At 35.7% G+C, this 57,671-nt stretch carries 39 protein-coding genes and 1 tRNA gene (2 of these 40 running past the window's edge); 6 read left to right on the top strand and 34 right to left on the bottom strand.

Annotated elements, in window-relative coordinates; all coding sequences use genetic code 11:
• From JS605_RS08005 to JS605_RS08020, 4 genes are all read right to left on the bottom strand, one after another.
• Positions 1-504: the start of a family 78 glycoside hydrolase catalytic domain gene (locus JS605_RS08005; protein WP_203257174.1), read on the bottom strand. The gene continues 2,736 nt to the left of window position 1, outside the view; the window shows 504 of its 3,240 coding nt (coding positions 1-504); the start codon lies at positions 502-504; the stop codon falls past the left edge of the window.
• A gap of 12 nt (positions 505-516) precedes the next feature.
• Positions 517-2,847 carry a glycoside hydrolase family 78 protein gene (locus JS605_RS08010; protein WP_203257175.1) on the bottom strand — a complete coding sequence of 777 codons (2,331 nt, stop codon included), beginning with the start codon at positions 2,845-2,847 and terminating at the stop codon, positions 517-519.
• A 75-nt stretch (positions 2,848-2,922) separates the two neighbouring features.
• Positions 2,923-5,322: an alpha-L-rhamnosidase gene (locus tag JS605_RS08015; protein WP_203257176.1), complete on the bottom strand. Its 2,400-nt coding sequence runs from the start codon at positions 5,320-5,322 to the stop codon at positions 2,923-2,925.
• A gap of 146 nt (positions 5,323-5,468) precedes the next feature.
• Entirely contained in the window at positions 5,469-8,735 is a 3,267-nt protein-coding gene (locus tag JS605_RS08020) for a family 78 glycoside hydrolase catalytic domain (protein WP_203257177.1), read from the bottom strand.
• A gap of 180 nt (positions 8,736-8,915) precedes the next feature.
• Between JS605_RS08020 and JS605_RS08025 the strand changes: the two genes are divergently transcribed.
• A complete protein-coding gene (locus JS605_RS08025) occupies positions 8,916-9,803 on the top strand; it encodes an AraC family transcriptional regulator (protein ID WP_203257178.1) in 888 nt (295 codons plus the stop codon).
• A gap of 64 nt (positions 9,804-9,867) precedes the next feature.
• On the opposite strand, the gene JS605_RS08030 is transcribed toward JS605_RS08025, so the two are convergent.
• From JS605_RS08030 to trxB, 6 genes are all read right to left on the bottom strand, one after another.
• Complete coding sequence (locus JS605_RS08030) at positions 9,868-11,787, bottom strand: hypothetical protein (protein ID WP_203257179.1); 1,920 nt, start codon at positions 11,785-11,787, stop codon at positions 9,868-9,870.
• Between the two features lie 130 nt (positions 11,788-11,917).
• Complete coding sequence (locus JS605_RS08035) at positions 11,918-13,927, bottom strand: T9SS type A sorting domain-containing protein (RefSeq protein WP_203257180.1); 2,010 nt, start codon at positions 13,925-13,927, stop codon at positions 11,918-11,920.
• A gap of 160 nt (positions 13,928-14,087) precedes the next feature.
• Entirely contained in the window at positions 14,088-15,656 is a 1,569-nt protein-coding gene (locus JS605_RS08040; RefSeq protein WP_203257181.1) for a T9SS type A sorting domain-containing protein, read from the bottom strand.
• Between the two features lie 161 nt (positions 15,657-15,817).
• Positions 15,818-19,285 carry a glycosyl hydrolase gene (locus tag JS605_RS08045; protein ID WP_203257182.1) on the bottom strand — a complete coding sequence of 1,156 codons (3,468 nt, stop codon included), beginning with the start codon at positions 19,283-19,285 and terminating at the stop codon, positions 15,818-15,820.
• Positions 19,286-19,557: 272 nt separating this feature from the next.
• A tRNA-Pro gene (locus tag JS605_RS08050) sits at positions 19,558-19,632 on the bottom strand.
• A gap of 371 nt (positions 19,633-20,003) precedes the next feature.
• The gene (gene trxB / locus JS605_RS08055) at positions 20,004-20,984 is read right to left on the bottom strand and encodes a thioredoxin-disulfide reductase (protein ID WP_203257183.1); all 981 of its coding nucleotides are present in this window, start codon (positions 20,982-20,984) and stop codon (positions 20,004-20,006) included.
• A gap of 203 nt (positions 20,985-21,187) precedes the next feature.
• Between trxB and JS605_RS08060 the strand changes: the two genes are divergently transcribed.
• The 3 genes from JS605_RS08060 (at position 21,188) to JS605_RS08070 (ending at position 24,234) form a co-directional block, all read left to right on the top strand.
• Entirely contained in the window at positions 21,188-22,450 is a 1,263-nt protein-coding gene (locus JS605_RS08060; RefSeq protein WP_203257184.1) for a putative DNA modification/repair radical SAM protein, read from the top strand.
• Positions 22,450-23,205, top strand: a complete 756-nt coding sequence (locus JS605_RS08065; protein WP_203257185.1) for a TIGR03915 family putative DNA repair protein — start codon at positions 22,450-22,452, stop codon at positions 23,203-23,205. The genes JS605_RS08060 and JS605_RS08065 overlap by 1 nt, the downstream gene beginning before the upstream one ends.
• A gap of 66 nt (positions 23,206-23,271) precedes the next feature.
• Complete coding sequence (locus tag JS605_RS08070; protein ID WP_203257186.1) at positions 23,272-24,234, top strand: D-2-hydroxyacid dehydrogenase; 963 nt, start codon at positions 23,272-23,274, stop codon at positions 24,232-24,234.
• Between the two features lie 147 nt (positions 24,235-24,381).
• On the opposite strand, the gene JS605_RS08075 is transcribed toward JS605_RS08070, so the two are convergent.
• From JS605_RS08075 to JS605_RS08100, 6 genes are all read right to left on the bottom strand, one after another.
• On the bottom strand, positions 24,382-25,647 hold the full coding sequence (locus JS605_RS08075) for an alginate export family protein (protein WP_203257187.1): 1,266 nt from the start codon (positions 25,645-25,647) through the stop codon (positions 24,382-24,384).
• 145 nt (positions 25,648-25,792) lie between these two features.
• Positions 25,793-26,617, bottom strand: coding sequence for an ABC transporter ATP-binding protein (locus JS605_RS08080; protein ID WP_203257188.1), 825 nt, complete (start codon positions 26,615-26,617; stop codon positions 25,793-25,795).
• A gap of 9 nt (positions 26,618-26,626) precedes the next feature.
• Complete coding sequence (locus JS605_RS08085; protein WP_203257189.1) at positions 26,627-27,475, bottom strand: ABC transporter ATP-binding protein; 849 nt, start codon at positions 27,473-27,475, stop codon at positions 26,627-26,629.
• A 74-nt stretch (positions 27,476-27,549) separates the two neighbouring features.
• On the bottom strand, positions 27,550-28,656 hold the full coding sequence (locus JS605_RS08090; protein WP_203257190.1) for an ABC transporter permease: 1,107 nt from the start codon (positions 28,654-28,656) through the stop codon (positions 27,550-27,552).
• A 118-nt stretch (positions 28,657-28,774) separates the two neighbouring features.
• Positions 28,775-30,166: a CmpA/NrtA family ABC transporter substrate-binding protein gene (locus tag JS605_RS08095; RefSeq protein WP_203257191.1), complete on the bottom strand. Its 1,392-nt coding sequence runs from the start codon at positions 30,164-30,166 to the stop codon at positions 28,775-28,777.
• A 512-nt stretch (positions 30,167-30,678) separates the two neighbouring features.
• The gene (locus JS605_RS08100) at positions 30,679-31,425 is read right to left on the bottom strand and encodes a hypothetical protein (protein WP_203257192.1); all 747 of its coding nucleotides are present in this window, start codon (positions 31,423-31,425) and stop codon (positions 30,679-30,681) included.
• A 470-nt stretch (positions 31,426-31,895) separates the two neighbouring features.
• On the opposite strand from JS605_RS08100, the gene JS605_RS08105 reads away from it, so the two are divergent.
• Both JS605_RS08105 and JS605_RS08110 read left to right on the top strand, forming a co-directional pair.
• On the top strand, positions 31,896-32,900 hold the full coding sequence (locus tag JS605_RS08105; RefSeq protein WP_203257193.1) for a PorP/SprF family type IX secretion system membrane protein: 1,005 nt from the start codon (positions 31,896-31,898) through the stop codon (positions 32,898-32,900).
• A complete protein-coding gene (locus JS605_RS08110; protein WP_203257194.1) occupies positions 32,900-35,971 on the top strand; it encodes a gliding motility-associated C-terminal domain-containing protein in 3,072 nt (1,023 codons plus the stop codon). The genes JS605_RS08105 and JS605_RS08110 overlap by 1 nt, the downstream gene beginning before the upstream one ends.
• Before the next feature lie 123 nt (positions 35,972-36,094).
• Here JS605_RS08110 and JS605_RS08115 read toward each other — a convergent pair whose 3' ends face one another.
• From JS605_RS08115 to JS605_RS08200, 18 genes are all read right to left on the bottom strand, one after another.
• Positions 36,095-36,802, bottom strand: coding sequence for a cytochrome c3 family protein (locus JS605_RS08115; protein WP_203257195.1), 708 nt, complete (start codon positions 36,800-36,802; stop codon positions 36,095-36,097).
• Between the two features lie 8 nt (positions 36,803-36,810).
• Entirely contained in the window at positions 36,811-37,842 is a 1,032-nt protein-coding gene (locus JS605_RS08120; protein ID WP_203257196.1) for a ferredoxin--NADP reductase, read from the bottom strand.
• An 8-nt stretch (positions 37,843-37,850) separates the two neighbouring features.
• Positions 37,851-38,333 (bottom strand): hypothetical protein, encoded by a 483-nt coding sequence (locus tag JS605_RS08125; RefSeq protein WP_203257197.1) that lies wholly within the window; start codon positions 38,331-38,333, stop codon positions 37,851-37,853.
• 87 nt (positions 38,334-38,420) lie between these two features.
• The gene (locus tag JS605_RS08130) at positions 38,421-39,230 is read right to left on the bottom strand and encodes a c-type heme family protein (RefSeq protein WP_203257198.1); all 810 of its coding nucleotides are present in this window, start codon (positions 39,228-39,230) and stop codon (positions 38,421-38,423) included.
• Positions 39,231-39,337: 107 nt separating this feature from the next.
• Positions 39,338-39,751: a globin family protein gene (locus tag JS605_RS08135; RefSeq protein WP_203257199.1), complete on the bottom strand. Its 414-nt coding sequence runs from the start codon at positions 39,749-39,751 to the stop codon at positions 39,338-39,340.
• A gap of 190 nt (positions 39,752-39,941) precedes the next feature.
• The gene (locus tag JS605_RS08140) at positions 39,942-40,673 is read right to left on the bottom strand and encodes a Crp/Fnr family transcriptional regulator (RefSeq protein ID WP_317194137.1); all 732 of its coding nucleotides are present in this window, start codon (positions 40,671-40,673) and stop codon (positions 39,942-39,944) included.
• Between the two features lie 245 nt (positions 40,674-40,918).
• Positions 40,919-42,358, bottom strand: a complete 1,440-nt coding sequence (locus tag JS605_RS08145; RefSeq protein WP_203257200.1) for a rubredoxin — start codon at positions 42,356-42,358, stop codon at positions 40,919-40,921.
• Complete coding sequence (locus tag JS605_RS08150; protein ID WP_203257201.1) at positions 42,358-45,879, bottom strand: nitrate reductase; 3,522 nt, start codon at positions 45,877-45,879, stop codon at positions 42,358-42,360. Before JS605_RS08150 ends, JS605_RS08145 begins: the two co-directional genes overlap by 1 nt.
• A 549-nt stretch (positions 45,880-46,428) precedes the next feature.
• Positions 46,429-47,094 (bottom strand): response regulator transcription factor, encoded by a 666-nt coding sequence (locus JS605_RS08155; RefSeq protein WP_203257202.1) that lies wholly within the window; start codon positions 47,092-47,094, stop codon positions 46,429-46,431.
• A 49-nt stretch (positions 47,095-47,143) separates the two neighbouring features.
• Positions 47,144-47,524 carry a RidA family protein gene (locus tag JS605_RS08160; RefSeq protein WP_203257203.1) on the bottom strand — a complete coding sequence of 127 codons (381 nt, stop codon included), beginning with the start codon at positions 47,522-47,524 and terminating at the stop codon, positions 47,144-47,146.
• Between the two features lie 15 nt (positions 47,525-47,539).
• Entirely contained in the window at positions 47,540-49,375 is a 1,836-nt protein-coding gene (locus JS605_RS08165; RefSeq protein WP_203257204.1) for an ATP-binding protein, read from the bottom strand.
• 15 nt (positions 49,376-49,390) lie between these two features.
• Entirely contained in the window at positions 49,391-49,975 is a 585-nt protein-coding gene (locus JS605_RS08170) for a DUF4202 domain-containing protein (protein ID WP_203257205.1), read from the bottom strand.
• A gap of 223 nt (positions 49,976-50,198) precedes the next feature.
• Complete coding sequence (nirD, locus tag JS605_RS08175; protein WP_203257206.1) at positions 50,199-50,576, bottom strand: nitrite reductase small subunit NirD; 378 nt, start codon at positions 50,574-50,576, stop codon at positions 50,199-50,201.
• A 27-nt stretch (positions 50,577-50,603) separates the two neighbouring features.
• Complete coding sequence (gene nirB / locus JS605_RS08180) at positions 50,604-53,120, bottom strand: nitrite reductase large subunit NirB (protein WP_203257207.1); 2,517 nt, start codon at positions 53,118-53,120, stop codon at positions 50,604-50,606.
• Positions 53,121-53,471: 351 nt separating this feature from the next.
• A complete protein-coding gene (locus JS605_RS08185) occupies positions 53,472-54,311 on the bottom strand; it encodes a T9SS type A sorting domain-containing protein (protein WP_203257208.1) in 840 nt (279 codons plus the stop codon).
• 270 nt (positions 54,312-54,581) lie between these two features.
• Positions 54,582-55,442, bottom strand: a complete 861-nt coding sequence (locus tag JS605_RS08190) for a glycoside hydrolase family 16 protein (RefSeq protein WP_203257209.1) — start codon at positions 55,440-55,442, stop codon at positions 54,582-54,584.
• A gap of 23 nt (positions 55,443-55,465) precedes the next feature.
• A complete protein-coding gene (locus JS605_RS08195) occupies positions 55,466-56,170 on the bottom strand; it encodes a fibronectin type III domain-containing protein (RefSeq protein WP_203257210.1) in 705 nt (234 codons plus the stop codon).
• 10 nt (positions 56,171-56,180) lie between these two features.
• Positions 56,181-57,671, bottom strand: partial view of a T9SS type A sorting domain-containing protein gene (locus JS605_RS08200; protein ID WP_203257211.1) — the 3' end only. It continues 1,605 nt past the right edge of the window; 1,491 of the gene's 3,096 nt are visible here — the last part of the coding sequence; its start codon lies beyond the right edge, outside the window; the stop codon is at positions 56,181-56,183.

The following is a 57,671-nucleotide window of genomic DNA, read 5'->3' on the forward strand; positions in this document are numbered from 1 at the left end:
AAGCTCAAAATTCTTTCTATACCAGTTGTGGTCTGTTTTTTTTTGGTCTGCTTTCATAATCCAATCGCCTTTCCAATCGGCTTGCTTTAACAAACCCATTGAAAAATATGCAGGCTCGCTCCAATTGGAAACCGCACCATCTTTATCCCATACTTTTACCTTCCAGAAATATTTTTTTGCAGATGCTAAAGAGGTGCCTTGGTAGGTGTTATTTACCGACTGATTTGAGCTTACTTTACCAGAATCCCAGATGTCTCCAGTATTTTTATTTAAATTCTCTAAACTACTGGCTACAAGTATTTGATAAGCAGTTTGCTTTTGTCCTCTGGTTGTTGCTTCATCAAGCAGTTTCCAACTTAATCTAGGTGCCACATTATCTATACCTAGCGGATTTATTTTGTACTCACAACGTAAATCGTTTGCTTTTAAAGATGAAGGTTGACAACTAATTAAAGTACTTAGTACTACTGCTAAACTTAGGAAAATTGTTATACTCCTTTTCATTTTCATTTTATTCTATTCTATTATTTTTAAATTATCAAAAAGATTTTCATCATAAGAACTTGCAAGCATTACATACCCCTTATGTTTTATATTCGATAACTTAACAATTGATTTTCCATTTACAAAAGCTTCGATGGATTTATCTTGAAATGTAAGCTTAAGGTTATTCCATTTTTTGCCTTTAAATTTTTTAATCCTTCCACTTTCTAGCACTTCTTTATGAAACATAAGCTTCCATTCGCCATTTTTAGCCAGTTGAAAACGATAGCCTTTTAAATAGCTAGTTGTTGCACGACCACCTAATTCCACATTGCCATCTTTAATAAACACATCTACACTACAGGTATAATTTTTCCAGTTAACATCGCCAATTAAAGTATTGGGTTTAATATTTGAGCGCCTATAAACACGCATCCAATCATAGCCTTGTTCTGGAACAATTTGTTTTAAACATTGCGACCCATCTTCTTTTAAAGCTATTTCAAAACTTCCTGTTTGGTCTGAATGATATTTGGGTAAATCTCCTGCTTCCCTATTCTCGTAATTTTCTGAATAAGGAAAAGGAAATGCGGTTTCTGTTGGTACTTTATAAGTCCCCTTTTGCTGTCCTGAAGTTGTGGTTAATGAATAAATACTCTTTGGCTCTAATGTTAGTTTTAATATCCCGTTTTGAGGCATCACAGATTCTTGTTGTATGAACTGTTCGGCTTCATCAGATTTCCAAACGTTAACCTTTCCATTGGATAAACCTTTACCAATATTAATTTCTAAGTGCTCTTTGTTCTCTGTACATATAATCATACTCCAGTTGTTACTACCTTTTTCTTTTAATGTTACACAACTCCCTTTGTAGGTTGATGCTTCAAAAAGGCCACAAGCATTATTTAAATATTGCCAAGTATGGGGCTCAACAAATTGCGTGGTATGTGCTGTAGCCCAAATTGTTGGCCATACTTCATAATAACCACTCCACGGGCTATTCGCTTTCATAGCTCCTGCCTTATCCCATGTTACTGATTTGTAAATAGACCCTATGGGTGCCCAAATTAAGGTTTTAGTAATTCTGTCGCGTATATAAAATTTATTGTAGATACGTGCTAGATTTAGCGCTCCTGCACCTCCCCAGTCTTTTCCTGTCCAACTCCAATCTTCACTTGCCCATAAAGATTTTCCACTACTTTTGGCTTTTTCGGTTGTTGGGCGCCCTCTGCCGTCCACCATATTTTCATTAAACTCACGCCCAGTAACATAATGGTACCCTACCGCTTCAACAATGTTATTTAAGGCTTTATTCTTTTCAAATTCGTTAAAAATCTTCCAATCTCCACTATTGTCGTCAGGCCCTTGAATTTTCACATTTGTATATCCTCGCTTATCTAAAAGCGGACGAACTTTATGTACCAGCCAATCTTCATTGGTATAATTTTCATTTTCCGCAGCCGCTACCCAGTCAATATCCAAACCCCAATGTTTTTTGGCCACATCTAAAAAAGATACGAAATATTCAGCAGATTCATCAGTGTAAATGTTTGGTTTTAAATAATATGGAAAACTCCAAGGTAAATACTCTAAAATAATATTAGGGTTTCGGTTATGTGCTTCTTTCATCAACCAAAACTCATAACCTCTTGATACAGGATTTTTTAGCTCATCTCTAGTTATGGCATGTGATGGCTCAGAACCACATGTGGAGTTTTCCCCTCCGCCCATTTCTACTTTTAGATGTTGAAAACCAGCTCCAAACTTAGGTTTAAATAAGAGGTCTAGTATCTCACTTCTTACAGGATTTTCATAATCGTACAACAAGTCTGTAGAAGCCCCAGCACTTACCCCGCCAATACCTTCAAAGGTTCTTCCTATATCATTACCACTTAAAGTGATTTGCACAACACCTCCTTTTTTTGAAAATACATAGGGTTGAAATGGGGTTTCGGGATTTTTGATATGTCCCATTTCAAACCAAGCAGGTTCGCTATGTGTTACACCCCGATTATTACCCCAAGCGGTTACCTTCCAATATATGCGCTGACCAGACTTCAAGGGTTCTCCACAATATTCAAAAGGTCCTGTCTCGGATGTACTTGTTGGCCCTGTATCCCAAATATCTGGATACTTTAATTTTTCAATCGATGTCGCCATCATAATACGATAACCACCCTGTTTTGGGCTATTAGTATCGCCAATAAACGTCCAACTAAATTCTGGTCTTACGTCAATAATACCTGTCGGATTGACCTGCCCATTACATTTTAAATTTAGAACCTCTGTTGCCCAAGCAGAAGTTGCTAATAGCATCAAATTAAAAAGAAATAAAACAATGTTTCTAAATTTTAAATATTCCATAGGAGTTTATTCATATAATTGAAAAAAATTCGTAATTCAGTTTGAAGTTTGTTTAACTTCTTAAAATAAAATCTACTATAATTTAATGGTAATTATATGCTTACCTGGATTTAACTTAAAAGTATTAGCTACAACCTTATCTTTATTTAACAATATTTGTTCCTTTTCGTAACGAGGTAATTGCACTACTGCCATAGAGGCTTGGGGAACAAACACAATCCATTCTATTTTATTATTATCTTTTTTCCAATGGCTTTTAATTTTACCATGAGGTGATTTAAAATCGACCTCACACCATTGCAAGCCCGATAAAAAAGTTGGCCTTAAAATAAATCGCTCAAATCCTGGAAAATTTTCGTCAGGTCTTATACCGCCTAAACTTTCATGAAAAGCCGCTGCAAAACCACTTTGCATGGGATGGTTAAATGAATGTCTATAATACCGCTCCTTTTTATCCCAATTGCTAACACCTTCTGGCCATACGGTTAAATCGTGCTCCTCGGTCATAAATCCTAAACTCGGATAATCGGTAATGCTCCATAAGTGCTTTGTCACAGCATCATGCCCGTAGTCATTCAATACGGTATATAACGGACGATGCCCAAAAATACCCGTACTGTAATGCCCATTTTTATCTTTCATAATAAGGTTTGCCAAATTATCGGCAACCAACTGCTTTAAACCTTCAGGAACCAAACCAGAATACAATGCAAATGCATTACCCGTTTGGGAACCATATGATTTAGTTTCTACATTAAAAAAAGTTTGATTAAAAGCCTTTTTGACCAATTTCGCTTTTTCAGCATAACTATAAGCAACTTCTTTCTTATCCAACACCAATGCCATTTTTTCCATAGATACCAAAGACTGATAATACAACGCAGTTGACGTCAAAGCCGGTGGTGTATCCATTTCTGGATTACCTCCTGGGGGGCACCAATCGCCAAATCCGCCATTAATAATCCCATCTTCTTGCACCTTTTCATCTAGGTAAGCCATCCAACCTTCCATCATATCCCAAGCACCTTCAATAATGGTCTTATCTCCATAATACACATATGAAAACCATGGTACCATAATTGTGGCAGCTCCCCAATCTGGTCGCGCCTGTAAACAGAGCCGTTTTCCAACGGAAATATTAGACGGCGCTCGCGAATCATAAGGAAAAGGATCTTTAAAATGTGCCTTAGACACCCCTAAAACTGTTTCCATATCTGAGGATGTTTTTTGCCACAAGTGCTTTAAATCAAAATTAAAACTAGCTGCTTCAGCCACCACATAAGCATCACCCATCCACGCACAACGTTCACGGTGCGGACAATCACTCAACAACCCTTGAATATTATCTTCTATAGTCCACATAGACACCTCGTAAAACTTATTTATTAGTGGGTCTGAACATTTAAAAGTTCCTATTCGTTCTGCATCGGTGCGCACCAGCCAACCCGTAAATTGACTCAAATCTGGTTCTTTACTTAATCCTTCAATTTGAACATAACGAAAGGCATGATAGGTAAAACGTGGCTCCCAAGTTTCAGTCCCATCACCCTTACAGATATACACATCGGTTTGCGTATTTCCAGTTACGTGAATTCCAGTAGATGCGGGGTCTATGTTTTGTTTATCGGGCATGAGATGTTCAGCAAAACGCATTTTTACAACAGTACCTGCTTTTTCTTTTACAGAAATGGCCAACCAACCTGTCATGTTTTGTCCCATATCCAATAACCAACCTTTTTCTGCTTTCCATACAGCTATAGGTTTAACTGTTCTAATCTTTCGCATGGGTTCTAAATCCTGCTCTATCAATTTCTCGGTTGGATTATCCATAATTTCAGCCGCTTCCCAAGCTGTATCTTCAAACTTAAAGGTACTCCAATCGCTCAACTCCGCTCGCGCATCATGAGTTTCACCTAAGTAAATATTATCAAAAAGTATTGGACCACTATGTGCTTTCCAGCTTTCATCGGTAACAATTTGTTCTTTAGTTCCGTTTTTGTAGAGGATACTTAATACCATAATTGCACGTGGTTTTCCATAAGCTAGCCCTGGCCAAAACGCCATATTTTGACCATAAAACCCATTGCCCAATATTAACCCTAAACTGTTGTTTTTACTAATCGCTTCTGTAATATCATGACGCACATAAAAAGCCCGCTTGTTATATGAGGTTTGGGCGGGGTCGAGCACACGGTCCCCCACTTTTTTCCCGTTTAAATACAGCTCATAAAGCCCTAATCCACAAATAGCTACTTCTGCTAATGCCACCTCTTTAGTTATTGAAAACGATTTTCTTAAAAGAACTGAAGGATGGGTTTTGCGTCTGGTTACTTTCAAATCTTCCTCAGTAAGCTCCCAAGTATTAATATTCATGGGTGGCTGGTTACGTACCAAATCTCTAGCTGCCCATGCTTCAGGGCGATGGTCTTTGGTGTAGCCAATCCATTTTGCTTGTTCCCAAGCTATTGAAGTCATTGGGCTATCATTTAACGCAATCTCTGCACCTTTTTTGTCTGATTGCAAACAACCACTTAAAAGACACGTTAATACCCCAAAAAGTATAGGTCCAATTATGTTTTTCTGTAAATACATTTTATTGCGCACTTCAATTTTGAAAATTTTTAGTTTGAATAATATATTTCTAATTCTGAAATTTCAGGAATAGCATTAGAAGCTTCTATTAAAATTCTAAATTTTGAAGCGGTTACCTGTTGAAATTGATGCTTTTTACTAGAACCACATGATGTATCTTCGGCTAAATTCATCCATTGTTCATTTTCAAAATATTGAATTTTATAGTTTGAAATATGGCTACCCCTTTCATGAATCACGATTTCATTGAACGTTTGCGGTTTAAACCATTCCACTTCCAACCATTCGTTCGATTTTGAACTCGCTTTCCAGTGTGTTTCTAACTTTTCATCATTTACCCTAAATGCTTCAAAAAGTGGTAGTTTTTCAGAATCTATAGTCATTGAAGACGCATTCATACGCCCAATTAATGCCAAATTACTGGGTGTATTTAAAGGTTCTGGATAGCTTACTTTTGGTAGCTCAGTTACTTCAAAATTATATTTACCTGATGCCACTTCAAAAATGATATAATTACCTACCGCATCGCTTTTCTCTGAACCTATATATTTAATGCCTTCAGACTTTTCAGCATGCATTCCACCTTCAAAAACTGATTCTATTGCATTAGCGGGGATGTAAACTTTAGCCGAAGTATTTATAGGGATTTCTATATGAAACGTTGCTGTTTCATTAGCGATTTTCCAATTTGAAACGACATCTCCATAAGGCGATTGATAACTTGCATTTACATAGGTTAAATCTCCTACTGGTGCTGGCTTCACCATGAATCGTTGCATTCCTGGTTGCTCTGGATCTGGTCTAATTCCAGCAAAACCTTTAATAAAATAACCACCAATACCCGTGTAACAGGTATGAATTTGGCTGTTCCCAATGGCAGACCAACGTTCTGGCCATACCGTTTTACCTTGCTCTAAAAAGTAGCCATAACTTGGGTGTCGTTTGTCTTTTAGCAATTCGTAAATTAAATCCATACGCTCCCCATGTTCTATAAAATAGCGTGTATACAATGCTTGCCCAGAACTACCAGTATCGTAATACGGAAATTTATACAATACTTGGTCCACTAAATTATTGTAAACCTTTTGTTTTTCTAAGTCTGGCGTGACTCCGGAAAGTAGCGCAAAAGCCTGATTTACTTGATGCCCTTCTCCATATTTACCTGTGTTTGCATTATATATTTTTTTGTGTGTGGCTTTACATTGTACCTCTAAACGGTTTGTATACATTTTAGCATCTTCTTCTTTCCCTAAAGCATTTGCTATTTGAACCGCAGACTCTAGCATAAATGCGTACACACAGTTATTAAAATGTTCGGATTCTGGAGAGTTACTAGAAGTCCAAAAATTTCCTCTTGGTGTACACCAGTCGCCTAAACCTGGAAATTCTAATGTACCTCTTGTACCAATCTTTAGAGCTCCTCCTGTTTCATAATCTGAATGCTCATACAACCATTGCATCCATTTTTTTAACGTTGGATAATGGTTTTCTAACAATGCCTTATCGCCTAACATGCGATAAGTTTCCCAAATGGTAATAGGGCTATTTGCCATCCACATTAAAAACTCAAAATCATCTCCATTTATAACGGCTCTCATCTTACCATCATCGGCCTGGGCATCTTGCATAAATTGGGCATATTGACCCATATATGCACCACTTTCAAAATTTGGTAAAGCGTCTCCATACATGGCAGCCACGGTTACTTCTCCCCAACCTCTACGTTCACGATGCGGACAATCTACCAAAATACCATCTATTGTATTGGCGATGTAGGTATTAAGATTAACTTGATACATCTTATTTAACAACTCACTGGAGCTTTCAAATTGACTTATTTGTTTACGATTATTAGTAATTACATAACCTTTAATGTCTTTTAATTCAGGCTTATAATTAATACCGTATACTGTTACGTAACGCCCTCCTGCTAAATTAAAACGGTTAGTAAAATGTCCCGTACCTGATTCATCAAAAATGTATTTACTGCGTTGTTCCCAAGATGTGGAGACCTCTTTATGGTCGGCAACTTCAAAAGTAACCGTATCTCCTTCTTTTCCATTAAACAGGTTCATTTCGAAAAAGCCTGTATAATTTTCGCCCATATCAATCACATAATGGCCTTCCTTATTTTTAGTGACACCAATTGGGTTAACTTGTTTATATTTTACTTGAGGTTCTACAATTTGCGCACTTAAAGTTGCTGTAATTTTACTTGTTGGTGGGTTAGCATCCGTACTTGGTGCTCTTACTGCGCCTTTGGGACCTAAATTGATATTGGCTATATCTACCTCTTTCATTTCAGCTTCATCAAAAACAACAGCATTGTCCCAATTATTATCGTTGTATGTAACAGTATTCAAATTATCTTCGCGCAAACGTTCATCAATAATTTCACCGCCAAAATCTAAAATATCCCAAGAGCTATAGTATGAGCTATAGCTTTTTTTACATTTCCATGACGTGTCTGAAACCAATGTTATTGTATTGTCTCCAACCTCAATATTTGCTTGTGCTTTGAATACGAAAGGTGGATCGTAATAGGCTTTTACCCTTCCCCATCTTGTCCAACCAGCAGCATGCCAAATACCTATAACATTATCACCTTCTTCTAAAAACGCCTTTAAATCGTAAGTAAGGTAGGGCAAACGCTTCTTTAGAAAAGAGTTTACTGGGTTCATAACTGCTTCACTTACTTTTTTGCCATTTACGTAAACCTCGTGATACCCAAAAGAAGCTACATGGATAAATGCTGAATTGGGAGTAGCATCTAAAGAAAAGTTTTTTCTATACCAATTATGGTCTTTTTTATTTTGATTTTTTTTATAAATCCATTTGCCTTTCCAATCTTTAGGATTTAACAATCCCATTGAAAATTTTGCTGTTGTACTCCATTTAGATTCTAAACCTGAAACGTCCCAAATTTTTACCTTCCAAAAGTATTGTTTCCCTGACTCTAGGGTGTTTCCAGAAAATGCGTTATTTACTGATTTATTAGTTAATACCTTACCAGAATCCCATACGTCTCCTTTATTATTCTCTAGTGATTCTAAATTACTTGATACTAAAACTTGATACGCTGTTTGCTTTTGTCCCCTAACCTGATTCTTATCAATAATTTTCCAGCTAAACCTAGGGGCTTTATTGTCAATTCCCATGGGGTTAGCCTTATACTCACACTTTGGTTCAACGATAGAAACAGTAGATTGTTTACACGACATGCAGCACAATCCAAGTATCATATATACAAACAAAAGTGAGCATGAAAACGTAGTGGTGTTACGTAATAGTTTCATTTTAATTGACTTATTTAGTTTTTATGGATTTAGAAATAATAAATAAAGTAAAACCTTTTTTAAAAAGTGTCATGCAATTACCTGTAATGCTATTCTACCTATTTACTACTCTTCGTAAATTTCTTTTAAAATATCCTGATTCACAATTAACAAATTGATATATTAGTTGCACAAAATGATATGAAAAATAACTATAAAAAATATCAAATCACTACTTCTAATGATGTTTCATGGGGATTTTACATAAATGATTTAGGACGAAATGTTATTAAAAAATACTCTGAATATCCCTCTAAAGACCATCCAGACCAATACAGTTTTACATGGAATACAGGGCGTGTTTTAAATGAATTTCATTTGGTACTCATCACAAAAGGGCAAGGTGTTTTTCAAAGTAAAGCTACAGGAAAAGTAAATATTACTGATGGTGATGTGTTTTTGCTGTTTCCCGGAGTTTGGCATCGCTATAAACCAAAAAAAAGTACAGGTTGGACAGAACGATGGGTAGGTTTTTCTGGGGAGATTGCTTCCCAATTCCTTTCAAATGGATTCTTTAGTGCCGAGGCCCCAATTATTTCTAAATGTAACAAACCGTCTGTTTTAAATCATTTTAATACACTTTTCAAATTGTTTGATGAAGAACATTATGGGTACCAGCGTTTAGCTTCTGGTATTTGCCTGCAGCTTATGGCAGAACTTTATAACATTAAAACAGGTGGTAATAATATTGATCACCTAAACTCCATGACATCTCGCGCAAAAGGTATTATGTATAAAAACATCAACCAGACTATTGATTTAACTACTATTGCATCAGAACTAGGGATTAGTTATTCTAAATTTAGATTAGACTTTAAAAAACAAACGGGTGTCTCTCCTTTGCAATATTTTTTATTATTAAAAATTGAAAAGGCAAAAGAGTTACTTTTGAATACGAAAAAACCCCAAAAGGAAATAGCTTTCGAATTAGGGTTTGAATCGGATTATTATTTCAATCGTTTATTTAAAGGAAAAACTGGTTTAGCTCCCGGTAAATTTAGAGCTTTGAGTAAAACAGCTTCTTTATAAAATAAATAATTTCTGTAGCGATACACTGATAAGCATTTCTTCCAAATTTAATATCTCATTTTGTTTAACTCACACGTATCGTTATCACAATCCCCTCTTTATGGTCTTTATCAAAATAAGCTTCAATGGGAACAGCTTCTACTCCCGGCACCATATTAAACGTTCTGTTTTTAGCCATTTCCTTTATATTTAAAGGTACATTGGCTTTTATAGACACCAATCCTTCTGGTTTTTGAATTGTGATTTCATGGTCTCCAACCACTGATACTTTCTCATGGTTAGGTGAGGCCACTGGCAATATAAAGGCTGTTCTCTCAACTATAGGTTGATTTGTTTTAACATAAATTTGCATGTCATCAACAGTACATTTGTAGGCAATTTCAAAATCTGAAGCGGTGTCAGCTACAATATCACGCGTCTCGTTTTTAAGCTGAATCTCAGATTTCAACTTTATTTCCCCATCAACGTCAGACGATTCAATAATTGCAGTTAAATCGAATAAATTGGTATACCAAACATCGTCTTTAAAAGTTTCCACTCGTGGAGTTAAAGCAAAATCCTCCCCGGGTTGTACTTGCTGATTATTCTTTTCTACCATATAATACACAGCCATACTTGCTGCGCACAATAAGCCTACTTTATTATGATACAATACTCCTAATGCACCTCCAGTAGCTTGACGATAATCATTTTTGTAATGGTACTCCGCATCATATGCACTAACTGTTCCCCTCCAATCTCCTCTTGCAAAAAGAGACACATCTAAATCTTTAAAATGCGTTATACCATCTGCAGTTACTCTTGGTAAGGCTGTATTTTTATTAATTTCTGGTAAATGCTCCCAATGGTCTAGTAAAAAAGTTAATGGCTTTGCATGTGTAAAAGTGTGGTGTATACATGGCAGTATTCCTGCTGAAACATAATGCGGACCTCCATGAATTAACCCACCTGAAGTGCATTGTTTTAACAGCTCTGAATTTTTTACTGCTGCTGTACCAAAAGTAGGATTAATATGAGCCATTAAACCAAATGCGAGCTGGCTGCCATCACAGGTTCTACTGCCCCAGTAACTCCACTTATACATTCTGTTACCCCAGCTATTGTCCCAAGCTCCATCTGGTAACATAAACTCCAAATGGCTATTTAAAGATTTGGTTAGAATTTGCAGTAGCTCTTCGTCATTTTTTTTGAGTGCATACATTACCAAACTATTTAAAGTCTCCTCGACATTATACCCCAAATCTACACCGTGTAGGCCTTTTGCGCTTAATTTACTTGAACTCTTTTTACATTCTCCAAACAACAAACCTTCATTGGCTGTAAAATAGGCTTTTACCTCTGATGCCAATGTTTTACTCTTGGCTTTAAAGTCACCTCTACCTACTACACCTCCAATTAAGTCCAGCCCATAAACCGCTGTTCCTGGATAATTAATATTAGTAAAGTCTATTGTAAACGTATCGTAAATATATTGCCCAGCCTTTTCAAGGCGTTCTGTCCATGCCACTCGCGTGCTTTCACCTAAAACATGTCCGTGATAATGCAGGGCTTCGGCCAAAGCAATAGCACCAAAAACAGTTATACCTTTCCACGATTTAGGGTTTTTGATAACTGTCCATGAGCCATCTTCTTGAGACACGTTATTTTCTGCCCAAAGCATTACTAATTTAGCACCCTCTACATATTTTTGATCTCCTGTTTTATCTGCCATGTATAAAAATGGATAAACTGCATCCATACAGCGACCATGTATGTGCTCACAAGAGGGGCAATCTAACGCGCCGTGTAATTCTAAGTTTGAGGGGTTTATAATTTGTTGTTTTAACATGGCATCACTCCAGTCTTTTAACAAATCGGTAATTAAACTTTTAAATTCTAAAGAATGTTCTGGGTGGTTTTCGCAGGCATTAAATAATCCTGCAATTGGCAATGATAAACCTACACCTGCTAATGTTGATAGCTGAAGGAAGTTACGTCTTTTCATTTAGTAAATATTTAAACAGGTTGAATTTAAAAAGATAACTTTTATAAGCTATCCTGTTTTGTCCTGTTAAAAACTAAAAAAGCCAGAAACAAATTTGCTCTGGCTTTTACTTTCAATACTTTGAATATTTTTATTTAATAACAAGCTTTGTATGATATACTTTATTATCATCTGCAATAGCTTTCACTAAATAAACACCTGTTTTAAAAGTAGTACTTTCAACTTCCAAATCACTTCCGTTTGACTCATTTTGATAAATACGTTTTCCTAAAATACTATAAATTTCTACAGTCTTAACATTGTTGATGTTTTTTAATACAATTGTAAACCTTTCTTTTGCTGGATTAGGATATATATTCATTGAAGGAGTTTTTAGTTCTGCTCCAGAAACACTTAAAGTTTGACTAGTTGAAATAGCTTGCCATACACTTCTAGTATCTGATTCTGGAACTATACTATGTGTAACAGTTCCATCTACCTCTTGATACAAATATCTGCCAGCAGTCCTAGATTCGAATCTGTAGGTATCGTCGACATCATTATATTCAATCGTCCAAGTTTTATCTGTATCACTTGATGGTGCAGCTGCTCCTGTACTAACAACACGATAGGCTCCTCCAGAAAAACCAGCACCCGTTGCACGTAATATTCCAACAGTTTCACTATCAATATTATAATACGCACCACTTTCAACGAAAGTCCAATGTGTGTTTTGAGCCTCACCTGAATTGGTCATGATAACTGGTTCAGCACTTGAACCTACAGCTGTGAGAAATTCCCCTGTGGCAACATTTCTTAATCTAAAAACGTCATCAGAAGGCGGTGTACCAGAATTGTCTACAACTTCCTCTCTTTGATAGGTTGTATTTGCCCATCTTATTTGAGCGCGACCTCCTCTTACTCTATATACTCCATATCTTATACCAGATTCTGTACCTCTCTCTGGATCTGGAATATTAAAATTAAAAGCGTCTCCACCTATTATTGCATCGCAATAATGAATTTTCTTTGTAGCATCACTTGGATCCACCCTAAAACCAACTTCTAGTTCAAAATCAATTTCCGCATTTTTGTCTACTCTCTTTAGAAAAACAACTTCCCGACCACTACCTGATCCGCCACGTTCCAAGATACGCTCGGCATAAATATCAAATGCTACTTGCTTGTCTGCATTTATTCCAGTGCCATAAACAGGATGTGCTCTATATAAACAAATGGCAGGATCTGGTGGACCACCACCTCCTGTATGTTTACCTTTGGCTTGCGCAATGTATGTTCCATCTTGACTAAAACTGCCAGCATCGCCTACCTCTAAAATCCTAAATGTTCCCGTGAATCTTGCATAACTCCCTACACCCGTTTCTCCAGATCTAGGTAAAGAACGTTCTATTCTAGGCTGTAAGGTGTTTGGTGCATCCCAATGGTTGGAGCCAGCAGTAATATTATAAACACCCCAATCTTTCCCATTAACATTACTTTCTGAGTAATCGGAGTAACAACTTCTATCATCCGCAGTCCCCACGTTAACAGACCCTGGTATATCTACATTTCTGGTACTATTGTTTTCGAACTCACCAGAAGCTGGGCAATTTAAATCTGTGCTCGTATCTTCATCTGGAGCTATAACTACAGGGATTTCCACAAAAGGAATGAGCTCCCAATTACTTCTATCATCTGTTGCTGCAACTGAAACATGAGTTACCGTTCCATTAGCATCATGATACATAAACCTACCACTATTACCTGATTGAAATCTATAGGTGTCATCCGTTGTATTATGTTGTATCGTCCACACTTTATCAGCATCAGTTGCTGGAGAAGCTTTAGTTGTACTAACAACTACAAAAGGGCCTCCTGGACCTCCAGAACCTGGTGCACGTAATATTCCTAAGATTTCGCTGTCAATGTTATAAAATGCTCCGGTTTCCACAAACGTAAAATGAGTGCTTTGATCTTCTTCTCCTAAATTTGTCATAGTAACTGCAGTGGCACTTGAACCTGTATCTGTTAAAAATAGCCCAGTTTCTACATTTCTTAATCTAAAGATGTCATCAGAAGGTGGCGCATCTTGAGCTGTTATGGAAAGTGAACATAACGTAGAAAAGAAAAACAATATTGGTTTAAAGGTAATTTTTTTCATAACTGTTGAGCATTTATTATGTTGATATTAAAACAAATAGCACGTAAAACTATTGACTGCAGATTAAAAAGGTATCCTGACCTATCCTGCTCATTGACAACTGAACTTATAACTCAAAAGAAAAAATCAATTTAACAGACAACCATATTAGATGGTAGAATTATTGTAAAATCAATTTAGAATAGAACACTTTATTATCTACTGAAAAAGCTTCAACCAAATAAATGCCTGTTTCAAATCCGGAGTTCTCAACTTCTAAAACATTACTATTTGGTAAGTTTTGATACACTCGTTTTCCTAAAATATTATAAATATGAACACGCTTCATAGTATTAATATTTTGAAAGATTATAGTAAATCTATCTTGTGCTGGGTTAGGATATATTTTTATTGAAGCGGATAGTTTTTCTTGATTAGAAACACCCAATGGCTCATTTTTTAAATTAGCTTTCCATTTACTTCTACTATCAGTTTCTGAAGCAAAAGAATGGGTAACATCCCCATTTGTATCATGGTATAAGAATCTACCGCTACCAGATTCAAACCTAAATGTATCATCTGAGTTGTTGTAATGAATTATCCAAATTTTATCACTTGTACTTTCTGGAGAAGGTCTTTCAGTACTTAAAATAACATAAGGGCCTCCTGGACCTCCAGAACCTGGAGCACGCAATATCCCCAAAGTTTCACTATCAATATTAAAAAATGCACCACTGTTAACAAAAGTCCAATGTGTGTTTTGCGCTTCATCAGAATCACTCATTGTAACTGGTGTAGCGGGTAGTCCTGCATCGGTTAAAAATTGACCACTAGCAACATTTTCCAAACTATAAATCCCTTCTGTTAAATCTGGATCATCATTTTCTATAGGTTCTGCTTCTACTTCCTCCATCTCGTAAGTTGTATTGGCCCACCTGATTTGAGCTCTACCGCCTTTAACCCTGTAGGCTCCATATCTAATACCTGACTGCAAACCCCTTTCTGGCTCTGGAATGTTCCAATTAAAAACTTGCCCGCCAATAACGGCATCAGCATAATGTATTTTTTTTGAAGGATTGTTTGGGTCTGCCCTAAAACCTACCTCCAGTTCAACATTAGTGGGTACATCTCTGGGAATATTGGTTAAATAAGTATATTCTCTAAACCCTTCTCGGTTAACAATTTGCTCTCTATAAATATCGAAAGACACCTGTACATTACTGTTAACTCCTGTACCATATATTGGTAACGCCAAATATAAACAAATAGCAGGATCGGGTGATCCTCCGCCTCCTGTATGCTTCCCTTTGGCTTGCATGAAATAACTACCATCTTGACTTAGAACACCTCCTCCAAAAACATTACCGACTTCAAGGATTCTAACTGTTCCTGTAAATCTTGCATAACTACCTACGCCTGTAGTTTGAGATCTGGGTAAAGAACGTTCTATTCTAGGTTGTAAAGATTCAGGAAAATGGTTTGAATCTACTGTTATGTTGTATACTCCCCAAGTATTGTTATAAACATTACTTTCTGAATAATCAGCATAACAACTTCTATCATCAATAGTCCCTACATTAACAGGGTTTGGTAAATCTGATGAGGTTCTAGTTTCATTTCTAAATTCATTAGATGCTGGACAGCTGAGATCTGAACTCGTATCTTCATCAGGGGCTGTTTGTGCTGTAAGACAAAGTGAAGAGATTTTAAAACCACAAAACAATAAAAATCTAAAAGTATTTTTTTTCATAGCTGCCTAAGTATGCTGTTCAAAAACAGTGAGTATTGTAAAATTCATACAAACCTATTAAAATAGTAGACTTAGCTTTAATATTTTAGTTTAATGAGCCAATATTTCGCTAAAAAACAAAACTTTAACAAATCTTACTTAAAACAACCATAAACGAATGATTAATACGTTATTTGCCTCAAAACCACAGGCCCAATTAATCCAGAAGCCTCTAGTTCAGTTTCATTTCTCTTAGGTGGATTGGTCGTCCAAGTTTTCTTTTGATCCTTTGATCTGGAGTTATCAAAAATGAGTTGATTACGCCACGTATTGGTTACCTTAATTTCAAAAGTATTTTCTCCTTTTCGGACAAACTCTGAGATGTTGAATTCAAACGGTGGTGACCATTTTACACCAACCTTTTTATCATTACACCAAATTTCTGCTATGTTTGCCACATCTCCTAAATCTAGAATTGTATGTTTACCAATCTCATCTAAATTGATTGCTTTTGAATAAGTCACTGTACCTGAATAATGTTTTACAGCCTCATTTTCAAGTGCAGTTAAAGATTTTAATTCAGAGACTTCTAAGATATTTGGAGTGTCCCAACCTCCTTCAAAAGATAGTTTCCAATTATTTTGAAGCAATATTTCTTCAACAGAAATTTCTTTTCTTGCTTCTTTTTCATTTTGATGAAATACATACTTACCAGACATAGACGCCACAAAATCGTCATCCTTCCAAGTTAATTGAGGAACAACTTCCTGCTCTTGAATTTTAGACCACCCCGTTTCAGTATTTAATATAACTTTACTATTGTGAGCTACTTTTGAAGCCAAAGGCTTTTTATCATTTTTTGAAAACACTACGATAGCACTTCCATTTGATGCCAATGGTAATGCTATATTAGTTCTGTCTTCTGAAGTTTTCCAAATTTTAGCATCTTGTTGTTCTCCTGTAAATGCATCCCAAATTTGAGGAGAGAGGTCATTAACTCTAAAACTCAACGCTAAATTTACAGGTTTATCTTCTTTTGAAGCTACAAAATAAATATTAGCATCATCTATTTCTCGATGTATCCAATTAACATCTATACCTTGAGGCACAATCACATCTGGAGCAATACTTTCTTCCTTTAAAACAGCCTCCAGAGTTTTACCCCAATACACTTTTCCTTTGCCTACTTGTTTCACACCACTTTTAGAGGTTCCCCATAGTTTATCCGAAATAGACTTAAGTTCTTTTAAATCATCCTCATCATCCATCAAACTAGGAGAATCCACAGGTTTGTTACCTAAAATTACTGCACCGCCTTCAACTAATTCCCCTAACTTCTTTATTGTGGACAATAACATTTCTTCAGAGTCCCTCAACATAATAATACGATAATCCCCAGCATCTTCAACATGTATCTTATTATCGCTTACACTTAACTTCTCCTGTAAAATTTCAGCATTTAAATAATCAAATCGATAACCTTCAGGAAAATCATCTAAATCAAAAGGTGGACGCTCATAATGATCGCCATAATACCATAACACGTCTGCCACATATTCGCCTTGTTGCAATACGTATTGGTTTCTGCTTAAATAATCTATCCAATATGGCATATATTTCCACCACGTTTGCTGCCTTACCAAAGGAAACCCAATATGTCCACCAAAACTAGAGCCAGGATATACATCTGTTTGCGGTGTATGCGAAAAGGTATGAAATACGAGATGGTTCACACCTTTAGCAAAATTATAATCTATTAAATATTTTACAGAAAAAGGATGCTCATTCCACTTTACACCAACTTGTGTACACGCCTCTGCTGCCAAGACAGGCTTGTTGTACAAATGTGTAGCCGAAGCGGCGTTGTATATTGGTTTTGCATATTCATTTTGTACAGATGGTGCTGAAGGATACCAAAACTCAGTCATTGGCACATCACTTACGCCATAATATCGCATTGGGTCTATGGGCAATACTTCACCTCCAGCACCTTCGGTATATACCTCAGCACCCATATCGTGAGCCACAGTTGCAAAATGCTTGAAAAAATTATCAATAAACACCTCATCCATGGTATGGCGTAAATCTCTTAAAAACTTAGTTGTTTTTTCAGGACTTTCTACAATATATCCCATTGTAGCTGGCAAATAAGATTTCATACTGTAACCTCTACGTGATTCAAATTCGGTAAACATATCTTCAGAATTCATCGTCCAAGTAGGCACATGACTTTCCCAACTATCTATTAACAACCCATGCAACTTTCCATTACCTATTGGTCCACCATCTTTAATTAAATCTCCAATCATACCATTACGCAAATGGTTTTCTATAGCTAATTTATCTAGTTTACTAGATTCCCAACCAGTAGCTTCAGGAACTGCTGGTTTATTGGTTAAGCGCATATTTATATGCCCAAAACGTACAATAGTCCAATTGCCTTCTGGAACATCCCAAATTAATTTACCATCAGCAGACAGATTATTAGTTAAGTTGATGATGTTTTCAGTATTTATAATCGTATTTTCAGCATAATCATATTGTACATCTTTTTCAAGACGTCTTAAAACTTTAGCTGCTTTGGCTTCGCGATTGTGTAATTTTGGTTTTGCACTTAATCGGATAAATTCTGGAGCTATTTTATGCTTCCCTTCAAAAGTGAAAATGAATTCTGATGAAGTTGTTTCTGGGATCGTTAAGGTAAGATGCTTACGCCTATCATTCCAATTGGCATCAGGTAAATTTATAGTTGCTACTTCTGTTAATTTATTTTCAATATATGCTTCCACCTTAAGATCTACATCTATCACAGGATATTCTGTACCCATGATAATATGGCGTAATTGTGGAAATTTGATAGTTCTTAAAGTTACTGGACTATCAAAAGTTGTTTTTACCCAAGTATCTTGACTATTTACTTTTGAAATACCTTGAGCCCTGTACTCTTCTAAAAGTTTATCTAATCGCGTTGATTTGCGTGTTACTATGATTGTTGAATTGGGGTTAAAAATATCCTTCCATGGCACTACCTTATTATTCGTTTCTATTTTAGAAGGATTAAAAGGTTTTATATCATCACCTTCAACTGTTGGGAAAGCCAATACTTGAATATCTTTATAATCGTAATCTGGAGTATGGTACAAAGTATCTATTTGTAAAACGTCTTCAAACTTTTGATTTCCAGAAACATGATACGTTGTTTCCACAATTTCACGTTGTGCTTCTTCAACAGGTACCCAAGGTCCTCCCGTCATAGACCAACCTGGGCAATTTTGCATAGTAAATTTTAAACCCAAACGTTCACATTCATTTGCAGCATGACGAATCATATCTTCCCATTCAGGCGATAATATTTTTATAGGCTGCACATTAGGGTAAGGCCTACCCGCTTTATTAAACAAGTGAACACCTTGTAATCCTGCATCTTTTATAGCTTCTAAATCTAGCGTTAAGCCTTGTTTACTAATATTATTTCCATTTAGGTGAAACCAAGTTTCTGGTCGGTATTGTAATGCGGGCGATTTAAAATTTATTGATAATTCTTTTAAACCAATAGAAGATAACTCCTTATTATCCTTACTAGAATGGTTACATCCTAAAAGTAAAATTTGCAACAGTAAAAACAGAATAAAGGAAAAGTAAAATTTCATAATTATAGTCTGGATTCTAGCATAACAAGATTATCAATAATTTACTAAAAACCATCCTGTATAGACCTGTAAGCCTTGAATAAACAGGTAAGTTAGAATTATAAATAAGTATGAAGGGGTTAAGGATAAATCCCCCCTTTACTTTATATATTGGAAAAGGTATAGGATACTGATACATCTTCAGTATCCATATTGATGTGTGATAAACGACTCATCTGTGGTACTGATACAAATAAAAATGCCCAACTTCTATGAAGCCGGGCATCTGGTTGTCGGGATGACAGGATTTGAACCTGCGACCACACGGCCCCCAGCCGTGTACGCTAACCGGACTGCGCCACATCCCGTTTTAAAATCAGCTTTCAAAGAAACTATTTTTTTAAATAATTACAAACTTGTATGTTGTTTAAATTGCAAATAAGTCACAGAAAAATTTTAGCTTGAAGTGACTTTGGCAAATAGGCACGCTTAGGGATTGCAGCGGTATCCTTTTGTTTATTTATTAATAAGACTAACTTGAAACCTTACACTGTAAACATATTATGGATTCCTGCCTTCGCAGGAATGACAAAACAAAAGACCTACCGGCAGGAAGGCCCGACCGAAGCGATTCTGCAAGGTTTACTAAAAAATCTTATAGGTGTGAGCGTAGAAAACGCCCAAAAACAAAAAAGCCAAAGCTATTAAAACTTTGGCTTTAATAATTCTAATTAATTTCCTAATTATAAGTCGAGGTAGACACTTCAAAAGAGGTGTCTTTAGCTGCTAAGTAACGTTCGGCATCTAAAGCCGCCATACAGCCTGTTCCTGCAGCGGTTACTGCTTGTCTATACACATGGTCTGCTGCATCTCCTGATACAAAAACACCTTCTACGTTAGTTTTGGAAGACCCTGGTACATTTATAATGTAACCTGTTTCATCTAAATCTAAGTAATCCTTAAATATATCCGTGTTAGGCTTATGCCCAATTGCCACAAAAAATCCTGTAGCTGGAATATCGTGCTTTTCATTTGTTTTATTATTAAACACACGAACCCCATTTACCACTTGTCCATCTCCTAAAACCTCATCAGTTTCCGTATTGAATAAAATCTCAATATTCTCTGTGTTTCTAACTCTAGCTTCCATGATTTTAGATGCCCTAAACTCATCACGTCTTACCAACATGGTAACCTTTTTACATAATTTAGATAAGTAATGTGCTTCCTCACATGCTGAATCTCCTGCACCTACAATAACCACTTCTTGATTTCTGTAAAAGAAGCCATCACAAACTGCACAAGCTGAAACACCTCCACCTAATTTTAAATATTTCTGTTCAGAATCTAAGCCCAAGTATTTTGCCGATGCTCCTGTAGAAATAATTACAGTATCTGCATGTATTTCTTTGGTATCGTTTACCCAAACTTTGTGAACATCACCTGAGAAATCAACTTTAGTTACCCAGCCATCTCGTACATCAGTTTCAAAACGCTGTGCTTGCGCCTGCAATTGCATCATCATTTCTGGCCCTGTAACACCTTCAGGGTATCCTGGGAAATTTTCAACTTCATTAGTAGTAGTTAACTGTCCCCCGGGTTGCGTACCTTGGTACAATACAGGATTCATATTTGCTCTAGCAGCATAAATCGCTGCGGTATAGCCCGCAGGCCCAGAGCCTATTATTAAACATTTTAATTTTTCTATATCTTCTGCCATAATCTTATCAATTTAGTAGAACAAAAGTAGAATTTTTGATGTAAACCTTACACATAAGTTATTAACACTACCTATAAAGCGATAAGCCTACACTATTACAGAAAAGACAAATCAATTTTAACATAATTCAACTTTTATTTTTTTTATATTTGGGTATTCAGGTTTTCCAAATCTACATTCAATCCTTTTAATTCATCCAACTTATGTCTTTCGAACGTATTCGGGAAAAACTTAATATACTTGCTGATGCCGCAAAGTATGATGTTTCTTGCGCTTCCAGTGGCAGTAATAGAAAAAACACCAATAAAGGTTTAGGGAATGCCACAAGTATGGGCATTTGCCATACATACACAAAAGATGGCCGTTGTGTGTCTCTTTTAAAAATCCTATTGACCAACCACTGTATTTTTGATTGTGCCTATTGTGTTACAAGAAAAAGCAACGACATAAAACGTGCTGCATTTAAAGTACAAGAAGTGGTAGACTTAACTATTAATTTTTACAGAAGAAATTATATTGAAGGCCTATTTTTAAGTTCTGGTATTTTTAAGAATGCTGATTATACTATGGAACGTTTGGTAGCCGTTGCTAAAAAATTACGTTTAGAAGAAAATTTTAATGGTTATATACATTTAAAATCTATCCCGGGAGCATCTGATGAATTAATGCGGGAAGCTGGACTTTATGCAGATAGATTGAGCGTTAATATTGAAATCCCTACCAAAGAGGGCTTGAAAAAATTAGCACCAGATAAACATCAAGAAGACTTCATTAAGCCCATGAAAAAGGTTAAAAATGAAATCATTCAATATAAATCTGAAAAGAAAATTATTAAAAGCACACCTAAATATGCACCTGCAGGGCAAAGCACACAAATGATTATAGGGGCTAGTGGCGAGAATGATATGCAAATTATGTATACCTCTAATTATTTGTATAATAAATTCGATTTAAAACGTGTGTATTATTCTGGATATATACCCATAAGTTATGATAAACGTTTGCCCATGATAGGCACCGAAGTTCCTGTTTTACGCGAGAATAGATTATACCAAACCGATTGGTTATTGCGTTTTTATGGATTTGATGTTCGCGAAATCCTTAATCCAAAACATCCTAACTTAGACTTAGATATAGACCCAAAGCTATCTTGGGCTCTACGCAACCTACATCAATTTCCCGTAAATGTTAATAAAGCTGACAAAATGATGTTGGCAAGAGTGCCAGGACTTGGCATTACATCAGTACATAAAATTATAAATGCCCGTCGTTTTAGAAATTTAAATTGGGAACATTTAAAAACCATAGGAGTAAAACTAAACCGAGCAAAATATTTTATCACTTGTAATTCTAGATATTTTGAAACCAAAGACTATTCGGCCTCTAAACTTAAAGAAATACTAATACATAATTCTACTGGCAAACATAAAAAAGCGTTTACAGGTCAATTAGCATTATTTACCTAATGCAGCATATCACGTTTACATACGATGGTTCTTTTGATGGTTTTTTAACTGCCGTCTTTGAAATATATGAGCGTCGCTTATCGAATGTTATTATTAAAAATGAGCTTCAATTTGAAAGTGAACTTTTTGGTATACACGAACACATTATTACAGACAACAATAAATCTAAACGTGTTTTTGATGGATTAAAAAAACGCATTGGCACTAAAGGCTGCACAATGCTATACTATTCATTTTTAAGTGAATTGGAAGGTATCGAAAACACAATGCTAAGCGTTGCTAAATACACTTTTAAAAGTCAAAAAAACATAATTTCAGATTATAGCCATCCCGATGTATTACACCTGTCTAAAGTTGTAAAAAAAGTTAGAAGGGAAAAACATAGAATGGAAGCCTTTGTTAGGTTTCAACAAACAAAAGACAATATTTATTTTGCTAATGTAGAACCTGATTTTAATGTATTACCGCTAATAAAAAACCATTTTACAAAACGATATGCCAATCAAAAATGGATTATTTATGATTTAAAACGCAAATATGGCTTGTTTTATAATCTAGAAAGTACAGAAGTAATTCATATAGATTTTAATATAGATACAAAACAAGATTGGTTTACCGAAAACGAAAAAACATACGAAACGCTTTGGAAAGATTATTTTGAAAGCACAAATATAGAAGAACGCATCAATACTAAATTACATGTTAGGCATGTTCCAAAACGGTATTGGAAATACCTAAGTGAAAAACAACCTTAAACAGAAATAGGATTGATAGGCGAAATTAGGTTGTTATAAGTTATATTTATCATTTATTTTTAAAACATGAAGATAGTAGTATTAGATGGTTATACCCTTAACCCTGGCGATTTAAATTGGGATGGTATGTCTCAATTTGGAGACTTAACAGTTTATAATAGAACAACCTATGACGATGAAGTGATTATTAAAAATATAGGCAATGCAGATATTGTGTTTACCAACAAAACCCCTATTAATAAACATGTGTTATCAAAAGTAACATCATTAAAATATATTGGCGTATTAGCAACTGGATACAATGTAGTAGATATCAAAACCGCTAAGCAGCACAATGTAGTTGTAACGAATGTGCCAGATTACAGCTCAGTATCAGTTGCACAATTTACCATGGCTTTAATGTTAGAGTTATGCCATCATGTAGGAGCTCATAATGATGCAGTACAAAAAGGAGATTGGATAAAAAGTGAGGATTTTTCCTTTTGGAATTACCCATTAATTGAGCTAGCAGGTAAAACATTAGGGCTAGTTGGTTTTGGAAAAATAGGTAGAGCTACTGCAAAATTAGCTGAAGCGTTTGGTATGCACATTTTGGTATATAACAGAACCATCTATCCGGAGTTTGAAAATAGCAACTTAAAATTTGTTACACTGGATGAGCTATTAAAGACCTCTGACTTTATTAGTTTACATAGTCCTCTAACCGATGAGACAAATGGTATTATCAATAAGAATGCAATAGGTAAAATGAAACAAGGGTCGTTTTTAATTAATACCTCTCGTGGTCCGTTAGTAAATGAAAGTGATCTTGCCGAAGCTTTAAACAAAGGCAATTTAGCTGGTGCTGCACTAGACGTGATATCTAAGGAACCTATGCAGGAGAACAATCCGTTATTGGGAGCAAAAAATTGTATTATCACACCCCATATTGCCTGGGCACCCAAAGAGGCGCGACAACGTTTAATGCAAATTACAGTAGATAATTTAAATGCCTTTTTAAATGGCAACCCTGTAAATGCTGTAAACTAACCAGAGACAACGCATTTTGTTCTTAAAACCTATAATCATAAAAAAATAAATCCCGCCAATGGCGGGATTTAAAAATTGGAATATCAAACTAAATTAACACTATACATTATGAAAATTTATTCCCAATTTATGTGTTAAAACCTATTCTTACTTAGCCGTATTTAAAAATTTAGGTTTAATAATTAACATAGCCCATGCCCAGTTTTGAGTTGACTTCACACCAGGTAAATCAGCGATTTCACTTGGCTCAAAGAAGTGAGAGTAACCACCAACTAACTTAAATTCTTTAAACTTCTTAGCGATTACTAAATCTATTTCAGAACCTAGATCCTTTCCATCAAAACCATTTACATCTTCAACTTCTGTAAAGTAGTGTCCTGTTAAGGTTACCGCTAAACCTGCAATTTTAGTGGCAAGAGATACTTGTAAATCATTTAAACCACCAGCGTTTGCATGGTTACCTACATAAAATCTATCAATTAAACCGTTAAAGGCATGGTTTGTACCATATAATGGAAAGAATGCTGCAGAATCATCTGTTCTACCAGAAATGGTTTCGTAACCAGCCCCTAAAGTTACTTTATCAGAAACCTTATACTTCGCTAAAATACTTGCCAATATGGCACCTTTTACATCTAATCCACCTACTCTCTCTCCTTCTTGTAAGAATAGATTAGCAGCTAAAGACAATGCTCCTGTTTTATAATCAGCATGTACACCAGTAGTTAATAAAGTTGCTTTTCTATCCGTAGTTGGAGGTGTTGCAGGATTGTTATCTCCTCCATTTTGGAATGTATTTAATAATGCTAAGAACGAAAAGTTTAATTTTTCCCCTTTAGTATTTAACCTGGTAAATACCATATCTCTATAAGAGAATAAGTTTGCTGTAAAATAAATTTCATCAACCGTAGTATTTAAAGCACCACCAATATCTAAGCTAAGCTTGTTCTTTTTGTATTTGTAGACTGCAGCATCATGCGTACGTGCCTGTTGTGCCCATCCTAAACCACCAAGAATTCTTTGGTCATCATAAGATAGTTGTTGGCGACCAAGTTTTAAACTAGAAAATTCGCCTAGTTTTAAATCTGCCCAAGCTTCCTGTACTCTAAAGTTTCCATTTCCAGCAGTTGCAATTTGTGGTCTATCACCAAAAGCAAATACCTCTTGAAAATTAATGAATACCTTGTAAGTTTCAGCAGTATAAGCAGCTTTTAAGGCTGCTCTTACAGTAGTTCTTATAAAGCCTTCATCAGCATCCGTTGCTGTTTGGGCAGGAAATGTACCTCCTGTAAAGTTACCACCATTGCCAAAGTATTCACTACGTGGTCTAAATTCCCCTTCTAATGTAAACTGTGCCTGTGCAAATTGAACTATCAATGCCATTAGGCCTATTAAAACATATTGCTTTCTCATTTTTTACTTGTTTTTACGTTTAATTTGTGTTTGAGTTTTTAATTAATTGTTTTGTTTTTAGGTTGTGTTTATCCTGTGTTTATGGGAATCTAATATCCCACAAACATGTTGTAATTCTATTTGCTTAGTGTGGTTTACGTAACTTCTAGTGTTCTAAGAAGTCTATTAAGTGTTTTCTATATTTATAATAATCGTCGTGTTCTAATACCGATTTACGCGAACGAGGCCTTTCAAAATCTATATCTAAAACGTCTCCAATTTTTGCTCGAGGACCACTAGTCATCATTACTACGCGATCTGCTAAAAATATGGCCTCATCCACATCGTGGGTAATCATTACCGCCGTAATTTTTTCTTTATTCCAAATCTCTATTAATATATCTTGTAATTCGCCTCGTGTTAAGGAATCTAACATTCCAAAAGGCTCGTCTAACAATAAAACTTTTGGTTTAATAGCAAATGCCCTTGCTATACCAACACGTTGTTGCATACCTTGAGATAAGTCAGAAGCACGTTTATTAAACGCATCTTCCAGACCTACTTTTTGCAAGTAATATTTAGCGATATCGTTACGTTGTGCTTTGGTAGCATGAGGAAACACTTGGTTTACACCCAACAATACATTTTGTAAAGCCGTCATCCAAGGCATTAAACTAGGTGCCTGAAATATAACACCCCTATCTGGCCCTGGCCCTTTTATGTGCTTTCCTAAAACCGAGATGTTTCCGCCAGAAATAGGGTTTAATCCAGCAATCATAGAAAGCATTGTAGTTTTACCACATCCAGAATGCCCAATAATAGTAACAAATTCTTCTTTTCTAATTTGAAGATTTAAATGCTCCAAAACCACATAATCTCCTTTTGGTGTTGGATAAACCTTCTTTAAATCATTTAAATCAAGCATTACTTCGTTAGAAGGGAAAATGCCATTATGTCCTTTTGTAGCTGTATCTGTAATAATAGTGCTCATAGCTGATCTTTATCTAAATTGGTTTACAAAATCTTTTGGTGCTAAATCTGGAAGTACAATTTCTTCCGAGGCTTGTGCCTTACGCTCCGCTCCTATATCCATTAAATACTCAATAATAGCATTTCTGGTTTTTTTGTAATTAGGGTTGTCGTTCATTTCGGTCTTGTCACGAGGACGCTCAATGTCAATCTTAAACTCAGGCCCCAAGGTTGCGTTTGGCCCAGGTCGTAATGGGATAATACGGTCTGCCATGTAAATACCTTCATCTACATCGTTCGTAATCAATAAAGCGGTACGCTTATCTTTTCCCCAAATATTTAATATCTGGTCTTGAAGCGTACCTCGCGTTAATGCGTCTAGCGCCCCTAAAGGTTCATCCATAATAATCATATCCGGTTTCATAGATAAGGCTCTAGCTACAGCCACACGCTGGCGCATACCTCCTGATAATTCTTTAGGTAACTTATTAATAGCAGGTGTTAAACCTACCATGTCAATATAGTGTGCCGCCTTACGCTTATACACCGCTTTTTCTCGTTTTGGAAACGCTTCCTTTACCGCCATCATTACATTTTGCTCAACGGTTAACCACGGTAATAATGAGTAATTCTGAAAAATCACACCACGTTCATGGCTCGTGCCTTCTACAGGCTTTCCTTTAAACAACACTTCGCCTTTGGTGGGTTCCAGTAATCCGTTTATTAAATTTACCAGTGTGGTTTTTCCACTTCCAGTAAAGCCTACAATTGCTACAAACTCACCTTCCTCTATTGATAAATTAATATCAGATAGCACCTCGGTTGCATTCTCATCATTCCCGTAGGTTTTGTAAATATTTTTTAATTCTAAGTATGCCATTTCTTTATTGTTTAAGTGTTTATTTGTTGATGCGTTTAATCGATTCCACGATTAAACATTTAAACAATTCAACATTATATCGCGTCTGTTTTTTCAAAAGACACTGCATTTTGAATGGCTAACATGAGGCGATCTAACAAGAAGCCTATAATACCAATAACAAACATGGCAACTATAATTTTGGCGTTCGAGTCGTTGGCACCATTTTGGAATTCCTCCCAAACAAACAATCCTAAACCAGGGCTCTGTGCTAGTAATTCAATAGCAATTAATACCATCCACGCCACAGACAATGTAATTTTTAAACCCGTAAAAATTAAAGGCAAAGACGATGGCAATACCACTTTAAACACTTTTTGGAAATTCCCAAGTTTTAAGACCTTGGCAACATTGATGTAATCTTTATCTACCGATGATACACCCATAGACGTATTTACCAAAGTGGCCCACATAGAACATAAACCAACTGCTATAAACGAGATGGTAAACGAACTATCCTCACTAGAATCTATCAATAATGTTTTTACAATCATAAACACAAGCAAGTACCAAACCACTGGTGATACAGGCTTAAAAATTTGAATAAACCAGTTAAACGCACTTTTTAGCGTTGGACTTAATCCTATAAAAATACCAAGAGGCACTGCAATAAGTAAAGCCAAAAAGAAACCTGCAAATACCGTTTTTAAACTTCTAAAGATTTGATCAACAAAAGAAGGTCTACCCGTATACACGATAGGATCTTTACCTTCAGCCACTCTCTTTTCGTTTAACGCCGCTGTTTTTTCAGCAAAAGCAGCTTTATCAGCACTAATTAAGGCGTGATCGTTTAATAACGATTGGAACGATGCCCAAACCTGTGAAGGAGATGGCAGCGTGTTTGGCTGACAGCTTATATCTCCCGAAGCAATACAAGCAGCCATTTCATCAGCGGCAGCCTGCCCTTGTTCGTTTAATGCTTTTTCTATTCTAAACTCAGCCTCAACATTGTATAGCGCCTTAGCCCCTAAATGCCATAAACCTAAGAACAATAGAACAGAAGCAATAGGTACAACTATTTTACGTAAAAAGGCTTTGTAATCGTCCTTCTCTAGCTTCCCTGTAAATAGGTCTTTAAACGAGCTTAAAAAGCCTAAGCCCATAAATTTGGTTACTTTTCCTAGTGTTAAACTTTGCTTCATGACTCTTTTATTTAATGTGTGTTTAGTGTTTGTGTTTACTAGTGTCATACTGAACTAGTTTCAGCTTCACAGCCTAACTAGATTCTGAAACAAGTTCAGAATGACAGATAAATTTTGATTACTTTACCGCTTTATCTTTATTTCCAATTGAGAAACTGTTGATGTATCCTATTGGGTCTTTAGCATCATAGGCATTTCCATCAATAAAGTCTGTTGTTGCAGGCTTGTAACCATCAGTTTCTGGAATATCGCTTGCAGGAATGTTACCCTCTTCCACTAAAAGCTTAGCTGCTTTTGTCCAAATATCAGGTCTGTAAATATCCTTAATTGTCTCAGCATACCAAGACGCAGGCTTCGCTTCAGGAATTTGCCCCCAACGTCTCATTTGTGTTAAAAACCAGATACCATCAGAGTAGAATGGGTATGTAGCATTGTACTTGTAGAATACGTTAAAGTCTGGCATCTCACGCTTATCGCCTTTTTCAAATTCAAACGTACCAGTCATAGAGTTTGCCAATACAGCCTCATCAGCTCCTACATATTGAGACATAGATAATATTTTTACAGCCTCAGCTCTATTTCCTGGCTCATCTAACCACTTACCAGCTCTAATCAATGCTTTAGTTACAGCAATTGCAGTGTTAGGGTTTTCATCCACAAATTTCTTTGTCATTACAAATACTTTCTCTGGATTGTTTTTCCAGATATCATAGTTGGTAGTTACTGGGACACCAATACCTTTAAATACCGCCTGTTGGTTCCATGGCTCTCCTACACAGTAGCCGTAAATTGTACCAGCTTCTAGTGTAGCAGGCATCTGTGGTGGAGGCGTTACAGATAATAATACCTCAGCATCAATCTGTCCTTGTACGTTATCAGCAGTATACATACCTGGGTGGATGCCCGCTGCTGCTAACCAATATCTTATTTCGTAGTTATGCGTAGATACAGGGAATACCATACCCATTTTAAAAGCTTTACCGCTGTTTTTGTAATCTGCAATTACTGGCTTAAGCGCATCTGCTTTTATAGGGTGTACCGGCTTACCATCTGCACCTTTAGGTACGTTTGGCTTCATTTTGCTCCATACATCATTAGATACTGTAATACCATTACCATTTAAATCCATTGAGAATGGTGTTACCAATTCTGCTTGACGGCCAAATCCTGCACCTGCTGCAATTGGCTGACCCGCTAGCATGTGGGAACCATCTAACTGACCATCGATTACACGATCTAATACATTTTTCCAGTTAGATTGTGCCTCAACTGAAACAAATAAGCCTTCATCTTCAAAAAAGCCTTTTTCTTTTGCAATAGCTAAAGGTGCCATATCTGTTAACTTTATAAAACCAAAGGTTAACTGTGGCTTTTCTATTTCTAAAGTTTTTGTTGTTGATGCCGCTGCTTTTTCAGCTACAACTGTTTCCTTTTTCTTTTCTCCACCACAAGCAAATAGTAGCACTGCCACAGGTAAAATCCAAGATGTGCGTTTTAATAAAGATTTCATATTCTAAGTTTTAAAAGTTTTTCTAAGTATTTATACTTAATTTTTAAGCAAATATATAAGTACCTTTAAATTTAACCCCTATGATTCCCCATAAACACACCTCTTTTTACCCATAAACTAACCTGCTAAAACACAGGTTTAAAACATAATTAACTTAAAAACAATTGTTTATATATTAAAAAAACGCATATGCATCTACTTATTTAGCTACGTATAAACAGGTGTTTGTTAATAACATTTTACGTATGTTTTACTTAAATAAGGAAAGTTTAAACAGAAAATTTAAGGGTTTTAGTAAAAACTACGTAGTTATATGGTGTTTATTATGCTTTTGGGCTGAATTAGTATTTGGGTGTATAATTTAGAATGTGGTTAGGACACTTTATGGAGAGTTGAACTTATTGGTCTTCTTTACAATTAACAGAAGAAAAGAGGAGGAGAACTAAAACGGTCTTTAAGTTAACGGCTTATGAGAACTGTATTTCTTAAATTAGCTTAGAAATACTTGTTTTTTAAATCAGTTCTTTGTTGGCACAAGTATTTTTGTTGGATATAAATTTAAAAATAGAACTTTCATTTAGTTCATAAATTTCAATTTCTATAGTGTCAAAATACCTTTTGATTATATCTTTTAATCTTTTATATTTAGTTTCAGCATTTTGCCCATTTTTTGAATAAAAAATATCTTTTTCATAAAATATAGAATGAATAGGTTTTCGACTTTTATTTCTCAGGACAATAAAACTGCCATTTTCAATATTAAGTTTATTTATTTTACTTTTCTTTTTAGTAGAAAATCGTTTAACTAAAGCAAACGAATTGTTTAAGATTTTTTCAAAACTTGACATATCGACAATGGACGTTGAATCGTTAAAAATTTTGTTAAAATTCAAATTTTTAAATTCAAAATAATGTTCTAATGCGTTACTGTAGCAATTCTGCGCGGCAATTTTTTTTCTGATTAGAATTCCTTGCTTTTCCATTTCAGAAGGGAACCAATCAGTGATTCTGGCCGCTTTTTTAAATTCAACGAGTGCAGAATCAATATTTAAGTCATAAGTCCATTTTCGTATTTGTATAGTATCAGAAATCCATTTCACATTGACTGTAACATAAGGTTTACTTACTTTTAATGTATCCAGAAAACAATAAAATTTAGATTCATGACCTTTCAGAATAAGTTTATTTTGACCGCTAGTTGTTTTCGAAAATAAAGTCAAAACACAAAAAAAAGAACTTATTAATAGACGTGATTTCATATTTGCACCAACGGTTAGATATAGCTTCGTTCTTGATGAACTATATAATTCGGTAAGCGAAGTTCGAGTTTTTATATCAGAAAATCAATACGTATTTATACGTAGTTTTCAATAATACATCATTTAAGAGAAGTTAGTTACGAGCGACGTAGCTACCTTAATTAACAAAGGGGTTGCAACAACTCCCTTTTGTTTTACATTGATAATACGGGAATTAATAACTTTCTGTAATTGTGTTGTGGATAGCTTGCCTACCGGCAGGCAAGCCCGACTTCTCCTGCCCTAAACCTGTAGAGGGTAGCGCCCAAAATATTTAAAAAATGATGTGAATATACTTCTAAATCACTTAAAAAAACACGATGAAATACACGTTTTTAACGTTTTTTTGCATTTTTTATTCCAAAAAACATCCAGACGCAAAAAAATGAGCGTACATAACGTTACCTAATCTCATTAAGCACTAACCAATTTTGAACACCTACTGTTTTAAAGTACCTAAGTGGCGTTGTATAACACCAACTAAATTTATTGCTCCTTTTACATTTTTTTGCATTGCTATACTTGCAAACCTAACGATACATGCGCAGCAAAACCCACAGTTTTCACAGTATTTACAAAATCCTTTTGTTTTAAATCCTGCCATGGCTGGTGTTGAGGATTATGTTGATGTAAACGTAGCATACCGCAACCAATGGACGGGTATTAATGGCGCTCCTAGAACTACTACGTTTAGTATAAACAGCGCTTTATACCCTAACAGGGCTGGCTATTTACCTAATGATGGTGCGACCCACCAAGGGATAGGTGCTTTTTTGTATACCGATGATGTTGGCCCTATTAAACAAAGTGGTTTTTATGGCAGTTACGCCTACCATTTAAAAGTTACCAACGATTGGTTTTTATCTGTAGGTACATTTATTGGTGCTACCCAATTTAAATTTGACGATAGTGATGTAGTTTTAATTGATAACCCAAATGATGTGCTTGTACAAAACGTGTCTAATTTAAATTTTGATATGAGCTTGGGGCTGTATGCCTATTCCAAATATCTATTTTTTGGTGTGGCGGCTAATCAAATTTTTAATAATGATATTCAGTTCTCCGAAACTAATACTGGCGGTACCTTACTACCAAATTACAATATGCTTTTGGGGAGTAGAATTGCTGTAAATGAAGTGACGGAGTTTGTGCCTTTTACACTACTTAAAACTGTAAAAAACGCGCCTTTGCGTTGGGATATTGGTGCCAAACTGGTATACGACAATAAATTTTGGGGCGGCTTAGCATACCGTAATGAAGATGCAGTTGCGGGCTTTTTTGGTTTACGCCTTACAGAAAATCTACTACTTAGTTATTCTTACGATTGGGTTACCACCCAGTTTAGCGGACAACAAACTGGAACTCATGAAATTGTTATTGGTTACCGATTTAATATTAGAAAACAAAATTGTGCTTGCCCTAAATACTCCTTATAATGTTACAAAAACTAAAAATACTTATAATTTGTGTGGTGTGCGTTTTAACAACCTCTGCCACATTTGCGCAAACTGAAAACATGAATTTTGAGTTTGGTAATTTTGATAACTGGATTTTAGATACTGGTGTAAGGCCAAATATTATGGGAATTGACTGGAACCCAAGACCAGCGGCTGACATAGATGTACAAATTGAGCTTACAAGTCCTGCTAGTCCGTTATTTGATGCAAACGGACTTGACTGTTTACCTACAGCACTTAATATTCCTTCGGTTTACCCTGGTGGTCAGTTTTCTGCGCGTATAGGTAATATTGAAGGTGGTAGACGAACCGCAAGAATAAGCAGGACGTTTACCGTTACTGCTGATGAAACGTTTTTGCAATACAGTTATGCTATAGTTCTGGACGACCCAAGCCATACCCAAGAAGAACAACCCAAATTTGTAGTAAACATTAAAGATGCTACTGATAGCATTGTAACTTGTGGACAATTTGAGGCTTTTGCTGGCCCCAATGCAGCTGATAAGGGATTTACCAGATGTGAGCGTTCTAACTATCAAATTTTACCTTGGACTACTGCTGGGGCAGATTTAACACCGTTTATTGGACAACAAATTACTATAGAATTTTTGTCTTTAGACTGTACAAGAGGTGCACATGGTGGTTATGCCTATGTTGAAGCTTCCTTACAACCTTTAGAAATTCAGGTTGAAAATTTATGTGTTAGTGGAGATACCATAACCTTAACTGCTCCTTTAGGATTTACCGAATATTTGTGGTCTAACGGCGAAACCACACGAAGTATTACGGTAACCAATGCACAATTTGGGGATATGTATAGTGTTGATCTTATTTCTAACACAGGCTGTAATAGTTCTGCATCCATTACTTTAGAACCTGTTGAAGCTGCAACTATAGACGCCATACCAGATCAGGAGATTTGTTTAGGAGGTAACGCTTTTGTTCAACCTACTGGAACAAACTTTGGCGATTTTAGATATGTAATTCCTGATCCTGCAAACCCTGGCAATTTTAATGATGTTGTACCTCCTGGAATTTCTGCAGTGTTAAGCCCTACCGTTGATACCACGTATACTGTAATTGCTAGAGACGAAAATGGTTGTGATGGCCCATCTACTACATTTACAGTTACCGTTTTACAATCTAACGAACCGCCTTTCCCAACCGCTGATTTTGAAATAGAACCTGTAATAACTGCAGATGACAATCCTTGCAATACCATACAATTGATAAATTTATCGGGGTATTGTAAAGGTGGGCTCTCGTATCTTTGGGATTTTGGCGATGGCACTACTAGTACTGAAGTAGAGCCCTTACATACATTTCCGCTAACTACTGATGAGGAAACTTATGTTATTACGTTAACCGTTACCGCTGCAGATGGTTTAACGGATTCTAAATCGTTGGAATACACGACTTCTTCTATCACAGCGCAGTTTAGCACATTACCACCAGATTGTGAAACTGTAACGCTTACAAATACAAGTCGTATTTGTGGTGCTTCCATAGCCGATTTCCCTTCTTTTGTGTATACTTGGGATTTTGGAGACGGTAGCCCTAATACAACTACAGACAACTCTGAAGTTAACGTTACACATAATTACACGGTTTCTGGCATGTACACCATTACACTTACTATATCTAACACGGATAACCCTAGTTTAAGCGTACCTGTATACACCGATACTGTAGATATTACCGTAGAAACTAACGTGGATTTTAACCTAACCATCGATTGTTTTGATGTTACTTTTGAAGATATTTCAACACTTTGCGATCCCATAGTAAGTTTAGCTTGGGATTTTGGGGACGGTAGCCCAATAAGTAGCGAAGCAATGCCAACCCATACTTATACGACTATTGGACCACATAGTGTTACGCTTACTATAAATGATGGTAGCCAAGATTTTTCTCAAACTCTTGATGTTTTTCTTAGCCCAAGTACCACACTACCAGATTTTGAATTTGAAATAAACTGTGAGGTTGTAAACTTTACAGACCTTACTAATAGTTGTAACGACCTCAGCTACCAATGGGATTTTGGAGATGGCTCTCCTTTAAACACCTCGCAAAACCCTAGTCATACTTACGCGCCTGATACCACATACGATGTGACACTCACGGTAAATGACGGCACTGAAGATTTTAGTATTACTAAGTCTGTGGCTTTAGTGAGTCCGTTTATGTATGAAACGCCTCAGGATTTAATAGGATGTGCCGAACCAAATATGCCGAATGTAGCTACTTTTGATCTAGCTGCACAACGGGATTTTATTTTACAAAACGTAGCTCCTGATACTCCAGAATTTCCTGTAGTGAGTTTTCATAATAGTGCTGCTGAAGCTGAAATGAATACTGGTGCCTTACCCTTGGAATTTATGAATGCTTCAAACCCACAAACGCTACATGTAAGAGTGGAAGATAATGATGGATGCACACGCTTTTTTTCGTTTTCACTAAGCGTATTTGATACACCAATAGTAAATGCTGTGGACGATATCTTTCTTTGTTATTTAAAAGAAAATACTGTTGGATATGATTTGTCTCAGTTAAATGCTCGTGTTTTTGAAGGCATAGAACAATCTAACATCAACCTAAGCTATCATCTTTTTGAAAATGATGCTTTGTTAGGCGAAAATGATGTTACACAAATAAACCTAAATGCTGGTATAGATACCACAATTTATGTACGTGCGGAAAATGCTATGGCTAACGTATGTTTTTCTATCAGTACATTTTTGATTAGAATGGATAATGAAAACACTGATGTAGAAGACCGTTGTATGCCATTTTTTGCTAATACTATGACACCAAATGGAGATGGCGCCAATGACACCTTTTTTATTAAAAACATAGAAACGTTTCCTAATAACAGGCTTACCATTTATAACCGTTGGGGGAATATCGTTTATGAAGCTTCAGGATATAATAACTCTTGGGGCGGTACTTATAAAGGCGAACCTTTACCTGTTGGTAATTACTACTATTACATGGAGTTAAATGATAACGACAATAGGTCTCATTCTGGATATATTACGATTTTGAGGTAAGCGCCTTGTATCCTTTTAAACAAACTACTCAAACTTACCTTCTGAAATGATAGTATGATAAGGAAGTATTTACCAATGAGAAGGCTCAACTACTTGTGAGTAACGTCTAAAAATAGTAGTTACCTATTCCTCTAGAGTTTTAAGCCATTCTTCTTGGGAAAGGGCTATATACTTTTTATCTGTACCATAAGGATCTTCTCCTCCATCAAAATAAGCTTGTATGGCTTTCATTGGAATGGTATCGCTTAGTTTTTCTGGTACCTCGTATCTGTGATTGCCATGAAAATCGTGACATTGTATACAGGTAAACCATTCTTCTTTTGCTATCAGGGCTTCGTGAGAAATATCCAGAGGATCGTTTTCTACCACTAAATCCTGATGGCAGTTCATACAATAATTGATATTTGCTACCGATACACGCTCTTCCTCATGCTCTGTATGGCAGGTAATACAAGTAGTAGCATCGATGTGTTTTATAGCATCTTTAAATCGTGGTTCTGAGAAACGATACGTAGGATGCCTATCGTTAGGACGATCGTGACATTGTAAACAATTATCTACGGTAACGTCTTGAGTACCAAAATCTACACTACTTTCGCGTGCTCCAAAAGCATGAGACATATTAGATTGTACTTGCTGCATTAAATTGCCTTTAGCATCGGCATGACATGCGAAGCAATTAAGCTGTTCATGTCCAGTATTCATAGGACCAATAGAGACGTAATCTTCGGTAGCATCTAGCGTGAAGATATAGAACAAAGAAACTCCTAGCACTAAGCCTATAATGCCTCCTATAACTTGCCTTTTTCGTAACGGACTTACTTTAAACATACTTTAAACTATATTTCTATTACTACTTTTTCACTTACTGGATAGGTTACACAGGTTAGGATACTACCACCTTCTACCTCATCATCTGGTAATATGTGACCTTCCGTCATTTGTACTTCTCCTTCAACACATTTCCCTTTACAAGTAGAACACATTCCAGATCTGCAAGAATACGGAATAACAATATTGTGTGACATCGCTTGATTTAAAATGGATTTATCCCCACGAACTTTGAAGTTATATTCCTCTCCTTTATGTTTTAGGGTTACATCTGCTAAAAGATTTTTACCCGTAACCTTAACCGTTGGACTTTTAAATACCTCCACCTTTATTTTTTCTCGGGTAATACCGTTCTCCCCCAAGATTTCTTTTATCTTTTCCATATAACCAAACGGGCCACAAATCATATACACATGATCATCTTGATAGGTTATACCGTGTTTTATAAAAATGCGATCTACAACCAATTTTGTGGCTAATCCAGGATGGTAATTGCCTTTATAAGTTGTGTTTCCAGAAACAATGTGGTCTACCTTAAATTGCTCTGAGTATTGGGCCGATAAAGCTTTTATTTCCTCATGGAATATGATAGATTCCATAGTTTGGTTGGCATAAATTAACAGGATCTTAGATTTAGGCTCCTCTGTTAATACTGACTTTACTATAGAAAACATAGGTGTTACACCACTTCCTCCTGCAAATAAAACATACTGTTTTTGATGGTTGTTTTTAGGTTCTATACAAAATGTACCAGCTGGATCATCCACTTGTAGTTTATCACCTATTTTAAGATTATCATGTACATAATTAGACACCAACCCCTTCTCTACACGCTTTACAGTAATTTTTAAGTCTTTATCAGTATAAGGATTACTACTAAAGGAATACGCTCGTTTTTGTATCACACCATCAATAGGTACATGAATGGTTAAAAACTGCCCTGGCTTATATTTCAATTTCTTAAAAAGGTTTCCATTTTTAAAGCAAATACTCATCGCATCATCAGTTTCTTTTATGATGTCTTTTACCAATAATTTCATAAGCTTTTCTATTTATAATAAAACACCATTGTAATATGAAACAACATCATTATAGATACCACCAACGATAGTGCTACATGAGTAATCATCCATCCTTTAAACAGGGCATCACTATTATTTTTCATTACATCTAAATTGAAATACCCCAATAAGGTGTTAGCGAAAAAGATGTAAGATAGCAACAGCAAATAACCATAGCCCATACCCATACTGTGTACATAAAAGAAAATAGGACTTAATGCCCCTACCCACTTATGGATAGCTTGCATTTTCATGGCGTACTTTTTCCACTTTTTTACAGTTCTGGTTAAAGACAACACCCATTGAAATACAATAAAAATGGCCAAAAACAGTCCAGACCAACGCTTGTACATTTCTTCTTCTTGTAGCGCATATAACCAGCCCCATTCCAGTTTTAAAAAAAACTGAAGCAAAAACGCTGATAATAGTACTAATCCAACAATGGTAAATTTATTATTATTTAGAACCATAAAGGAAAAATTGATGATAAACAATTGCAACTCGCTGGATTAAAAGGAAAAATACCAGCGAGATTGCAATCTTAACACTAAACAAAATTATTTGGCAGCCACCAGATGTTTCATAGTTTCATAAGAAGACAGTTTACGCACACTGTCTAGGAACACTTCTGGTGTTGGAAGGTATTTCCCTTCTGCTGGCCATTTATCTCCTATTTCAGGTTTTTCACTTTCTTTAAAAGCTTCTATTTCATCTAAATACTCCATGTAGATATCCACTGTACCTTTTGCATAAGAATTAAGCACAGCTACAGTTTCCTTATAGGTTAAGGAGTCCTTTGGATATTGCCATGTGGTTGCCCCCATTACATCTCCTAATTCCCAATCAGACTTTGTGGTTTGTGGATGCTTGTTATGACATGTTACACAAGCCCCTGCACTAGCTAAATCTGCAAACATAGCTGTGTGCAGTTTTTGCTCTTCATCATAGAAAAATTGTGGTTTTTGATCTTTTTTAATTTGAGCAAACAACTCCGCTTGTTTACCCTCAAACTTATTAGCAGCATTTACTGGGAAATCAGACCCTAGATACAACCCTAAAGGCACAGGACCTTTTCTGATACTTGTTGCAACCCCCCTTAAAAACAATGCAGGTAAAGGTCCCGCTTCAACATCATCCTTTCTCCAGTCTTCATCAAACTTCATTCCCTGTTTTTTACCTTTACCAACAATAGCTTTGGTATACAATGTTCTTGTAACATCGTTTTCTTTTGCTACCATTTCTAAAACCTCTTCTACCGCAAATACTTTTTCTTCTCCTGCTTGGTCTGATTTTTCTTCAGGTACTCCTCCACAAGAATAAAATACTAATGCTAAAGCTGATACGAATAATAATTTAGTAATTTTCATCTGTTAATTTTTATTGTTAGATATGAGTGTGATTTAATTTGCCATGAAACATGTTGGCTAGCATTTTAAATGCTACGCTTATGGCACACCATTAATTTTTGAGCTGATTAATATGCTGCTTCAATCATTACACTAGACATTACGCCATAAACGTCTGTCCAAGCAGTTTTAACTTCTGGAGTAAAATCGTCTCCTAATCCAGCTTCCAGAGTTCCTAGTAAAGCAGCTCCCACTGTGTCATAATGAAAAGCCTCTACCTTATAATCCACATGTCTTTTAGCAAGATCTTTTAATACAGGTATTAACGCCTCCAAATTACTTAATCCTGCTACTGCTGCTGCTAGCATAGACATTAGTTTATTCCCTTGGGTTTTCATAGCTTCATCACTACTTGGAAATAATGGTTTTAAATTTGGATCTAGCTCGAACAGTTTAGTGTAAAATATTTCAGCTGCTTGGGGCGCAATGGGTTTTACCTTTTCAAAAGAATCTTGTACTAATGTTACTGTTTTTGCTTCCATAATTATAATAAGTTAGTCTGTTTATTTAAAAAGTAAGTATTAATACTTACTGTAAACAAAAATAAAGTGTATAACTCTAACTAATTATGAAATACTACAGTAGCAAAACATCTTTTACAACATTACAAAAACTGATAAAACGCAGGAAAATCAATAATTGAATAAAAAAAGGGGTAAAAACTAAGTATAATTAACTATCTAAGAAATAGTTATGGTCGCTTATTTCTTTTCTAAGCATTTGAATGTTATTGATACCTATCTTTTTACCTTGGGCAGAAATTAACTTTTCTTTCTTTAAAGCTGAGAATACACGAATAACTTGCTCTTCAGTAGTACCAGAATAATCAGCATATTCTCTGCGGCTAAGTGGTAAGTTTAAAAAACCGTTTAACTCTCCAAACTTTCTGTGAATGTATAACAAAGAATCGATAACACGCTCTCGAACCGTCATTTGTGAAATAGATTTCACTTTATTCTCACTTCTATTAAGTTCGTTAGCATAAAACATCATCATATCATAAGTAAGCTTGGGATTAGCCATTAGGGTTTCCTGCAAATGTTCTTTTGAAAAATAGTGCAACTTTACATCTTGCAGTGCAATGGCTCCGATGGAATAGAACTCTTGTGTACCAAAACCACGATGACCGATAATTTCGCATGGTTTGGCAAAGCGTACTATTTGCTCTCTTCCATTAATTCCTGTTCTAAATACTTTTACCGTACCACTTTTTAGAAAGAAAAGACCGTTTACAGGAGCTCCCTCCATAATAAACTGTTGTCCTTTTTTACATTTTAATACAGTACTTTGTTGCGCTAAACTTGAACTAAACAATACTTCGTAGTGGTTGTTTATGAGACAGTTTGGATTTTCGCATGTATCACATGCGCCTTCTTTTCTTTGTTCTATTTTACCACTAATCACAATACTAAAAATTGGTTATTCATATAATTCAAACTAAGCAACACTGTGCTTTTATTTTACACCTAATAAAGAATTTCTTGAAACTTACTATCCCTAGGGCAAGCCACAGGAGTATTTCACTGGTTTCATTTTGGCTTTAGGCCAAAAATCGAAATTCTGTATTTTAGATTCCCGTTTTCACGGGAATGACAATTTCAACGGAAACCCCGATGCAAGCATACGGGGAATTCTTTTCGATTAAACAGCTAAGTATTATTTACAAGTTGCAATGTTTTCTTCACAAAACTCTGTTTTGGTGACTCACATAGTGAACATCTATAGGTGTCTGGTAATTTCTCAAATGGGGTATTTGGTGGAATATTTTGCGTAACATCTCCATAAGCATCACTATACACTGTTAAACATTCTGAACATTGGTGCACCTCTTCCTCCCTACTTACTTTTGATACTTCTGGTTGCGTTCCTTCCTCATTTTCATCACCTAAACGTTCAAAATACAATTTACTTAACTCCATTAACAAGCCTGGTAACTCTACCTTATCCACATCCTGAACATGTACAATGTATTCGCGTGTATTTGGATCAAAATTTTTCGCATACAGTAGGTTGTAGGTATCTCGTATTTTAAAGCCTCTTTCTACTTCTGGTTGCCTGTTCTTCTCTACAACAATTGATGTAAAGTTGTAGGTATCACTATCGTAACTGGTAATTCCAAAAGTAAGTCCGTAAGTACTTATATCATTTTGGTCAAAATTTGTTACTAAGTACTTTTTTAAATTTAGCGCTTCTTTATCATTCACAGGAAGGTGCCAATTCATTTCAAGCATAGAATGACGAACATTAATCCCATATTTACCTAAAAACTTTTCCCATTTCAATTTGGAGTGTAGTGGGATACCTTTAACTATAAATGATTTCCAAGGTGTGATGGATATTTTTCCTATTTTATTTTCTGAACACAAATCGCACATGGCTTTTAAAAATGGTAAGTCGTAACGATTGTTTCTCCAATATAGCCCTAACCAGTAGCGATCTGGACCAATACGGTTCATCCCTTCATAATACGGGAAAGGGTAAAAAGGCACTTCTAAAGGTTTATCTACGGTTCTATTATTGGTTTCTACGGCATCATTTACCAAATCAAAAACCATATCTACAGTTTCGGGCTCTTCAATTAAAATATTCTCTACAGCTAGTTCTACCTTATCCATATCCCAACTATAAATCAAAGCTGGATACATTTTGGTTTTTTCCCAACCTGGCAATCGTAAGTATAGATACCAATAATCCTCATGCTCTGAAGCTATAAAATTTACATTACCCGTAAATAATGGTACTAAACGTTGCTTGGGATCTATAACATTAATCCTGAGTTTTGGATCGTGCTTAAACTGTTCTAAAACATACAGGTAACGATCGCTTGTTAACCATGAGGTACTTGGTAAAATTTCTGAAGACACATAGGAAGACGCTATGTTTTCCACACCGTCTCGCTTAGGTTTTACAAATTTTATTTTATCAAATTGACTAAACTTACTTTCATCAATTTGCTCTGGAAAAATGATGTCTTGTCGAGACCCAAAGGATATGGCATCCAAACCTAAACCTTCAGCCGCTTCACATATATACTTTAATTCCCCTGGCGATAATACTCCACCATTAATCATTAATCTGTACGGTTCCATTATGCTAATACTTTTGAATTTTGAAGTATTTCCCTAACTTCTGTTTTACAACTTCCACAGCCTATACCTGCTCCGGTTTTATTACATAACTCTGTAAAATCTGTACACCCTTTAGCTATGGTTTCCTCTATATTTCCTTGCCCTACCTGACTACATGAACATACAAGCTTTCCTATTATTGGTGCATCATTGGATGCCCCCCTAAGCAGAGTATTTCGCTTATCTGCCATTTCAATTTTACTCTCAATCATGGTTTTAAATTCGGCAAATTCGTTTTTATCACCCATTAAAACTGCTCCTACCAAAAGGTCATCTTTTACGATACATTTTTTGTAATAGCGCTTCTTGATGTCTGTGAAAATAATTTCTTCGTAGCTATCATCATGCTCTGGCACACTAATATCACCTATACTACATAAATTCAAATCATTGAATTTTAAGATATTCATTAATACAGAACCATTATAGGAACTACTAATGTCTCCAGCTATAAAATTAGCTAAAATATTAGCTTGTTCTTCTGCTGCTGATGTAATACCAAACAATTGATTGTTGTATTCGGCAATCTCTCCTATGGCAAAAATATCTGAATGGGACGACTGTAAATGTTGGTTTACCTTAACACCCCTACTACACTCTATTCCATTTGCCCTAGCAATATCTACATTAGGAATTGTACCTATGGCGTACACAATGGCATTGGCTGTAATGTACTTTCCGCTTTTTAAAGTAATGTTTAGTTCTCCTGTATCTTCATCATCAAACACTGTACTTACTTCATTATCAAAATAAATTTGAATGCCGCGTTCTTGCACATCCAAAGCTAACAGCTTACTAGAAACTTTATCCAGCTGACGCTCCATTAAACGCGATGCACGTTGTATAATGGTTATTTTGGCATTTTTATGCTTCATGGCCGCTGCTAACTCTAAACCAAGTAATCCACCTCCCACAATAACCACATGTTGTTCCTCTGGAGGCAAACCTGTGGCATCTAAGTGTTTTTTAAACTTATCTGCATCAATTTTATTACGCATGGTAAATCGCCCTGGCAAATCTATCTGCACATCTTTTGGTACAAAAGCCCGGCTTCCCGTGGCTAAAATTAATTTATCAAACGCATGCGCTAACCCCTTACTATCGGTGACTACCTTATTTTCCTTATCTATCTTTGAAATTGTGGTTTCAGGGTATAGGTTTATATTAAGTTTCTCTAACTCTGCTTTTTTAATTTTTAGAAGCTGTTCCCATGATAATTCCTCTGTGACATACTCTGGCAACAGTACCCTATTGTAAAATAGGTTAGGTTCCTTTGAAAACACATGAATTTCGTCAGTTGCATTTTGTTCCCTGTAATTCTGAACAAAACGAAATGCAGCAGCTCCAGCACCTGCTATGATAATTTTTTCGGCTTTCTTTTTATATTTTGAAACTATTACACGCGTAAACTTAAAGTCTGGCTCTTTGGATGTTGGGTCTACGTGTGTGTTAGTTAAATTATTCGTACGGTTTAAGGTACTCTGTAATTGTTTTCCCCAGTGCATTGGCAAGAACACCACGCCTTTTTTTATGTTATCGGTAACTTTAGCACGCACCCTTACTTCTCCATTTTCGCTTTTTATTTCTGCGATATCTCCATCTTCGATTTTATATAAATAGGCATCTACCGGGTGAACCTCCAATACTGGCTTGGGGTAATGCGTTTTTAAACGCGACACTTTACCAGTTTTAGTCATGGTATGCCATTGATCTCTGATACGTCCTGTTGTTAAAATTAATGGATAGTCATCGTTTGGCAATACCGATGTATTCTCTATGGTACTTGGCACATTAAACTTTGCTTTTTGAGATGGTGTGTAAAATTTTTTATCTTCAAACAGTCTGGATGTACCTTGATGTTTATGCTCTGGAACTGGCCACTGGAACGTACCTTCGTTTTTAAGCCTGTCGTAATTTAAGTAAGACACATCAATATTTGTACCCTTTGTCATGGAAGCGTACTCATCATAAATCTCACTAGCACTATTAAAGTTAAAGCCTCTAAAGCCCATTCGTTGTGCGAAATCGCAGAAAATTTCTACATCTGGCCTTGCTTCTCCTGGAGCTTCAATCTCTTTTGGTAGGTAGGAAATTCGTCGTTCAGAATTCGTCATCGTACCTTCTTTCTCCAGCCATGCTGCTGCTGGTAGTACTAAATCACCAAAAGCAACTGTATCTGATTTATGAGATATATCTTGAACCACAACAAACTTTGCGTTTTTCATGGCTTTTTCTACACGATTTAAATTTGGTAAGCTTACTAGAGGGTTTGTACATGCAATCCAAACCGCTTTCATTTTACCACTTTCCAAAGCATCGAACATTTCGGTTGCGGTTAATCCTGGTTTAGGATTAATTTGTTCTACACCCCAAAACTGAGCTACTTCCCTACGATGCTCTTCGTTCATTAAATCTTTATGAACTGCTAAAAGATTTGCCATTCCCCCTACTTCTCGTCCACCCATAGCATTGGGCTGTCCTGTTAACGAAAATGGCCCCGCTCCTGGTTTTCCAACTTGACCTGTAATCAGGGATAAATTTAATAACGATACATTTTTATCAGTACCCACGACACTTTGGTTTAGCCCCATGGCCCACATACTGATAAACCCTTTAGACAGCCCAATGATATCAGCTGCTTTTCGTATGTCTTTCTCTGAAACACCACATAGTTTTGACGCTTGCTTAAGTGATGTTTTAAAGATTAAATCTTTATAATCTTGGAAGCCTTCTGTGTAATTTTTGATAAAATCTTCATCTATTAAACCACGCTTGTATAAACATCTTCCAATGGCATTATACAATACCACATCAGTTCCTGGCAATAGTTGTAAATGTAAATCTGCAAAGTTAGCTGTATCTGTTTTTCTAGGGTCTACAACTATAATTTTTACATCTGGATTTTCCTCTTTGTGTTTTTCTAACCGCCTGAATAATATAGGGTGGCACCATGCTGGGTTTGCTCCAGTAATCAAGAAGGTATCTGCCAATTCAATATCTGCGTACGAAATAGGTACGCTATCTTCTCCAAAGGTTTTTTTGTAACCTACCACAGCTGAACTCATGCACAATCTTGAGTTCGTATCAATATTGTTAGTACCCAGAAAGCCTTTAGTTAGCTTATTTGCTATGTAATATTCTTCGGTTAAACTCTGCCCAGAAACGTAAAACCCAACACTATCTGGACCATGCTTTTTTATTATTGATTTAAATACGCTGGCTGCCCTGTCTAGAGCATCATCCCAACTCACTCGCTCTCTTGGATGCGATCTGCTCCAACGCATTTCAGGATATAAAATCCTATCGGAAGTATCATTTGCCACGTAATGCAAGTTCATACCCTTAGAGCACAACATACCCTTATTTACAGGATGGTCTTTGTCGCCTTCTACAAATACTTGATTATTGGCATCTTTTTTAACAATGATTCCACAGCCAACTCCGCAATAAGAACAAGTAGTTTTTACTTCGCTTTTTATCATTTCAAACCAACATTTTATACTAATTACTATAATTTATTTCTCTCAAGCAAACCTTGTCTTTATTATTCTGGATAACGTAAAAAAGACCTTTTAAATTTAATTTTTGATAAAAAACTGTATCTAATATTAAAGTTTTAACTTAACAGAAAAGGTATATTACCATACTTACAAATCTACGTATTAATACTTAATTTTAATATTAAATTTCAAGTATACATTAATTTATGCGAAGTTGATAATTTGAGGATATTGATTTTATGGATGTTGTAAAATCAAAAGAAAAAAGAGGGAAATTTTAATAAAATACTCAATCGAATAATGAAAAAACGCTAAAAATAGATGGCATTACTAGTAGGGCCCAACCATTAATAAAAATATTCCTAGATACAATGCTTCTATCATTGAAATCTATTGTCTCACTTTTTTAATATTGTAAATCAACTAAAGTATGGTAATTGGTAAAAAGAATATTCCCAAATATTTAGGGTTTTCTTCAATAAAGTTTACCGAATAATCTTCGTGTTGTTTGAATAATTGATTATTTTCAGACTACACTAAACCAAATTCCTTAGCCTTATCCGTTAATTCTTTTAAATTAGACACCTCTAACTTTTTCATCAAGTTAAAACGGTGTACCTCTGCAGTACGCTTACTTATTTTAAGTTCTTCGGCTATATCCTTGTTGTTCTTTAATTCTAAAACCAAACTTAAAATTTGTTTTTCGCGCTTTGTTAAATTAAAAGGGTCTTCTTTTGGTAGCGCTCTTGGTGTTACAGCAACGTTGGTATTGCCATTAACGAAATTATTCATGATAATCGCAGAAACATCACCTGTAAAATACTTGCCTCCTGATGCAACTTTATTTAATGCTTTTATAAACTCTTCTTTACTGGCGCCTTTTAACAAATAACCGTCTGCACCAGCCTGAATGGCCTGGACTACGTATTCCTCGGAATCGTGCATGGATAGCACTAATGTTTTCACATCTATACCTGATGTGTTAATCTCTCCAACTACCTCAATTCCAGTCTTCTCTGGCATTCTAATATCAACAATAAGTACATGCGGTTTGTTTTTGCTAATAACCTCCAGTGCTTCTTTTCCGTTTGAAGCTTCATCAATAACTTCTATTCCTGTTTGATCTTCAAGCAATGCCCTAATCCCATCTCTAACCAAAACATGATCGTCAGCAAGTACTACATTAATTTTATCCATATAATAGGTTTATATCACAAAAATAAGAATTTAAGTAATATTACGTATTTTAATCTTTTAAAGCCGTAACTTGAATTTCAATTTTCATGTTTTTATCAGCTAATCCAGCTGAAAACATAGTAGCTGCGGGCTTGATTTTACCTAGGTATTTCTTAAGTATTGGCCAACAGCTTTCAAAGTCTGAAGCATTTGGCAAAATATACGTAACGCGAACAATATCTGACAAACTAGCACCTGCTTGCTCCAAGGTACTTTTTATATTGATTAAACATTGTTCTGTTTGCTCGACTATATCGTCACTAATCGTCATGGTGTCATAATTATAACCCGTGGTTCCTGATACAAAAACCCAATTATCTTGTACTACCGCCCTAGAATATCCTATATCATCTTCAAATGTTGAACCTGTACTTATTAGTTTTCTTTTCATCTTAAACTTATAATTTTATTTCCCTAGAGTCCTACTTTCATTTAAAGGAATATTTAAAGTAACACGAGTTCCCTTACCTGCTTCAGAAGTTAAAAATAATCGTCCATCTATGTACTTTATGCGCTCTTGCATAAAGGTCATTCCCATACCTCCATCCCCAGTTTTTATCTTTTTTACTTTATCTGGATCAAAACCTTTACCATTATCATCAATAACAACACTCAACATACTTTTACTATGAGATAAAGAGACTATGATGTGGGTAGATTCTGCATATTTTATAGCATTATTAATTGCTTCTTGCGTTATTCTATAGATATTGATTTCTGAAAGCGAATCTAGCCTTAGATTAAAATCGGTTTTATTAAAAAGCACTATTTCCTTTCCTGTTAATCGCCCCAATTCTTGTGTTAATTTGGTTAGTGCAGGTACTATTCCATGGTCCGTTAACTCTGGTGGTGTTAAATTAAATGTTGCCGTTCTTACTCCTTTAATAATATTGGCTGCCAGTTCTTTTAGGTGTTCAATCTTAGCAGTGGCTTTCTCTACATCTTTAGTATCTATACTTTCTAAATTATACTTCAAACCTGTTAGCATTTGCCCTATACCATCATGCACATCCTTAGCGATACGGTTTTGTTCCTTTTCCTGATTTTCAATAATCTTACTAGAAATGATTTTTTGCTGATTCATTTTTTCCTCAAAACTCTTTTCAGTAAGTCTATCAATCTCTAATTGCGCCACCTTACGTTCTGTGATTTCTGATGCAATAATCAATAGCTCAGGCTTATCTTCTATGGGACTGTAAGGTATTACCGCCATTTCTAACCAAACAGTGTTTCCTGCACTTGTTGTGGCTTTAACTTCTCCTTGCCAACCTGTTTTCTTAAACTTAGTTATGATACCCTGGATCCCCTCTCGTTCACTTTCTACATCAGATAAAATGTCCCAAAACAATGCGCTATTGTTAAATTTTGAAAACTTAAATAGTCTTGAAAACTTATTACCCATGTGAATTAACTGTCCATTTGGCGTAATTCTGGCAAATAGTAGGGTATTATCCATTGCCCTAGTTAAGGCACTTAACTCTTGTATGTATTTCTCTTTTACTTTATTTAATTCCTCTGCGTCAAAAGCCATTTTTTTGGCTTTTTTCTCTGCCCTTAGCAGTTCTGCCAAAGTATATCTTACAGATTTTGCTGCAGGCCAAAAAATATAAATAAACTCACCTAAGAGAATTAATAACGTTAGCCCCATTAGCAATAACTCCAGCTTACCTAGCCAAGCCACTTTCTCTTCGGCTTCTTTATCGTACTGATTCACGATGGCGTCCATTTGCACTAAAAAATCCCCTTCGTAAGCTCTTACTTTATTAATATCTAAAACATAACTGTTTAAGGGAAGAGCGGGTTCATTTTCAATTTTTCTTATAATAGATTTGGAGGCGTTACTTATGGAATCGAAAACAGGATTTAAAACTCTAAATTTTTGAGCAATTACTTGACTATTTTGCCTAGGCAAACCTAGACTGTCGTTACCTTGCTGTAAAGCATGATGTGATAACTCCCAAAGCGCCAATGTTTCTTTTAAATCTTCTTTGATAATAAAACCATCTTCTCGCCTCTTGATATTTAGTAGTGAAACTGCATCTTTGGCTAGTTTTTGGCTTAACATACGCTGTCTCCCAGCTATATTAATAACCCTAGAGTCACTTTCTTGACCCCTTAAATGTGTACGTACCAATATCTGGCTAATAATAACAGAAAGCGCTATGGTGCTAAAGCCAATAATGTACAAACGGCGTAGTTTATCAAAAGTCCTTTGGTCTAATGAATTACCGCTTTTTGCCATATTATAACTTAAAGTTTATGCTATTGCTTGTTTAACTAAGGCTAACCCTTTTTCCGAAAAGTTTAGTTTTAAAGCTTCTTGCTGTCCTTCTTCTGACATTTTAACCCAGGTCTTTTTGAGAATATCTATAACCTTTTCATCTGGGTGTTTCTCCGCAAATTCCTCAAAGTAATAATCTAAAAACACCAAGCAAATGGTATCTTCTAGAGCTTGAGATTCTTCGTTTTTTTTAATAAGTTTTTTGAGAATTATTTTTCTAATTCTATTATCAAATTGCTCATCATAGCCCACTTGTTTTAGTATCTCCGACGTTAAATCGGCATGCATTTTCTTAAGTGTTTCACGCCATTTTAAATATCCAACACGATCCATCGGGTATTCATCCCTCGGGATTTTCCATCTACATATATGTTGCGCTCGCGCTGCAATTTGCAATGCTTTAGACGCATCTGGTTTAAATTGTAATAACTTGCGTGTCATCCTTTGGGAATACAAAAGCTCCTTAGGATATTCAATACCAGCAACTTGATATGTATTTATGTCTTCTGAATTCACCTTATCAATAAGAGCGATAGCTGTTTCAAAACGTGTGGGCTTCATATAGTTATGTATGTTTAAACACTATGCAGCCAATATACATAATTACTTTTCTAATTAAATAGTATATTTGGGATTTTTAAAAAGGAAATTAACTAAACTAATACAACCATTACCAAAGCCCTTGCGGTAACATGGAGAACATTTGGAATTTGTCTTAGTATTTAATAACCTTTTAAGTTTCAGTTCTACATATTATTACCGCATGCTTTGGTACCTAACTATTCTATTCTGAGAAACCTACATAAACAAATCCTGCTTCAATTTTTACAGGGTATGTAGCTATGGCATCTAAATCTCCATTTAAGTTTTCTCCATTTTCTAGAGAAAATGTTTTTTTATGTAACGGACATGCTACTTTCGGGATGCCTTTGTCATCCCCAATCATTCCTCTACTCAATACCATTTCCATTTTATGGGGACATAGATTTTGACATGCATACCACTTACCTAATCGTTCAAAATTAAACACTGCGATTTGTTTGTCCTTATACTTTACACAAGCTCCTCCGTCTTTAGGAAAATCTTCTGTTGATGCTGCTTTAAACCAAACGGTAACATCTTCTACTTTTGTTGCGCTATATTTATCTAGAATTTCTTCCATATTGATTTTTAATTTTTTGTTAGATTATTACACCCAAGGTTCTGGCATTTTTTGGTCTCTCATTGGTACGAAAACCAAGTTATCATCTTCCTCTTCACTATTGACAAAATGATTGAAACGTTTCATCATTTCTGGATCATTAACTGCTTGGGTCCACTCACATTCAAACTTATTTACCAAAGTTTGCATTTCCTTTTCAAGGTCTTCAGCTATTCCCAATTTATCCTCAATTATAACCTCTTTAAGATACTCTAATCCACCTTCTAACTTTTCTTGCCATGCAGCTGTACGTTGCAAGGGTTTTGCTGTACGCATGTAGAACATCAGGTATCTATCCAAATACTTAATTACGGTGTCGTTATCTATTTGTTCTGCAAATAACTCTGCATGTCTTGGGTTTGCTCCACCATTTCCTCCTACATATAAATTCCAGCCCCCTTCAACAGCTATTAAACCAAAGTCTTTTCCTCTTGCTTCAGCACATTCTCTTATGCAACCAGAAACACCTCCTTTTATTTTGTGAGGGGCTCTAATACCTCGGTAACGATTTTCTAATTCTATACCAAAACTCACACTCTCATCCATACCGTAGCGACACCAAGTTGACCCTACACATGTTTTTACGGTTCTTAATGATTTGCCATAAGCATGCCCACTCTCAAAACCATGACTAATTAATTCTTTCCAAATTAATGGTAATTGATTTAATGTTGCTCCAAATAAATCGATACGCACACCTCCCGTAATTTTGGTATACAAATCGTATTTCTTAGCTATTTCCCCTAGGGCAATTAATTTATCTGGAGTAATTTCTCCCCCTGGAACACGAGGTACTACTGAATAAGTACCATTACGTTGGATGTTTGCCAAGAACCTATCGTTAGAATCCTGTATTGCGTATTCTTTATTAGCAGTATCTGCATGAATTGAAGCCATAAGAGAAGCTACAACAGGCTTACATATTTCACAACCATGTCCGCCATTTCCATGACTATCTAATACTTCGTTAAATTTAGTATAGCCTTTTACTTGTATTATTTTGTATAAGTCTTGTCTGTTATAATCAAAATGCTCACAAATAGAGTCCTTAACTTCGATACCTAATGACTTTAATGTTGCATTCGTCAAGTCTGCTACCATAGGCTTACAACCACCACAACCTGTACCTGCTTTTGTACAGCTAACTACATCTCCTAAATCGGTTGCTTCCCCGCTTTCTATAACACCACAAATTTGACCTTTAGTAACACTTTCACAGGAACACACTTGCGCCTCGTCTGGTAAATCCATCACATCCCCCAAAAGAGCACCTCCTTCACTTGCTGGTAAAATTAATTGCGCTGGATCTTCTGGTATGGCCATTCCATTGAGATAAATTTGATGTAACATACTGTAATCTGCCGCATCTCCAACAAGAATACCTCCTAGTAGCTTTTTACCATCGTGACTTACATTAATACGCTTGTATAGATGCTGCGTTTTATTTTCAAATATGATAGAGTGTCCTTTATCTGCTGGCATGAACGGCTCTCCAAAACTTGCTACATCTACCCCTATCAATTTTAATTTGGTGGACATGTCAATATCAGCAGGCATTTTGGTTTCAGCTTCTCCAATAATTTGTTTTACGGCTATTTCTGCCATATCGTAACCAGGAGCGACCAAACCATATATCATTTGGTTGTATAATGCGATTTCCCCAATGGCGTAAATGGAATCATCTGAGGTCTTCATTGTATTGTCCACAATAATACCACCACGAACACCAACTTCCAATCCACAAGCGCGCCCTAGTTCATCACGCGGACGTATTCCCGCAGAAATAATAAGCATATCCACATCAAGCCTATCATCCTCTCCAAACTCCATTCCTGTTATCGATCCGTTACCCAATATCTGATTTGTTGCTTTGCTCAAGTGAATGTTTAAACCGATAGATTCCAGTTTCAATTTTAAAACCTGAGAGCTACGAGAATCCAACTGTCTTGGCATTAATTTAGGGGCAAACTCCACAATATGAGGCTCTAATCCCATATCTAAAACAGCCTTGCCTGCTTCTAAACCTAGTAACCCTCCACCAAGTACAGCTGCTTTTCCATTAGACTTTTCTGCTTTTATTTTAGCAGCATAATCTAGCATACCTTCTAGATCCTCAATAGTTCGGTAAACAAAAACCCCCTCTTTTTCAACACCTTTTATCGGCGGCACAAACGGTACAGAGCCTGTAGCTAATACTAAATAATCGTAGCTAAACTCCCTATCTTTAGCGGTTGTAATGGTTTTTGCTTTACGGTTGATGTCTGCAACACGTTCTCCTGTGATCAAGTCTACGTTATTGCCTGTATACCATTCAGCAGGGGCCATTTCCAAAGCTTTAGCATCCTGATTTTCAAAAAATTCACTGAGATGTACCCTATCGTAAGCCGGTCTTGGTTCTTCTCCAAAAACAGTTATTTTGAAGTTCTTACTTTCTTCTTGGGCAACAAACTTCTCACAAAATTTGTATCCCACCATACCATTACCTACTACAATGATGCTTTTCATAATTACGTATTTTACAACAAAACTAAGTATAAATACGTATTTTTTAATCTGAAAAACTAATTAATTTACGTAGAGTGGCAATTATTGAAGATTTCGCAAATTGGAATATCAATAATTATTTAATAAAAAAATTATAGGTTTAGTTTTTGTGGAAATCTAAAAAATAGATTCTTATAATACTCTAAATAATATTTGAAGCATAAAAAAAGCCCTTAGGATTAACTCCCAAAGGCTTATCTTTTCATAATGATTGGTTACAAAAGAAACTAATCAATCTCTCTCTACTCCTACTTTAGAAAATTACAAACGGAGTTTTCCTTGATTAATTCCTTAAATGTTAGTGTGTGCTTTTTACTGCTTCACTAATTTTTTACTTATAGTGGCTCCTTTATCATCAAGGATTTTAACTATGTATAATCCAGATGATAAATTACTCATGTCATACTCATTATCTATTTTAGAAATATTTTTCACTCTACTTCCTAACATATCGTAAAGTACTACATCTGTGATGTTTACATTATTTCTAGCAACAATTCTAAAGTTAGATTTAGAAGGATTTTGGAATACTGATATACTTTCTTCTAAATTGAATTGATCATTGCTCAACAAAGGGTTAGAATCTAAAATTTGAATTTGGTCTATATACCCAAAAGCGCTCGTATTGTCTAGTATTTGACCTGCAGGATCATTTTCAAAGCCCATATCTGGATGGAACGATAATCTAAACAAAGTGCCTAAAGTGAAAGAAGTAGCTGTATCATCGTCATCCTTAATTTCAAAAATAATTTCCTGCCATTGATTGAAATTAGTATATGAATTTAGTGCTCTAACTATTTCAACTCCATTGGAAGCGTCATCTGGTGCATCAAAACGAAGTCCTAAATCTGCCTGAGCAGGAAAATGCACCATCATACTTAAATATTTAGTATCGGAAGAGGAAATAGCTATATCATTCACATCAATACCTCTAAATATCCACCACTGCCCCCCCGTTCTTCTAAATTCAAGACAATTTGCTGTTGTATTTAATCCAGTTTGGTTAGGATTTGTGACCACTGCTGAAGTAATACCTCCTCCTTCATTAAGTAAATTTCCTGATCCAGATTCAAAGTCATCCACCATGGTTTGCGTAAAACCATAAAAAGTAAATAAAGAAAAGAGTAAACTTAATAATGTAATTTTTTTCATAATGTTATTATATTTAGCTTGTTAATTATCCTCTAAAATTAGACAAACTACATGGTGTTTAAATGGATAATAATTATGAAAACCTAGACAATATTACTCTTTTAATGCAAAAGAAAGATTAATCTCACATACGCATAACACTCTATTTAACAACATCATATAACTAATACTCGCAAAACATATATTATAAAACATGTAAAAAGCTACCTAAATAACTAGATAGCTTTTTCTAAATCATGAACTCTAAATATTTTCTGTAGAGAAGACAGTTTATTTCATACGCCAAACTCTAATATAGTCCACCTCAGCTTCAGTGAAATCTCCAATATTTCTTGACGTGAAATTAGCTGTCCCTCCAAAGCTCGCTCCTGTTGATAACCATAAAAACTCATTAACTTCTGGCACCCAAATACCTTGATACCTAGTCATGAACTTACCATCGTAATAAACTTCCAAATTATTTTCTTTCCACAACAATCCGTAAACATGATAACCATCATGTATATCTGGAGCGTCCCACCTTCTTGTATTGGCTCTATGAGATGATCCATAACCATCTATATGTACCACGCTTTTAGTAAAATCTTCAACCCAAGCGGACTCGAAAACGTCAATTTCCGCACCGTCATTTCCTGTACCGTCTATGTTACTCATGTTTTCTCCTTGAAGCCATAGCGCTGTATGGGTACCAAACATAGTCTCAGCAATTTTTATTTTAGCTTCTATATAACCATAAGTAAATTCAAATTTTTGATAAGTATAAACACCACCACAATTCATGGCATCATTACCAACTTTCTCACTTTTAAGCACCAAATTACCATTTCTATAGCTTACATTTTCTGGCTTCCAAAACCATTGGTTTACACCTATGCCTGGTCTAGCATTCCTGCTTCTTGTTGAGTTATTCTTAGTCCATTTTGTAGATTCAAACTTATCAAAGTTATCTTCAAACATTAAGGTCCATCCACTGGTATTTACCGAATTTAAAAGTGGTTTAGCCACTGCAGCTGGGTTATCCCCATCATTAAACTGCTCATCTTCTGGAGAGGTTTTATTATCCTCAGAACATGACAATAGTAACGTAACAGTTATAAACGAACAGCTAAAAATCAATCTTTTTATTTTCATAGTAATTTATTTAATCTCTGGCATTAGAGCTTAAAGTACCAAAGTGGTCCAGTAACTGTAGCTCCTTTATCATCTTTTACCACTACCTTCCAATAATAGGTTGTATCTGCGGTATCTAAATTGGCTTCATAAGTAGTTGTATCTGTATTCTCGGCCACCATAGTTAGCGCATCTTTATCTTTTCCAAAATATACATCAAAAGTGAGCGGATCGTTATCAGCATCTGCTCCTGTCCACTCAAGTGCAATGTTTGTTGTCCCATTTTCTAATATTTGTCCCAGGAATGGATTTACCAAACTTGGTGCAAATGGCAAATGATTGCTATTAGGAACTTCTTCCGTATAAAATTGCGACATAGGCGAATAATCACTCTCAACACTTCTTGTACTTCTGGCTTTAACCCTCCAATAGTAGGCTAAACCTTTTTCTAAAGTCACAATTTTTGACAAACCAGTAAGCACCTCATCAACCACCTTATCTGTAAACTGATTATCTCTAGCTATTTCTAATATATATATCACTGAACTTCCATCCGCATTAGTGGAAGCTTGCCACTCAAAATTCAACGTATTTGTAGTACATAACTGATTTTGAGAGGGAAAAACCAATGCAGGGGTGGTTGGTTTAGAGTCTTGTGTTTCAGAACCTCCATCTGAATCATCTCCACCTGATGAACAGGAAGTAAATATGAATGCAACTAATACTAATTTATATATAATATTTTTCATAATTTTCTTTTTACTGCTTTACAATTTTTAATGTTTGAGGCGTCTTAGAGTCTACCAACCTAATGAAATAAATTCCAGCAGGATGTTCTTGCATATCCACACTTACTTTACCTCCAACTAACGGATATTGTTTTTTAGCTATTAAACCCGAGGTAATGGAGTATAGCTCTAAATTCACATTTGTTTTTGAAATTTCAGGAATACGCAACTCAAATTTATCTGTTACTGGATTAGGAAAAGCTTTTAATGCAGCGCTTCCTCCCATAACTTTGGTCATTTTACCTTCACATGTTGCTTTAGCTTCAACACTTATAACATCTCCTTCATCGGCATTTACGCTAAATGAGGTTTGGTGTGTCTCTAAAATTTGTTTATCATTCACAAATACCTTGTATGGTGCTGTACCAGATTCAATTTCAACAGCTACCACGCCCTGTTCTTTTCCTGAAATAAATTTTCCAGTCAACAAATCAGAAGCTTCTATCATAAGATTCACACAGTATTCATAGGTTGTATCAGTAATCCCAATACAGATATCATAAGTTCCCGGATCTAAATTTGGCAAATTTAATATATCGTTAAAAGTGTAATCTATACCAGCTATTGTAACAGTATAGTTGTGTCTAAACTGTGTACTAATTTGTATTTGTCCATTTTTTCCTTGGCAAGTTTCATCGATAGTTTCGATAGTAAAATTATCAGCCGCTACAAATATTTCTGAAAAATCCTGATCTAAAATAAAATCTAAAACCCCACTACCATATGTAGCAAACCGTACTGCATTTTCAGACTCTATAAATTGCACATCCGTGTACCCTACCGCATCTGGCACATCCAAACCGTCCATTTTAAACCATTGGTCTTGTTGCACTGAATACACCCATGCACCATCAAATTCGCAAGAAGCAAAAATATACTGACCATTTGGAGAGGCATCTAGCTCTGTAATTCGGTCTACAGTTAATCCATTATTATGACTCGTAAATGTTTGTCCGCCATCTACAGATATCAAAAACTCATTACCTTTACCTGCATAATAAACTGTAGCTTCATCTATTGGACTAGTAGCTATAACCTGTCTTCTTTTTCTATGTGAATCATCTTGCTGAGGCCAAGAACCACCTGAAACACTAGAATTTGTAAATGAGTTACCTCCATCTGTAGAGTACAGTAATTGACCAGATTTTAAACTCACATACCATCGGTTTTTGTTTAATTTAGAATAACCAAAACTGGAAATAGGCCCACTGAATTCAAAGGGATGAATTTCTCTAACCACAGCAGAACCATTATAGATAATTTTTTGTAGCGCATTCCCCCAAGGAATATAAACAGCATCTTCACTATCAACAGGAGATGGCACTAAACTGGTAGCTGACCAATTCCCATAAAAATCTGTTCTAGTAACTGTTCTAAAATTACCACCATCTGTAACATCACTTCTTCCTATAGTTCCAAAATAATACCAGTACCAAGCCGATTCGCCTCCATTAGCTACTGT

The sequence above is a fragment of the Hyunsoonleella ulvae genome (assembly GCF_016827605.1).
Classification (GTDB): Bacteria; Bacteroidota; Bacteroidia; order Flavobacteriales; family Flavobacteriaceae; genus Jejuia; species Jejuia ulvae.

What these genes read in the sequence shown, in the direction of transcription:
- JS605_RS08120 (WP_203257196.1), bottom strand. Translation starts at nt 37,842, where the DNA reads ATGAAATTATTGGTAAAAGACATCATAAAAGAAACTGATGATGCGATG.
- nirB (WP_203257207.1), bottom strand. Translation starts at nt 53,120, where the DNA reads ATGAAAAGCATCATTGTAGTAGGTAATGGTATGGTGGGATACAAATTT.
- nirD (WP_203257206.1), bottom strand. Translation starts at nt 50,576, where the DNA reads ATGGAAGAAATTCTAGATAAATATAGCGCAACAAAAGTAGAAGATGTT.
- JS605_RS08155 (WP_203257202.1), bottom strand. Translation starts at nt 47,094, where the DNA reads ATGGATAAAATTAATGTAGTACTTGCTGACGATCATGTTTTGGTTAGA.
- JS605_RS08040 (WP_203257181.1), bottom strand. Translation starts at nt 15,656, where the DNA reads ATGAAAAAAAATACTTTTAGATTTTTATTGTTTTGTGGTTTTAAAATC.
- JS605_RS08025 (WP_203257178.1), top strand. Translation starts at nt 8,916, where the DNA reads ATGAAAAATAACTATAAAAAATATCAAATCACTACTTCTAATGATGTT.
- JS605_RS08170 (WP_203257205.1), bottom strand. Translation starts at nt 49,975, where the DNA reads ATGAAGCCCACACGTTTTGAAACAGCTATCGCTCTTATTGATAAGGTG.
- JS605_RS08045 (WP_203257182.1), bottom strand. Translation starts at nt 19,285, where the DNA reads ATGAAATTTTACTTTTCCTTTATTCTGTTTTTACTGTTGCAAATTTTA.
- JS605_RS08090 (WP_203257190.1), bottom strand. Translation starts at nt 28,656, where the DNA reads ATGAAGCAAAGTTTAACACTAGGAAAAGTAACCAAATTTATGGGCTTA.
- JS605_RS08115 (WP_203257195.1), bottom strand. Translation starts at nt 36,802, where the DNA reads ATGTTTAAAGTAAGTCCGTTACGAAAAAGGCAAGTTATAGGAGGCATT.
- JS605_RS08085 (WP_203257189.1), bottom strand. Translation starts at nt 27,475, where the DNA reads ATGGCATACTTAGAATTAAAAAATATTTACAAAACCTACGGGAATGAT.
- JS605_RS08080 (WP_203257188.1), bottom strand. Translation starts at nt 26,617, where the DNA reads ATGAGCACTATTATTACAGATACAGCTACAAAAGGACATAATGGCATT.
- JS605_RS08100 (WP_203257192.1), bottom strand. Translation starts at nt 31,425, where the DNA reads ATGAAATCACGTCTATTAATAAGTTCTTTTTTTTGTGTTTTGACTTTA.
- JS605_RS08195 (WP_203257210.1), bottom strand. Translation starts at nt 56,170, where the DNA reads ATGAAAAATATTATATATAAATTAGTATTAGTTGCATTCATATTTACT.
- JS605_RS08125 (WP_203257197.1), bottom strand. Translation starts at nt 38,333, where the DNA reads ATGGTTCTAAATAATAATAAATTTACCATTGTTGGATTAGTACTATTA.
- JS605_RS08165 (WP_203257204.1), bottom strand. Translation starts at nt 49,375, where the DNA reads ATGGCAAAAAGCGGTAATTCATTAGACCAAAGGACTTTTGATAAACTA.
- JS605_RS08035 (WP_203257180.1), bottom strand. Translation starts at nt 13,927, where the DNA reads ATGAAAAAAATTACCTTTAAACCAATATTGTTTTTCTTTTCTACGTTA.
- JS605_RS08130 (WP_203257198.1), bottom strand. Translation starts at nt 39,230, where the DNA reads ATGAAAATTACTAAATTATTATTCGTATCAGCTTTAGCATTAGTATTT.
- JS605_RS08015 (WP_203257176.1), bottom strand. Translation starts at nt 5,322, where the DNA reads ATGACTTCAATAGCTTGGGAACAAGCAAAATGGATTGGCTACACCAAA.
- JS605_RS08135 (WP_203257199.1), bottom strand. Translation starts at nt 39,751, where the DNA reads ATGGAAGCAAAAACAGTAACATTAGTACAAGATTCTTTTGAAAAGGTA.
- JS605_RS08010 (WP_203257175.1), bottom strand. Translation starts at nt 2,847, where the DNA reads ATGGAATATTTAAAATTTAGAAACATTGTTTTATTTCTTTTTAATTTG.
- JS605_RS08075 (WP_203257187.1), bottom strand. Translation starts at nt 25,647, where the DNA reads ATGAGAAAGCAATATGTTTTAATAGGCCTAATGGCATTGATAGTTCAA.
- JS605_RS08145 (WP_203257200.1), bottom strand. Translation starts at nt 42,358, where the DNA reads ATGGAACCGTACAGATTAATGATTAATGGTGGAGTATTATCGCCAGGG.
- JS605_RS08150 (WP_203257201.1), bottom strand. Translation starts at nt 45,879, where the DNA reads ATGATAAAAAGCGAAGTAAAAACTACTTGTTCTTATTGCGGAGTTGGC.
- JS605_RS08095 (WP_203257191.1), bottom strand. Translation starts at nt 30,166, where the DNA reads ATGAAATCTTTATTAAAACGCACATCTTGGATTTTACCTGTGGCAGTG.
- JS605_RS08185 (WP_203257208.1), bottom strand. Translation starts at nt 54,311, where the DNA reads ATGAAAAAAATTACATTATTAAGTTTACTCTTTTCTTTATTTACTTTT.
- JS605_RS08070 (WP_203257186.1), top strand. Translation starts at nt 23,272, where the DNA reads ATGAAGATAGTAGTATTAGATGGTTATACCCTTAACCCTGGCGATTTA.
- JS605_RS08060 (WP_203257184.1), top strand. Translation starts at nt 21,188, where the DNA reads ATGTCTTTCGAACGTATTCGGGAAAAACTTAATATACTTGCTGATGCC.
- JS605_RS08065 (WP_203257185.1), top strand. Translation starts at nt 22,450, where the DNA reads ATGCAGCATATCACGTTTACATACGATGGTTCTTTTGATGGTTTTTTA.
- trxB (WP_203257183.1), bottom strand. Translation starts at nt 20,984, where the DNA reads ATGGCAGAAGATATAGAAAAATTAAAATGTTTAATAATAGGCTCTGGG.
- JS605_RS08110 (WP_203257194.1), top strand. Translation starts at nt 32,900, where the DNA reads ATGTTACAAAAACTAAAAATACTTATAATTTGTGTGGTGTGCGTTTTA.
- JS605_RS08030 (WP_203257179.1), bottom strand. Translation starts at nt 11,787, where the DNA reads ATGAAAAGACGTAACTTCCTTCAGCTATCAACATTAGCAGGTGTAGGT.
- JS605_RS08190 (WP_203257209.1), bottom strand. Translation starts at nt 55,442, where the DNA reads ATGAAAATAAAAAGATTGATTTTTAGCTGTTCGTTTATAACTGTTACG.
- JS605_RS08160 (WP_203257203.1), bottom strand. Translation starts at nt 47,524, where the DNA reads ATGAAAAGAAAACTAATAAGTACAGGTTCAACATTTGAAGATGATATA.
- JS605_RS08020 (WP_203257177.1), bottom strand. Translation starts at nt 8,735, where the DNA reads ATGAAACTATTACGTAACACCACTACGTTTTCATGCTCACTTTTGTTT.